The sequence below is a fragment of the Pseudomonas sp. GM24 genome (genome assembly GCF_000282235.1).
Lineage (GTDB): Bacteria > Pseudomonadota > Gammaproteobacteria > Pseudomonadales > Pseudomonadaceae > Aquipseudomonas.
Genome location: NZ_AKJR01000036.1, coordinates 1 through 44071 on the forward strand (window position 1 = coordinate 1; position 44071 = coordinate 44071).

Consider the following 44071-nt stretch of genomic DNA (forward strand, 5'->3'; position numbering starts at 1 on the left):
TCGCGAAAGCGGTGTGTCATTGAGCACTCATATGTCTGACACGGCACCTTCGCGAGCAGGCTCGCTCCCACAGATAATACGGCGCACAGTGCATCAATCCCGCTGAACCTATCGCCTTTTCCTACAGACAAAAGTACATAGGCTGATTGCCTCGCGAAGCTGAACGCGACCTGTCAGGCAAAAGCCCGAAACACTCTCTCGCTAGCCAGTAACACTTCAGCTGTGCAACATGGCGCGCGTGTCTCCACAAACGGGAATTCCCTTTATGAAACGTTTTCTTAGCATCGCCATGGCGTTGTGCATCGGCCTGACGATGAGCCTCGACGCCAACGCCAAGCGCTTTGGTGGTGGCAAAAGCGCCGGCGCTGCGCCGACGCACCAGACCAGCCAGATGGCTCCTTCTTCTCCAGGTGTCGGCGGCGCTGCTGCGACCGCAGGTGCTGCCGGTGCCGCAGGCGCTGCCGCCAAGGCCGGCGGTGCTTCGAAATGGCTCGGCCCTCTGGCAGGTATCGCCGCCGGTGGCCTGCTGGCGTCCATGTTCATGGGCGGTGGCTTCCAGGGCATGCAGATCTTCGACATCCTGATCATGGCCGTGATCGCGTTCGTGATCTTCCGCTTCATCGCCGCGCGTCGCCGCAAGCAGCAGGAGCAATTCGCTCCGGCCGGCGCGCCGATGCAGCGTGAAGTGTTCGAGCAGAAACCTGCCGCCATGGGTTCGATCTTCGGTGGTTCGGCTGCACCTGTTGCCGCTCGTCCGGTGATCAACGCACCAGCCTGGTTTAACGAGCAGAACTTCCTTGAAGCTGCACGCAGCCACTTCCAGTCGCTGCAGCAGCACTGGGACGCCAACGAAATGGACAAGATCGCCGAGTTCGTGACCCCGCAAATGCTTGAGTTCCTCAAGCGTGAGCGTGCAGATCTGGGTGACGCGTTCCAGTCGACCTACATCGACAACCTTCAGGTGCAACTGGACGGCGTGGATGACCGTGCCGACAAGACCATCGCCACCCTGACCTTCAGCGGTGTGTCGAAGTCCTCGCGCTTCGACCAGGGCGAAGTGTTCAGCGAAAGCTGGAACATGGAACGTCCGCAGGGCGAGAACCAGCCTTGGCTGGTTGCCGGTATCCGCCAGAACGGCTGATCCCTCGCACGCTTCACTTGCTGTAATAAAAACCCCAGCCTCGGCTGGGGTTTTCTATTTCGCGGTTGCATCTATAGCGAGCTACTGTATAAACCGGCCCATATAAACCGCGCCATTCAAGCAAGAGGATCCCGGACGTGGAAGAAATCATCGAACAACTGCGTGAAGCCAACGAACCCGTGCCGGTTCCTTTGGAATTGCCTGAGGAAGACCAACTGGTCGAAGTCGAAGAAGAACTGTTCATCAACATTCCGTTCGTCTTCAAAGAATTTTTGCTGACCGTCAGCGACGTGGTGTACGGCAGTCTGGAACCGGTGACCGTCACCGACCCGCAATCGCACACCTATCTGCCGGACGTCGCAGCCAATGCTTGGGACATCGGTGTACCGCGTGATCTGATCCCGATCTGCCAAGACGGCGACAACTACTACTGCGTCGAAGAAGACGGCACCGTGGTGCTGTGGTCCGGCGAAGAAGAGCTGATCACCGAAGAATCCTGGGAATCGGTGTGGCACTGGGCGCGGGACGTCTGGCTGGAAAGCTGATCGGCCAGCCGCCCCGGGTGGTCAATGCCCCGACGACTCCTTGTGGTTGTCGAGGGTTTCCAGCAGCGCCACCTGCATCCGCGTGTGCACGCGGATGAACCAGCGCCAGAGCAGCGCCGCTACCGCAGCGGCGACTACGGCGATCAGCACCAGTAACTTGTTGGTCGGCAGAATACTGGCCGACAAGGCTGCCAACAGCAGGAAAATCACCAGCAGCGAGAGAATCGGGATCACTTCGGAGATCACCCGACGCACTCGCTGCGTGTGCCGCCCGGCCATCTCCGGCTTCACGCCCATCTCAGCCAGCAGCATCGACAGCGCCTTGAGCTTGCGGTAAGCGGCAATCAGGAACGGCAACGACACCAGCAACGCCCCACCCCAAATCAACGCCTTCTGCCAGCTCGGATCACTGATCCAGTCTTGCAGCCACAGCGAGATGCGTTCGGCGAAATACGCGCCGGCAAAGAAGATCGCGATGACCAGCGCCAGATTGACCCCGACCTGGAGCAAAATCTTGCGGATAATCGACGCCAGCATCGCGCCCTCGCCTTGCGGCTGGATGCTGCGCAGCCATTCGCCGTACATGCCCAGCACACGGCCGAGAGGCTTGGGCACCGCCGCAGACAGCTTGATCGACAGCGGATCGGCTGCACGGATCAGATACGGTGTCAGCAGCGTAGTGATCACCGACACAGCCACGGCGACCGGATAAAGGAAGTTGCTGGTGACCTGCAAGGTCATACCCAGCGCGGCGATGATGAAGGAAAATTCGCCAATCTGTGACAGCCCCATCCCCACCCGCAGTGAGGTGCGTCCGTCGTTGCCGGCGATAAAGGCCCCGAGGCCGCAGGACAACATCTTGCCGAGCACAACGGCCACGGTGATCACCGCAATCGGCCACGCATATTCGAGAAGGATCATCGGGTCGAGCATCAGGCCGATGGCAACGAAGAAGATCGCGCTGAACAGATCGCGAACCGGCTCGATCAGCCGCTCGATCTTCAGCAATTGCCGCGACTCGGCCATGATCGCGCCGATCAGGAACGCACCGAGGACCATGCTGTATTCAAGCTTGACCACCAGCAGGCAAAAGCCGAAACACAGGCCCAGCACCGTAATCAGCAGCATCTCGTTGCTTTCGAATTTGGCCACGTAAGCCAGCAAACGCGGCACCAGCAGAATGCCGATGACCAAAGCGACGATCATGAACAGCGACAGCTTGCCGACTGTGGAGAACACTTCTCCGGAGCTGACGGTGCCGCTCACTGCGATGCTCGACAGTAGCGCGATGATGCCGATGCCGAGGATGTCTTCGACGATCAGCACGCCGAAGATCAACTGCGCAAAGCGCTCGTTTTTCATCTTCAGATCGTTGAGCGCTTTGACGATGATGGTGGTCGAGGAGATCGCCAGAATCGCGCCGAGGAACAGCGAGTCCATGGTGTTCCAGTCGAACCAGCGGCCGATTTCGTAGCCGATCCAGATCATCAGGACGATTTCGAGGAACGCCGCAATAAACGCCGTGGCACCGACCTTGAACAACTTGCGCAGGCTGAACTCCAGCCCCAGGCAGAACATCAGGAAGATCACCCCGAGTTCGGCGAGGGTCTTGATGGTTTCTTCATCGTGGATCAGGCCGAACGGCGGCGTGTGCGGGCCGATGATGAAGCCGGCGACGATATAGCCGAGCACCACCGGTTGCTTGAAACGGTGGAACAACACGGTCACCACGCCTGCGACCAACATGATCACTGCCAGATCCTGAATAAAGCTGATGGCATGCATGGCGTGGGCTCCTTGAATGACGAGGCTCGCCAGCAGACGTCAGAAATGTCTGGGCGAGCGAGGTAAAAATCCGCTTTTCGTGTGGGAATTGCCTTTGTAAGGGGCTTTTGCAGGTTAACACCGCGACTTGCGGCTGGAAGGCGGTGCAATATATGGAAACAGATCGATTCCGGCGTGACGGCGGCGAGTCGCCCGGCGTCCCGATAACGGTGCTTTAGAAAAGCGACCAGGCACCCGCAGAGGTGCTTCCAGCAACCAGCCTTGATCCGTGAGAACGTTATGGAACCCGGAAACGCCCAGCTGTCGATGACGGTACTGATGACCCCCGACATGGCCAACTTCTCTGGCAATGTCCACGGCGGCACCCTGCTCAAATACCTCGACGAAGTGGCCTACGCCTGCGCGAGCCGCTATGCCGGCCGCTACGTGGTGACGCTGTCGGTGGATCAGGTGATTTTCCGCGAGCCGATCCATGTCGGCGAACTGGTGACCTTCCTCGCGTCGGTCAACTACACCGGCAACACGTCGATGGAAGTCGGCATCAAAGTGGTGACCGAAAACATCCGCGAACGCTCGGTGCGCCACACCAACAGCTGCTTCTTCACCATGGTCGCCGTGGATGACCAGCGTAAACCGGCCGCCGTGCCGCCGCTGCAACCGCAGAACAGTGAAGACAAGCGTCGTTATATGCAGGCGCAGCAGCGTCGGCAGATTCGTCAGGAGCTGGAAAAGCGCTATCAGGAGATCAAGGGCGACGCCTGAGATCAAAGACAAAAGATCGCAACCTGCGGCAGCTCCTACAGGGTTTTGCATTCCCATGTAGGAGCTGCCGCAGGCTGCGATCTTTTTGAACGATTACGCGATTACAGACTGATCGCCGTCGCCTCGAACTTCACCCGTGGATGCGCAATCCGATCCTGCGCCCGCACCAGTTGCAACTCATAACTGGCGCACGCCTGAGTCTCCAGCAGCACCTCATGCACCGCCGCCGCAGTGAATTCGAACGCCGCCACCAGGCTATCGCCCAACAGCACCCGCGCCAAAAACAAGCCCGACGTCAGATCACCCACGCCCACTGGCTGACGCGGAAACGCCAACAGCGGACGGCGCAGATGCCAGCTGCCTTCGGCTGTCACCAGCAACATTTCAAAGCCATCGGCTGGTTTGCCCGGATAATCCAGATGCTTGACCAGCACCGCTTTCGGCCCGCGCGCCAACAGTGCCCGCGCCATCGCCAGGCAATCGAACAGCGACTGCGGCTTGCGCCCGGAGAAGCTGTCGAGCTCCAACTGGTTCGGACACATGATGTCCGCCACGGCCGCCGCCTCTTCCAGCAGGAAATCGCTGACCTCGGTCGGCACGCTGCAACCCTTCTCCGGATGGCCCATCACCGGATCACATAGATAGAGCGCTTTCGGATTGACCGACTTGATGCGTTCGACACCGCTGAGAATCGCCCGGCCTTGCGCCGCGCTACCGAGGTACCCGGACAGCACCGCATCGCAATTACCCAGCTCGCCAATCGCAGCGATGCCTTCGACCAGCTCGGGAATCTGTTGCGGCGCCAGCACTTCGCCGGCCCACTGACCGTACTGAGTGTGGTTGGAAAACTGCACGGTGTTGAGCGGCCAGACATTGACCCCGACCCGCTGCATCGGAAAAACCGCGGCGCTGTTGCCGGCGTGGCCGAACACCACATGGGACTGAATGGCGAGCAGATGAGGCGTACGTTTCATTCGGGTCATTCCGTAAAACGATTGAAATTCAAGCCGCGCAGTATGCGACGAAACGCAGCCTGTACGACAGACCGGCGACGCAGTTAAGCTGACGCTATCTTTTGGAGTTCGATGTTGATGCTGACCCTGGAAAACATCTTCGTGCTGATACTGTTCGCCGCTGCCGGCGCCTGGCTGTGGCACAACCACGGCTTGCGCGAACGCGCGCTGGAGCGGGTCAAACAGCATTGCCTGAACGTACGGGTCGAGTTGCTCGACGGCAACGTCGCTCTGAAGAAGATCGGTTTCATCAAGGACGCCAACGGTCGCCGACGACTGGCGCGGGTGTATAACTTTGAGTTCACCGTGACCGGCGAAAGCCGCCATAACGGCACCATCACCCAGTTTGGCGCGCACAGTGCGCAGATCGAACTAGCGCCCTACCCGGCGCCGTTTGACGACACACCGCCGGTGGTTGAAGTGCACAAGCCTCGAGCGGAAGTCATCGAGCTAAGCCAGTGGCGCCAGGAACACACCAAATGGAAGCCCTGAAGGCCAAGTAGGAGCTGCCGGAGGCTGCGATCTTTTGATCTTAATCCGCCCGGCACCCCGACAACCCTCTCTGCAGCACCTCAACATCCTGCGCATCACTGAAGATCAGCTCGATGCGCGAATCTTTCCGCCATTCACTGGCCAGCCAAACCAACTGCGCATTCTCTAGCGCGTTCGCCGAAATCCAGCCATCTGCACTGTGGATAACCAGTTTCGCTCTTTTCCAATGAAGCCCGTTTAGCCAATCGGCGATACGTGCCTTGTCGAACTTTTGTCCCGGATGCCAACGCCAACCGACACTCCAGCCACCCTCCTGGGCCTGACTCAAGCAGATCGGCAGCGTCGGATCGCTCCAGACAGCCGGCATTTGCCCTAACCCCTTGGGCACGATCAGATTGTCCAAACCATTGACCGCTTGCGCAGCCAGGCCCGGCAGTTCGCTCAGGGGCAGTTGCGCCCGTTGCGTCCATATCAGCCTGACTGACGGCAACTGGCTGGCTATTTTCTGCCGTTTATTTTCATCAAGGTTTTCCGCCTTGTTCAGCAGCAACAGCCCAGCGCTGGCCAACGCTTCCTGCTGCGCTACCGGCAATGCTTTCCCGGCCTGAAGCGATTGAGCGTCGAGAACAAGAACACACGGCTGCACCGCCAGGACACCCAACCACGGCGCCTCATTCAATTGCTTGAGCAACTGCGCCGGATGCCCCAGCCCGGAAGGTTCGATGAACAACCGGTCCGGCTTCGCCTTGCGCAACAAACGCCCGAGGCCAATCTGAAACGGCGCGCCATTGACACAGCACAAGCAGCCTCCGGCCACTTCGCCCAGTGCGATACCATCGGCATCACTCGTCAGCAGCGCGGCATCGAGGCCGATCTGGCCGAACTCATTGATCAGCACCGCCCAGCGCTCGCCGGCTGGCCGCTGCGCCATGAGCTGGCGAATCAGGCTGGTCTTGCCGGCGCCCAAAGGGCCAGCAATGACATGGGTAGGAATGTTCTGCAACATGGCCGGGAGCTTTCTTGGGAGATTCAAAAGATGCGTTGGATGGGATGGTCGTTGCTGTTGACGCTGCTGTCGAGCGAAGCGTGGGCTCAGGCCTGCGTAGTGCACAGTCAGGGCGAGCGGCTCGACGTCAAAGTCTGTCAGCAGAACCGCAATATTCCGGAAAAACTGTTCAACGACGGTTTCTGCCAGCCAGCGCTGGCCGGGCAGAAAGTCGAGGTGCAATACGTCGATCAATGCCCGAGCGGCGCGTTTGGCGTGTGCGGCAACGCGCAAGTCGCCAATATGCCTTATCGCCAGGACATCCACTATTACGGCGTCGCCACCGATGCCGCGTATTTGAAGCCGTACTGCGAAGGCCAGAGCCAGGGGTCGTGGCTCAAGCCTTGAGGCGTCAGCCGAGCCAGTCGAGGGTCAGTATCAGACGACGCTCGCCTGCGGCCGGTTGCGGCGAGCGGTGAATCAGACCGAACCCTTCATTGCCGTGCCATTTCTCGCCTTTCAGTAAGGCGACTTCGCCGCTCTTGAGTTGCTGTATTTGCGCTTGGGGTTCGGCGTTGGCCTGCCCCAGTTGCTGGCGATCCATCGCGCCTTCCTTGAGCCATTGGCTGCCGACGCCGGCGTACGTGGTGATCAGCCGCACCGGCACATGATCGACGTGGAAGCGCGGGCACATGGCTTTATCCAGCACCCGCAGGCGCAAGCCGATTCGCCGCGCACCGAGCAAGCAGGCGAAGGCGCTGACTAACCATTTCAGGTCGGCGATGAAGCCCTCATACCCTTCCAGATCGCGGAATCCTGAAGCCAGCCCGGTGAGATCAGGCTCCGCGTCCTCGCTCGGCAACTCCAGGCACAACGACTCCGCCAGCGGTTCGTTGAGCGACAGGAGTAACTGGGCGAAATCGCTGATGTGCAACGGCAGTTGGCGTTGCCAGACGGCAAGATTGGTGTCGTCTTCGAGAATTCGCGTCAACGCCTTCGGTGTCGGGCCTTGATGCTGATGGCGCGTACGGTTCTGCAGCAGTTTAAGCGCGAGCATCAGGCGGCCTCTTCGTGCCAAGGACCGAACGGATCTGGGAGCAATCGCCATCCCTCCACGCCAAGGGCCATTTCTTCATCGGTGAGCAGGCAGGCATCGAGTTCGGCAGAAAGCTGCAGGAAATCGATGTTCTGACCAATGAACACCAACTCCTGGCGACAGTCACCAACGCTTGGCGTCCAGTTTTCCATGATGGCTGCGGTGCTTTCCTGATCTTGTGGCCACTGATCCTTCGGCACGAAGCGCCACCAGCGCCCGGCAAAACCGTGGCGCATCAATCCACCGGCCTGCGACCAGCTACCGGCGTCGGTGGGTTTGCTTGCGAGCCAGAAGAAGCCTTTGGAGCGCAGCAGTTTGCCGTTCAACCACGGACGGTCAATGAAGCTGAAGAAGCGTTGCGGGTGAAACGGGCGGCGTGCGCGGTAGGCAGTTGAAGCGATGCCGTACTCGTCTGTTTCCGGCACATGCTCGCCGCGCAACTCTTGCAGCCAACCCGGCGCTTGCGCGGCTCTCTCGAAGTCAAAACGATTGGTATTGAGGATCTTTTCCAGCGGCACCTCGCCCATCACCATCGGGATAATTTCGGCCTGAGCGTTGAGGCGCTTGAGGATAGCCATCAGTTCCTCGCGCTGGCTTTGGCTGATCAGGTCGATCTTGCTGATCAACAGCACGTCGGCGAATTCGATTTGCTCAATCAACAGGTCGGTGATCGAGCGTTCGTCTTCTTCGCCGAGAATTTCGCCACGGGAGGCGAGACTCTCTGCCGCATGGTAGTCCGGCAGGAAATTCAAGCCGTCGACTACAGTGACCATGGTGTCGAGACGCGCGATGTCGGAGAGACTCTGGCCGTGTTCGTCGCGGAAGGTAAAGGTTTCGGCCACGGGCAGTGGTTCGGAGATTCCAGTGGATTCGATCAATAAATAATCGAAGCGGCCCTCACGGGCGAGTTTGCTGACTTCGTCTAGCAGGTCTTCGCGTAACGTACAGCAGATACAGCCGTTACTCATTTCGACAATTTTCTCTTCAGCGCGGTTAAGGCTGACATCGCGCTGAACTTCGCTGCCATCGATATTGATCTCGCTCATATCATTGACGATGACGGCTACACGCAACCCCTTGCGATTACGTAGTACGTAATTCAAAAGTGTACTTTTTCCGGCGCCAAGAAATCCTGAAAGTACGGTAACGGGCAATTTGGCTGACATTGGATAATCCTCTTAAAATGGCAACCGATTAGCGCTTTGCTTGCGCTTGGCGTGTCTGTGCTTCATGCGAAGGATTTCGCTAAAAGCAAACGCTTGAAATCGGCCCGCTCAGGCTTGGTTATCTTTTATGTTATAGTATAACAACATGAATAAACCAGCCCTCCTCTTGTCCTGAGCAATAAACCGCAGGAAGCTGAGCCGATACCACTCCGGGGTTCGTAATGAAAACTGCGCTGAAATGCTCGTTGTTGAGCCTTGGATTGTTGATGATCGGCAATGCACCGGCGCAGGTGCCGGCGCTTGCGACCTGCACACGCAGCGCAAATCTGTTGGCCTGCGTCGATGCCGACGGTAACGCCTATAGCGTCAACACCGTCGGCAACACGCTTTATCTGCGTGGGTTTGAAAAGGCTGGCCAGCGTTATTGGGCGCAAACCAATAGCCGTTTCGGCCAACTGACGTTCTTCACCGGCATCGCCTCTGACGGCGAAGCCTGGGTGGGCTACACCCGACGTGTCGGCTGGACGACGATCAATCGGTTCTCCAGCTCGGGCGGTAGCAGCACGAAGTTCACTTGCAGCCGGATTACCGGCTGTTAAACCTGAGCCTCTTGCTGCGCCTGCTGCCAAGCCAGGTAACTGTCGACGGGGGGATTCTTTTCAAAGTAACGCTGCAATCCTTTAAACAAACCGTCTGCCACGGCTTGCTGATGCCGAGCGGTGACCAATCGCTGGCTGTCCCGCGCATTGGAAATAAAGCCGGTTTCCACCAGAATTGAAGGCACATCTGGCGATTTCAGCACTGCGAATCCGGCTTGTTCCACGCGTTTCTGGTGCAGCGTGGTAATGTCGGCCAGACTGCCCAGCACCGTGCTGCCGAGCTGCAAACTCGCGGCAATCGTCGCGTTCATCGACATGTCGAGAATTACCCCGGCGAGCATCGGATCCTTATCTTTCAAATTGAGCAGGCTTGTCGCACCGAGCAGGTCTGCGCCGTTCTCTCGCTGCGCCATGAAGCGAGCAGTCGCCGACGTTGCGCCACCCTCAGAAAGGCAATAAACAGATGCGCCAGAGGCAGTAAGACGCGGCGCCGCATCAGCATGTACCGAGATAAAAATGTCAGCCTTGTGCTGCCTGGCAATCTCCACACGCTTGCGCAACGGAACAAAAAAGTCGTCATTGCGTACCAGTTTTACGTCAAAGCCTTTCTCTTTTTTCAGGCGTTTAGCGAGTAACTGCGCAATGGAAAGCACTACATCTTTTTCCCGTTCGCCCTTGACGCCGACCGCGCCGGGATCCTTGCCGCCGTGTCCAGGATCGACGACTACGATGATGTCGCGCTTCGGATGAGCGCCAATCTGCGGTGTTTCACGTGGAACCTTTGGGCTTGTTGGCATCGGTTTTGTGCTGACCAAATCCAATACCAAGCGATGACTTTGCCCATCCTGCGGCGCCAAAAGGAAACTGTTCAGCAGCACGGGATTGCTTAGATCGAGAACAATCCGCGTATCACCCAGACCAAAAGGCCCGGATCGAATCGACCGTATAACCGAGCCATCCAGCGCCAACCGACTGAAATCGCCGCTCAAGCTAGCCCCACTCACATCAATGATCAGCCGTTCAGGCGCATTGAGTGTGAAGGTCTTGTAGCGCACTGGCCCGCTCAAATCGAACACCAACCGCACTTTGTCCTCAGATCGCCAAAGTCGTGCCTGGCGAATTTGTGTAGCAGACACACTGAATGGATAAGCAAAAGCGGCGCTGGCCAAAATCAGATTAAGCACCTCACGTCTGTGCATATGAAAACCTGTTCATGAAAAAGACATCGTGATAAGTATTGTTATAATGTAACATCGAATTGAATCACCATGATGGTCCCGAACATGAATTCGCTTTCACTCCCGGATATCGCCGCGCAAGTTACTCGCCAAGCATTGCCACTTGAATGGGTGGGCATGCAGGGCATCGCGTTACCGATCTTGTTGGAAGGCCAACACCTGAATGCCAAGGCTGACGCTGGAGTGAGTCTTGATGATGGCGAGGCACGCGGCATTCATATGTCGCGACTGTATTTGGCTCTGGAAGCGCTCGAACAGGAGCGCCTGACACCCGCTCTTCTGCAGCAGGTGCTCAAGCGTTTTCTGGAGAGCCACGAAGGTTTATCCAGCCGTGCTTACTTGAATATTCACACCGATCTGCTGATGAAAAGGCCTGCGTTGATCAGTCCATTGGCTGGCTGGAAATCCTATCCAGCGAGTATTTCGGCAAGCCTGAAAGACAACATGTTCCACGTGGAACTCAAAATTGAATTGCCCTACTCTTCGACTTGCCCTTGCTCAGCGGCTTTGGCGCGGCAGTTGATCCAGCAACAATTTATCGACGACTTCGCCAACAAAGGCCTTCAGCACGCCGACGTTCTGGCCTGGCTAGGCTCGACCCACGGCATCGTCGCCACGCCTCACAGCCAACGCAGCACCGCGCAACTGCATCTACATCTCGACGAATTCATCGATGAGCTGCCGTTGAGCGTGATCATCAATGACGCCGAGGCGGCCCTTGGCACCGCCGTACAAACCGCCGTAAAACGCGCTGACGAACAAGCCTTCGCCCTCGCCAATGGCCAGAACCTGATGTTCTGCGAAGACGCGGCACGCCGTCTGAATCTGGCCCTGCGTCGGACTCCAGGCGTCAGTGCATTTCATTTGCGAGTGATCCACGCCGAAAGTCTGCACGCCCACGATGCCGTCGCCGAAAGCCACTGGCAGCGTGAACAAGCATGATCCGCTGCCAATCCCTGAGTTGGGGGGCACCCGGCCAACCACTGACTGCGCCCCTGAGCCTCGAGCTCGACAGCGGCAGCCTGACGGCGATCATCGGCGCCAACGGCTGTGGCAAAAGCAGCCTGCTGAAGGTGATCGCCGGGCTGCAAAAACCATTGGCAGGCAATGTCGGCCTGAGTGTTCCACGTCAAAGCGGATTGTCCTTCCTGCCCCAGCAACAGCATCTGGATCGCCAATTCCCCATCAGCCTCGAAGAACTGGTCGCCGCTGGTTTCTGGGGGCGAAGACTATCGACCCAACTACGAAACCAGCGCCTGAAAGATGCACTGGCAAACTGGCACCTCAGCGGACTCGAACAGCGTCCACTCATGGCCCTGTCCGGCGGTGAACTGCAACGCGCCCTGCTCGCTCGTCTGAGTCTGACTGACGCTGCGGTGCTGCTGCTCGATGAACCCCACGCCGCACTCGATGAACTCGGCCAACAATTGCTCTGGCAGCACATCCATACCTGGCATGGCGAAGGTCGAACACTGGTCGTCGTGTGCCACGACCTCGTCGCCGTGCGCCAACACATACCGCAAACCTTGCTGATCAAAAACCGCCAGTGCGTGTTCGGCGCGAGCGTCGAGCTGATCCAGCAAACACCTCGCACGCAGGTGGCCTGATGCTCGCCGTCGCCCACTTCTGGCAGCCGTTCAACGAGTTCGTGTTCATGCGCCGGGCCCTGCTCGGCGGCCTGGTACTCGCTTGCAGTACCGCACCGCTCGGCGTGTTCTTGATCCTGCGACGGATGAGCCTGATCGGTGATGCAGTGGCCCATGGCATCCTTCCCGGCGCTGCATTGGGTTTCTGGTTCGCCGGACTCAGCCTGCCGGCATTGACGCTCGGCGGTCTCGGGGCCGGACTGAGTATGGCCGGCCTCGCCGCCTGGATCACCCGTCGCACAGGTCTGCGTGAAGACGCCAGCCTCGCCGCGATTTATCCCATTTCCCTCGCCAGCGGCGTGCTGATTCTCGGCATCGCCGGCAAACGCCTCGACCTGCTTCACTTGCTGTTTGGCTCGGCATTGGCCGTCGACGGCCCGACCCTCACCGGCATGTTATGGGTCTCGGGATTCAGCCTGATCGCCATGGCGCTGATCTACAAACCACTGTTGCTCGACACCCTCGACCCGTTGTTCTTGAGAACCGTGAGCCGCCTCGGCCCACTCGCCCACGGCGTCTTTCTGACGCTGGTCGTACTCAATCTGGTGATCGGCTTTCAGGCCATCGGCGCCCTGATGGTCGTCGGGCTGATGATGCTCCCCGCCGCCGCCTCACGATTCTGGAGCCGTCGTCTGCCGATCCTGATTGCCATCGCAGCCGTCATTGGATGTCTCTCAGTGTGGTTCGGCTTGCTGTTGTCGTTCTACTACTCGCTACCCAGCGGCCCGGCCATCGTGCTGGTCGCCGGCCTCGGCTATCTGCTGTCCGTGGTGTTCGGGCCGGTTCACGGTCTGTTGCGCCGCCCGCCTTTGCTCACATCCCAATGAGGTGCTTCCCGATGCGCGCTCTACTCGTGTTGTTCAGCCTGATGCTGTCGATGTCATTGTCGGCGGCGGAAAAATTACCGGTGGTCACCAGCTTCAGCATCCTCGCCGACATGGTCCATCAGGTCGGCGGCGAGCATGTGCAGATCACCAACATGGTCGGCCCCGACGCTGACGCACACACCTACGAGCCGACACCGGACGATGCCAAGGCATTGCTCAGCGCCAGACTGATCATCAAGAACGGTCTCGGTTTCGAGCCTTGGCTGGACCGACTGGTGACCAGCACCGAGACCAAAGCCACAGTGGTCAGTGCCAGTCATGGCGTGATTCCGCGATCACTGGATGAGGACGGCGAAACCGTTCCCGACCCGCACGCCTGGCACAATCTGGCGAACGCCGAGTTGTATGTCGCCAATATCACCAAGGCACTGATCGCTGCGGATCCCGCGAATAAAGCGGACTACGAACGCAACAGCAAAACCTACCTGAAGCAGATCTACGCCCTGCTCGCCGAGGCCAAAGCCAAACTCGGTGCACTACCTCCGGGTAACCGCAAAATCGTCACCAGCCACGATGCTTTCGGTTATCTCGGCCAAGCGTACGGCATCGACTTCATGGCGCCGCAAGGCTTGTCCACTGAACGCGAACCCTCGGCTGCCGAAGTCGCTGCACTGATTACGCAGATTCGCCAAGCTCACGTCAAAGCAGTGTTCATGGAAAACATCAAAGACGCGCGCCTGCTCAAACAGATTGCCGACGAAAGTGGCGCGCACATTGGCGGCACTTTGTACTCCGACGCCCTCGCTGCCAGCGGCCCCGCCAGCACCTTCACCGGTCTGTTCGAATACAACCTCAACACCCTTTACAACGCGCTGAGCCAACCATGATCCGCAAGAACCCATCAGGTGATTTACCGCAAATTTCCGAGTCAGCCTACGTCGACAAGACCGCAATCATCTGCGGCAAAGTGGTGATCGGCGAGAACGTGTTCGTCGGCCCGTACGCGGTGATCCGCGCCGACGAAGTGGACGCCTCGGGCGAGATGGAACCGATCACCATCGGCGCCAATTCGAACATCCAGGACGGCGTGGTCATCCACTCCAAATCCGGTGCTGCAGTGACTATTGGCGAATTCAGCTCCATCGCCCACCGCTCGATCGTGCATGGCCCCTGCGTCGTCGGCGACCGCGTGTTCATCGGTTTCAACAGCGTGCTGTTCAACTGCGTTGTCGGCAATGGTTGTGTCGTGCGGCACAACTCGGTGGTCGATGGTCGGGATTTGCCGGCCGCATTCTACGTGCCCTCCACCACCCGCATCGGACCGAACACCGACCTCTCATTGTTCCCACCGGTGAGCGTCAGCGCTTCGGAGTTTTCCGAAGACGTGGCACGTACCAATGTCGATCTGGTGCGCGGCTACAAAGCCTTGCAGAACGAGTTCTGAATCATGAGCAGCGTGCTGATTCGCAACGCAAGACTGGTCAATGAAGGGCGCGAGTTCGACGGCGATCTGTTGGTCAGCAACGGACGCATCGTCAAGATTGCGCGAAGCATTGAAGGCGAAAACGCCACGCTAGAAATCGACGCGAACGGCCAATGGGTGCTGCCGGGGATGATCGATGACCAAGTGCATTTCCGTGAACCGGGCGCGCCGGCCAAGGGCAGCATCCACACCGAGTCACGCGCAGCGGTGGCCGGTGGCATCACCAGCTTCATGGACATGCCCAACACAAATCCGGCCACCCTCACCCTCGAAGCCCTGGCGGATAAAAAGCGCCGGGCGGCGATCAACTCGGTGGCTAACTACGGCTTTCACTTTGGCGTGAGCCGGGACAATCTAGATACGGTTGCCGCGCTCAATCCGTGTGAAGTGGCCGGCGTGAAAGTGTTCATGGGCGCCTCGACCGGCAACATGCTGGTCGATGATCCGCAAATCCTTGAGCGACTGTTCGCCGAGGTGCCGACCATTCTGTTGGCGCACTGTGAACACACGCCGAGCATCGACGCGAATGCGGCCAATCTGCGTGAGCTGTTCGGCGAACGAATCCCGCCCGCTGCTCACCCGCTCATCCGCAATGCCGAGGCGTGTTATCGCTCCTCTTCACTGGCGGTCGAGTTAGCCAAACGTCACGGCACGCGGCTCCATGTCTTGCACCTGACTACGGCGCGTGAACTGACGTTGTTCGAGGACAAAGCGCTGACGCAAAAACGCATCAGCGCTGAAGTCTGTCTGCATCATTTGCTATTTGATGATCGCGACTATGCTGCCCTCGGCAACCTGATCAAATGCAATCCGGCGATCAAGACCCAAGCGGATCGCGATGCGTTGCGCGCGGCCCTGAGCAGCAATCTGCTGGACGTGATTGGCAGTGACCATGCACCGCATACCTGGGAAGAAAAGCAGCGAGCTTATGCGCAGGCACCTTCTGGATTACCGCTGGTACAGCACGCGTTGCCGGCACTGATGGAGTTGGTTGCGGACGATGTACTGCCAATCACCACGTTGGTAGCAAAGACCAGCCACAGAGTCGCGGATCTGTTTGCGATTCCCGATCGTGGGTATTTACGTGAAGGCTACTGGGCGGATCTGATATTGGTTGAGCCGCACACCTTGGAGGTGAATCGGCAACCCATTCTGTCGCAGTGTGGATGGACGCCGTTTGCCGGACGCAGCTTTCGGCATCGGGTGAGTACGACGATTGTCTCGGGGCAGATTGCCTGGCGGGAGGGTCGGGTGAATGAGGGATGTCGCGGGTTGGCGCTACGATTTATGCGCTGATTGAAAAAACCCAGTAGGAGCTGACGAGTGAAACGAGGCTGCGATCTTTTGATCTTGTTTTTTACAATCAAGATCAAAAGATCGCAGCGTGCCGCAGCTCCTGCAGGAGATACATTTAGGCGCGGGGTTTCACAGCGCCGCAATCCTGACCCAACCAAACCGCGCGAGTTTCCAGACTGCCCTTCTGGTTGATCCCGATCGCATTGAACGTGCCGTTGGCCACGGTGGTGAACTCACGATCACTGAGGAACGTCGCCACCCCGGTGCCCTGCGCTTTCGGGCAGCTGAAGCGGAATTTCCACTGGTTGCCAGTGCGCTCGGTGATCTGTTGTTTGCAGCCCGATTGCGGGTCGGCCAACGGAATGTCGTTGGTCGCCACTTGCTCCGGCGTCAGACAGGCGCGAATACCCTTGCCGCCGATATTGATGCCGTTTTTTTCCAGTGCCGCACGCTGTTGCGGGGTCATCTGCCCTTGCAGTTGGCCGAGGATCGATTGCACATCCATCGGCTGGTCATCGACCTTGACGTTGCTCGATGTCATTTCCCACAGCCCCGGCTGCAGCATCTGCGCTTGCGCAACCACCGGCAATGCCAAACCCAGGCCCAGCGCCAAACCCAGCAGACGAACGTTCATCGAAAAACTCCTGATCAGTAGTGGCCGTTAGACGTCGGCCGATTGCTTCGGTTCATGCACCAATTAAATAGCGACATTCGCGACAGAACATGGTCTGTTAAGCATTGAATCTTCCGGAGCAAGGCTGCCCCATGGATTATTTTGGACCGCACATTTTCGGTTATCTGATCGCCCTGATACACACTCTCGGCTTGATCGCCGCCGTTCACGCGGTGCTCACCGTGCGCACGGCTCAAGGCTCGATCGCCTGGGCATTGTCGCTGATCTTCATTCCCTATCTCACGCTTATTCCGTACCTGGTGTTTGGCCGCAGTACCTTTGATGGCTACATCAACGCGCGACGTCAGGCCAACGAACAGATGCGTCAGGCCATCTCCGAACTGAACTGGCGCCCGTGGGTGGAGGAAGCGCTGACCGCGCGCGCCTCGAATGCCTACGCCTCGTTACGCGCAATGCCAAAATTGGGGCGCATGCCGTGTCTGGCGAACAACGAAGTGCAATTGTTGATCAACGGTGCAGCCACCTTTGAGGCGATCTTCCAGGCTATTGATCAGGCGAAGGAAGCGGTGCTGATCCAGTTTTTCATCATCCACGATGATCGCCTCGGTCAGCGCCTGCGTGATCTGCTGCTGAAGAAAGCCGCCGAAGGCGTGGCGATTCATCTGCTCTACGACCGTATTGGTAGCCATGCCCTGCCCCACAGTTATGTGCAGGCGTTACGTGATGGCGGCGTTGAGGTCAAAGCCTTCGCCACGCGCAGCGGCTGGCTCAATCGCTTTCAGGTCAACTTTCGTAACCATCGCAAGATCGTCGTGGTCGACGGCGTGGTGGGATTTGTTGGCGGGCATAACGTCGGCGATGAATACATGGGCGAAAAACCACCGCTGGCGCCGTGGCGCGATACCCATGTGAAAGTACGCGGCCCGGTGGTCGCGTGCATGCAGGAATCCTTTGCCGAGGACTGGTTCTGGGCCGCGCGAACATTGCCTCCGCTGATACTGCCGGACGAATATCCGGACGACGGCGTGCTCTGCCAACTGCTCGCCAGCGGCCCGGCCGATGCTTACGAAACCTGCTCGCTGTTCTTTGTCGAAGCCATCCATGCGGCCACCGAACGCGTGTGGATCACCAGCCCTTACTTCATTCCCGACGAGGCTGTATTTGCCGCATTAAGGTTGGCGGTCTTACGCGGTGTCGATGTGCGACTACTGCTGCCATCGCGTCCCGATCATCGCATCGTTTACGCCGCTTCCAGTCTCTACGCGTTTGAAGCTGTGCGTGCCGGCGTGCGAGTGTTCCGCTATGAGCCCGGTTTCCTGCATCAGAAAGTGGTGTTGATCGACAGTGAGATCAGCGCCATCGGCAGCGCCAATCTGGACAACCGTTCGTTCCGATTGAATTTCGAAGTGATGCTGCTGACCGTCGACAGCGACTTCGCCGCCAGCGTGGAAAACATGCTTATCGCCGATTTCGAGCAAGCCTACGAAATTGCCAAAGAAGAAAGCCGGGAAATCCACCGCCTGCAACAAGTCGGCATGCGGATCGCCCGGCTGATTTCACCGATTCTCTAAAAACCCTCACCCTGACCCTCTCCCAAAGGGAGAGGGGAATATTCAGTGTTAAGGGTTATAGATATCGTCGCGCGTCCATGGCAGTTCATGACTGCCATCCGGATGCGCTTTCACCGCAAGGATCTGGTGCAGATTGATCCAGCCGCGCGCAAACGCATAAGCGCAGCCGGCCAGGTACAGACGCCAGATGCGCAACGCCTGATCCGGCACCAGTTTGCCTGCGGTTTCAAGGTTATCCTCCAGTCGCTCGCTCCAGTGATCCAGCGTGCGCGCGTAATGCAGGCGCAGGCTTTCGACGTCGACAATCTCCAACCCCGCTTCGCTGATCTCGGCCGAGATCATCGCCAGGTGCGGCAACTCACCGTTGGGGAATACGTATTTCTCGATGAATTCCCCGGCACCGCGTCCCACCGGACGACCATCGGTGTGTTTGGCGGTGATGCCATGGTTCATTACCAGACCGCCCTCCTTCACCGCGCCGAACAGGGTTTTGCAGTACTCGGCGAGATTGGCGTGGCCAACGTGCTCGAACATCCCGACGCTGACTACCTTGTCGAAACGCCCGTCCTGAGGCAGATCGCGATAGTCGAGCAACTGCAGTTCGATCTGGTCTTCCAGGCCTTCGGCCTTGACCCGTTCGCGTGCCAGTTCCAGCTGTTCCTTGCTCAGGGTAATACCGAAGACTTTCGCGCCGAATTCGCGCGCGGCAAAGCGTGCCAGACCACCCCAACCGCAGCCGACATCCAGCAAGTATTCCCCCGGCTGCAAACGCAGCTTGAGGCATAGATGACGGAATTTGGCTTGTTGCGCCTGCTCAAGGGTTTCGCTGCCCGTTTCGAAATACGCGCAGGAATACGCCATGTCGCTATCCAGCCAGAGCTGGTAGAACGCATTGGACAGGTCGTAGTGATAGGAAATGGCTTTGGCGTCAGTTTCCTTGTCGTGCACCGAACGCACCGGCTGACTGTCGTCATCTTCGCCGAGCAAAGCGTTGCTTAATTCGTCGCAGACCCGGATAACCTCGCTGATCGAGCCCTCCAGCTCAAGTTTGCCTTCAACGAATGCCGCTCCGAGCGCATCCAGGCTTGGATGGGTGAACTGGGTGACCATCTGCGGGTCCTTGACCACGATGGTGACGCTGGGCGCCGGCCCCAGATTGAACTCATGGCCATCCCAGAGTCGCAGGCGAAGCGGAAGCTGCAGATTCTGTAAGGCCGGTGGAAGTTGCGCGAGCATGGAAAATCCCCCTTGTTTCAGACGTCAGATCTGAGGGTAGACCATCCCGGAAAAATAGCAGGCTATCGATTTGATTAGCCTGATCTATCGCTGCAGACGCACCAGCAAACCTTCCTGAATCCACTGTTTCAACCAGGTCACGGCTTGAAGTGGCGCGCCCTCACCATAAGTGACTGCTAACTCGGCGCACAGTTCGGCGAAACTCCATCCTTGGTTGAGCAAACCATCGAGGGCCGTCGCCTGCGCCGAATCGAGGCTGCGGTAACTGCAGATCAGCTGGTTGCGCCAAATCAGACAGGCCTGTGGAATATCCAACGCCATGCTTTCAGGGAAGTCTGCTTTTTCCTTCACCGAGCGCCACAGTGCAAGGCTGTTGAAGCGGCACCCCAGCCACTGCAAGGATGGCACCGCTTTGACGCGCAATTCGGGCCACTCCTCCGGGGCCAGGGCCGCGACGGCGTCAATCGTCAGCGGCTCATCGGCGGGTGCATCAAAGGCCAGTGTGAAAGCCCATTCGAGCGCGATCAGCTCGGCCAGCGGCGCACTCTGCTCCGGCACCAGATGCTCGCGGACGAAACCTTCAAAGCCTTTGCCCAACCAGCGCAGGCTGTAATGCGCTGATGGATACCGACGGATGTACGCCATGGCGAGGTCATCGAACTCTTCATCACCCAGCCAGTGCAGGATCGTCGGAAAGTCATTGCGCAAGACTTCCAGCAACCGCGCTTTGTAAGCGTTGTGATAGATCGCCAGTCCCGTGCCGACATCCAGTGTCGGGCCACCGATCAGGCTCTTGCCCAAGGACAGATTTGCACTGCGGTCTTCATCGAGAAGAAACGTCTCGAACGCCAGTTGCCACTCCTTCAGGCGCATTGCTGCCTCCCGGCCAGAACCTTGTTCCCCAGCTCACGGGCCTTTTGCAGTTCATCGAGCAATTCATCGAAAGGCGGAAAATGATCGTCACGCTCCAGCAACGTGGCCACAGGGCCGAAGTGTTCCAGTGAGCGTTGATAGAGCGCCCAGACCGGATCGCTCACCGGATGGTCGTGAGTGTCGATCACGTAATCGCCGTAGTCACTGTGCCCCGCCAGATGCAGTTGGCGGACTTTGTCGATGGGCAGGCTGCTGATGAAGGCCCACGGATCGAAGCCATGATTACGTGAACTGACGTAAACATTGTTCACGTCCAGCAGCAATTCGCAGCCGCTTTCGCGGCTCAGCGCTGCGAGAAACTCCCACTCGGTGAAATCATCCGAGGCAACACGGACATAACTGGAAACGTTCTCCAGCACCAACGGACGCTGCAGAATGTCCTGAACCTGCATCAAGCGAGCGGCGATGTAATCCAAGCTTTCTTCGGTGTAAGGCAGCGGCAGCAGATCATGTAACTGATGGGCATTGCCACGGCTCCAGCACAAATGATCGGAGATCCATGCCGGTCTGACCCGTTCGGCCAATTGCTTGAGTTGGTTGAGATAGTCCGGATCGAGGGCATGCGGCCCGCCGATGGACAGAGAAACACCGTGCATCACCAGCGGATAGCGCTCGGCGATAGCGTCGAGGTAATACAGGGCCTTACCGCCCTGCACCATGAAATTTTCCGAAACCACTTCAAACCATTCGACATCCGGCGACTGCTCAAGGATCTGCTGGTAGTAAGTGCTACGTAAACCCAAGCCGTAGCCCAGGAAGGGAAGGGAAACAGACATGGGGCGAACTCCTGATAAAAAGTGGCCGCAGTGGCGCCAACCACTGCGGCAACACTTGCCGGTCAGTTATTCGCCGACCTTGCCACCGGCTTTTTCACACGCCGCCTGAGTCATTGCCTTGAAGCCCTGGCCTTTACAGGCACCCATGCCTTTGCAGGCGTGGTCTTTGGTTTTGCAGTCGTTCTGGCCTTTGCAGCCGTTCACGCCGTAGCAGTGAACGTTGGCATCGGCGGCCATCGCGTTGGAGGCAACACCGGCGAACATTGTGGCGGCGGCCAAAGCGAGAGCGGCACCAGCAGCAGCGGTCTTGATGGTCATTTTTCTTATCCTCGGTAATCGTCAGGGGTGTCGGCTGGAAGGTTGTTCAGTCCCGACATAGCACTAGAGAGAGCGCCCCCGACGGCGTTACAGAGGATCGAAAAATAATTTCAAAGGTCTTTCTGGAGCTTGAGCAACGGCTCCTGAAAGCGCAGCAAATGCCCGGCATTACCGAGGACCAGCAGCGTGCTGAGGTTGTGCAGCAGCGCGGCAATCATCGCCCCGGCGGCACCCAGCCAGCCGAATGCAGCGAACACGACGATGGCCAGCGTCCAACCCAGACCGATGATCACGTTGACCTGCAACGTCCGGCGGCACTGGCGGCTGAGGCGCACGCAGGTGCCGAGTCGGCGCAGGTCGCTGCCGATCAAGACAATATCCGCCGAGGCCAGCGCGATGTCGGCGCCACCCGCGCCCATTGCCACACCGACCACGCCTGCCTTGAGCGCGAGGGAGTCATTAATGCCGTCACCGACCACCATCGGCCGGAAACCATTGTCGATTTCCTTGAGCACGCGATTGAGTTTGTCCTCGGGCAAGGCCTGGGCTTGGACCTCATGCAAACCGACCTCCTTGGCGAGCGACTGGGCCACGCTTTGACGATCGCCGGTCAGCAGCAATTGCCGTCCGAGCCCCAATTCACGCAATTCGTCGAGGGCGAAACGGGCCTCCGGTTTAACCGTGTCGGCGAGCAACAGCCAAGCGAGGAATTCCCCGTTCAATGCCAGCCCGGCGATGGGGCCATCGTGATCGGGGACCGTTGTCGTGGTGATGCCCAGTTGCGCGAACAATTCTGGCCGACCGAGCGCCGCTTCGCCCTGCCCGGTCATGGCGACCACACCAAGGCCCTGACGCTCGTGAATATCACTCAACGTTAGACATTGATCCTGACTGACCAACCCTGCAAGCGCACGACTGACCGGGTGACTGCTCGCCGCGCCGAGGCTGGCGGCAAGCGCCAGGACCACAGACGACTCTGCTTGCGGACTGTTGATCGACTGCAAGCGTAATGTGCCGTAAGTCAGTGTCCCGGTTTTATCGACGACCAGCGATGTCAGGTCAGCCAGTTCTTCGAGGAACGCCGAACTGCGAATCAAAATCCCGTGACGCGCTGCCACCGCGACACCGGCAATCGCCGTCGCCGGAGCGGACAACACCAACGCGCACGGACACGCTGCCACCAACACCGCAAGCATCGCTTGCGCATCGTTGGTGACGAACCAGGTCACCGCTGCCAGCAACAACACCAGCACCATGTAGCTGCCGGCGTAACGTTCGAGCAAACGGGTGATCGGTGGCTTCGAGCGCTCGGCGTTCTGCATCAGCGCGATGACCTTGCCGAGGGTCGACTCGTCGCCAGTGCGGGTCACTTCAATGCGCAGCAGGCCATCGAGATTGATCGCGCCGCCGAACACCGTCATGCCGACAGCCGCCTCGACGGGCACTGATTCGCCGGTAATCGAAGCCGTATCCAGACTGGCCTGGCCGGACAAAACCCGACCGTCCGCCGGCACCCGATCACCGGCGCGCACCTCAACGGTGTCGCCGGATTTCAGCGTGCCGTTGTCCACTTCGATGATCGAACCATCCGCCAGAAGCTTGCGTGCGTGACTGCGCGTCAGTTGGCCAAGCGCATGAATCGCTTCCTGCGAACCGATCACGCTGCGCTCCTCCAGCACATGGCCGAAGATCATGATGATCGGCAGCAGCGCCGCTGTCAGCAGATCGCCGGTGGCCCATGCACCGAGCATGGCCAGGGCAATCAGTTGATCGGTGATGCCGTGCAAGCTTGGATAGCGCAGGCTGTACCACGCCGAACGCATCACCGGGACGGCGACTAATAAAGAAGCAAAACCAAGCAACAACTGACTGACGCCGGTTTGCTCCGGCACCAGCCAACGCCAGATCAAACCCAGCCCCAGAAGACCCAACGCCAGCATCGCCAATGTCAGTTGGCGTGCGGCGCGGCGTTGTTCGGCCGAGGACAACAGGCTCGGTGCAGCGGTCGTCGCAGTCATTTACTGGCTCCCTGAATGATCAGACGGGAATCGTCTTTCGGGTCGACCGTGGTGACCGATCCGGCCTGACCGAGAATCTTCGGCATGCGCTCGCGGTACAGGCGCAGAAGCATTTGCGGGTCGGTGCTGCTGGCCAGACTCGACACCGTGGCAGTGTCAGCCGTGGCTTTGGCCAAGCGTTCACCGGCCTGCGCGTGAGCCACTTGTAGCGCCCGATCGGCTTGTTCGTTGGAGGTCTGGGTGAGCTTTTCGGCATCGGTACGTGCGTTGGCCACAGCTTTGTCGGCTTGCTGACTGGCCGTCAGCACCGCGTTGAATGCACTGACAGCCGGATCCGGCAGACTCGACTGCACATCGACCCGCGCCACTTCGATCCCGATACCCTGCCCGCTCGCCTTCAACTCAGCCAGACGCTTGTTGATGCCTTGGACCAAATCACCGCGCAATCGCTCACGTCGTTCGGCAGCCTGATTGTCAGCGCCGATCAATTCCGGACGCGCGACCAGAATGGTGTCCAGATCCCTGGCGGCAGTCAGTGCCACGGCACTGCGAGTGACCAATCGATCCAGCGCCGGCAACACATGATCGGCCTGCAAGACAAAGTCGTAAGGGTCGGTGACTTTGTAGAACACCCGCACATCCAGCTGCACCACGCCGGCGTCACCGGTCAATAAATAACCAGAGCCGGCCAGAGCATCGCTGAGTGGTGTAGCGAAGGAAGCGACTCGATCAGCCTTGAGTGCCTCATCGCTGCGCAACAGGTTTTCCACCCGACGCTCGATCACCCGATCCGCGGCCGGCAACAAAACCACCTGTTCGAACGGCTGCGGCCAAGCCAACAACAGCCCCGCGTTCTGCACGCGATCCAGTGCACCAAAGTGCAAAACCACCGCACGATTCTGCGGATCGATCTGTCGCACATTGGAAAACGCCCAAGCCAATGCGGCCAACACCGTCACCGCATACAGGGCGAGAAATGCCAAACGACCAGCCTGAATCCACGGGCTGTTCAGCGAATGTGTTCCACGTGGAACTTCTTCGCTCATGGCTGCGATCCGGATTTACTGTCGAGTGTTGGCGGGCCATCGATCAGCACGCGAAATGGCGCCGCGTCAGTGCGCAAGATCAGTTTGGTGTCTGGCGTAACGATGGTGCCAAGGGTGTCCAGCGAGCGCAGCAAGTTGTACAGCTGCGGCGAACTGGCGTACGCACGGCCGTAAATCTGCGCGGCTTCAACGCGAGATTGTGCTTCGATTTCTGCAGCTTTCACGGTGGCGTCGGCCTGCACAATTCGCGCATCGCGTTCGGCAGCAGAGCGGATTTGCGCAGCCTCACGCTTGCCGATCGCGGTACGTTCGGTAGCGATTGTTTCACGCTCGGCGCGCATGCGATCGACAGTTGCGGTAAGGGTCACAGAAGGCAAAGTCAAACGCTCGATGCCGACTTGCACAACGCGCACGCCATAGGTGGCGAGCAATTGCTGATCGATCTGCTGACGCAATTGCGCTTCGAATTCAGCGATATGCACCTGACTGGCATCAGTGTTCACCAGGTTCGCCAGATCGAAACTGCTGGCTGTGGTTTCCAGCGCCGAGCCCACGAAGGTGCGAATCTGCCGCGCCGCCTCATCCGGCTGATTCTGTACCGCGCGCATGAAGCGCTGCACATTGTCCGGATCACCCTGCACCTGCCACGCCACGTAGGCCTGCACGATGATGCGCAAACCGTCGCGGGTACCAACATCCTGCAAGCCGCTGGAGGTGGTGCGCAGACGCAGATCCACCGGGATCGCCGCTTCGAACGGCGCCGGCCAACGCCAGCTCAAACCCGGATCAAGCAGCACCCGCGATGGATTGCCGAAGCGGGTAATCACCGTGGCTTCACCCGAGCGCACTTGCACCAGGCTCGCTGCTGCGATGGCGAACGCAACCAGCAACACCGCCCAGCTCATGCGTCGCCACGGGAAAGGCCCCGCCTCTTCCGGCGCACCGTGATGATGGTGATGATGCCCGTGATTATGGTGATGTCCGCCGTGGCCATGATCGTGGCCGCTGTGATCATGCGGTTCGTGAGTGTGCGACTGGCTCAATGGGCGACTCCTGGTTGAGCGGTGTTGCGCGCGGGCGACGGGTCAGCCGGCAGCGTGAAAGTACGCAGATCGATGGTCGGCGGATTGCTGCTGCCACCCAGACGATGGTCGATTACCAGCAATTTGGCTTTACTCAGGCCTTGGCTGAGCTGACCGAGATATTGCTCAAGCACGAAAGCCTGACCAGAACTGGCATAGGCTTTTTGTTCGGCGCTGAATTTCAGATCCGCCGCCTGCGCCGTAGCACGGGTTTCGCGCGCGTTGGCGCTGGCCTGATCGCGAGCGAGGCTGGCCTGCAATTGCGCCTGATTGCTCGCTTCGGCCGCAGCGCCACGCTCGCGGGAGATCAACGCCTGCGCGCCGATCTGCGCCGCTTGCACGCTGTGGTAGGCATTGGCGGCACCGGCCGGCGGGTGAATGGCTTCGACGACTGTGGCGAGAATCTCCACGCCGCTGTTGAGTTGCTGCAGATCACTTTGCACCGCGCGACCGATCTCCTCGCCCAGTCCGACCCGATCTTCACCGAGCAAACCGTCGAGTGTGCGCGAGGCAAAGTCATGCACCAGAATCCGGCTGGCCGTGCTGCGAATCAGCGTCGGCACATCGGCACTGTTGTAGGTCGCGGCCAGCGCCGCCTGATCAGTCAGGCCTATGCGATAAACGAAGCGCACGTCCATGTTGACGATCTGAAAGCTCTGTTGAGCGCCACGGCTGCTGGCGATGACTTGCGACTTGTCATTGACGTGGCTGGCGTCCCACAAGCGGTTGGCTGTCATCGGCGCAGGGCCTTCGGCAGGATCGGCTTGCAGCGGCGCCGGATTCTCGCCAACGCTGGTGGCCAATTCGTGCACCACACCGTTCTCGACGATCAGCACGCGCCCCAGCGGCCACGGCAAACCCGTGTGCAATCCTGGGCCGAACACCTGCACCGGTTTGCCGAAGCGCTCATAGATGCCACGGCCCTGCAGCGGGATTTCATGAATGCCGGTGAGCAGCCAACCCACCGCTGCGACGAGCGCCAGCACTGGCAGAAACGCTCGGCGCATGAAACTGAACGCCCAGATCTGGCGCAGATCGATGCCAAAACGGTTGTGCAATTCGTGCTGCAACGCGAGAAAAGGCTGGGGTGGCCAACGCAGCATGTCGGTAACAAAACTGCGCGCCAGTAACCTTGGCTCAAGCTGTTCGCGACGTGGGCTAAAAACTGAAAGAACGGCGCGCAATAGCCACTCGATCGCGACCAATCCTGGCAAGATACCTATCAGTACAGACACGCGAACTGGCCACACGGCATTCTCGCCAGCGAACAACAAACACAGCGCGCCGAGCACCAGAGTGATGATCGCCACGCGCGTCAGTTGCGCCAATGAACCTGCTTCCGGCCATTGCGCAGGATTCTCCTGAGCCAGTTGTCGCTCAAGCACCAACAAGCCGAACGTCAGCAGTAATGACAGCGCTGCGCCCACAGTGGCGGACAATCCAACGGCTGCGGCGGGCAGCGCCAGGTTCCACACCTGTTCGATACTCAGCGCCACCAGCAACGCCCAGCCAGCCAACCACAGCGTCGCAGCACCGATCAGGCCAAGTGCATGCAAACCCCGCTGGCTGAGGCGATCCAGCAGGCGCTCGTACCACCCTTGCGGCGCAGAGCGTTCATCTTCGGCAATCGGCGTCAGCACAACAGGATTGATCACCCGCGCGCGCCATTGCGTCACCCACCACGCAGATTGCAGCCCGGCGACCAACACCAGCAGCGCCGCGCTCTGATTGACCAGCAGCGGCAGCCACAATGACTGCGGTGCAAACAGCCCGACGAAAAACGCCAACACCCAGCCCGCCCCGGCCAATCCACCGAGGGCAAACGCCCAACGCCGCAGTCGCCTGCCCTGCGTGGCCGCCTGCTGAAAACGCGGCAGTCCGGTCACTTGCGTGCCATCCACCTCCAGATCAACTTGCATATCACCCCAATATCATTGGCTCACGGTTCATATCGTTACGATATAACGAAAAGCGTGAAATATTCGTACACAATTACGCGTATTCAAAGACGCCCAACCTGTCGCTTGCCTGAAGCCTTGACCGAAAAGCCTCGAAACGCACATATTACGTTCGTAATTTTTATTCAGAACTACTTTTAGCGATCCGCATCCATCCAACAGGAGCAAGCGCATGAGCAACTATGACGTAGTGATTCTGGGCGGCGGCCCCGGGGGTTATAACGCAGCGATCCGCGCCGGCCAGTTGGGCCTCAAGGCCGCTTGCGTGGAAGGTCGTGCGACGCTGGGCGGCACTTGCCTGAACGTCGGTTGCATGCCGTCCAAAGCCCTGTTGCATGCCTCGGAGCTGTACGAAGCGGCGATAGGTGCGGAATTCGCCAACCTCGGCATCGAGGTCAAACCGACGTTGAATCTCGCGCAGATGATGAAACAGAAAGACGAGAGCGTGGCGGGCCTGACCAAAGGCATCGAGTTTCTCTTTCGCAAAAACAAAGTCGAGTGGATCAAGGGCTGGGGCCACATCGACGGCCCGGGCAAAGTCACGGTGACCGACGCTCAAGGCAATAAAGTCGAGCTGACCGCCAAGGACATCATCATCGCCACCGGCTCCGAGCCCACTCCCCTGCCCGGCGTCGAGATCGATAACAAACGCATCCTCGACTCAACCGGCGCGCTGTCTCTGAGTGAAGTGCCCAAGCATTTGGTGGTGATTGGTGCCGGGGTGATCGGCCTGGAACTGGGTTCAGTCTGGCGACGCCTGGGCGCGCAGGTCACCGTGGTCGAATACCTCGACCGCATCTGCCCCGGCGTCGATGGCGAGGCCGGCAAAACCCTGCAACGCTCACTGGGCAAACAGGGCATCGCGTTCAAGCTGAGTTCGAAAGTCACCAGCGCCATCTCTTCCGCCAACGGCGTGCAACTCAGCGTCGAGCCGGCCGCTGGCGGTACGGCCGAGTTGCTTGAAGCCGATTACGTGCTGGTCGCTATCGGTCGTCGTCCGTATACCCAAGGCCTCGGACTGGAGAACGTCGGCCTGAGCACTGACAAGCGCGGCATGCTCGCCAACAAACAGCACCGCACCGAAGCCGCCGGGGTCTGGGTGATCGGCGACGTGACCTCCGGGCCGATGCTCGCGCACAAGGCTGAAGATGAAGCGATGGCGTGTGTCGAGCAGATCCATGGCAAGGCTGGCGAGGTCAATTACGACCTGATCCCCAACGTGATCTATACCAGACCGGAACTGGCCAGCGTCGGCAAGACTGAAGAACAACTCAAGGCCGAGGGCCGTGCCTATAAGGTCGGCAAGTTTCCCTTCACCGCCAACAGCCGGGCGAAGATCAACCATGAGACCGAGGGTTTCGCCAAAGTCCTCGCGGATGAACGCACCGATGAAGTCCTCGGCGTGCACCTGGTCGGCCCGAGCGTCAGTGAAATGATTGGCGAGTTTTGTGTGGCGATGGAGTTCAGTGCCTCGGCGGAAGACATTGCGTTGACGTGCCATCCGCATCCAACGCGGTCAGAGGCGTTGCGTCAGGCGGCGATGAATGTCGAGGGGCTGGCGACGCAGATGTAGGGTTCTGAAATCCAGGTGGCTGAAACACCGCTTTCGCGAGCAGGCTCGCTCCCACAATTGACCGTGTACCTTCCGAAGGACTGCGGTCGAATGTGGGAGCGAGCTGCTCGCGAATGGGGGCCCACCCGTTCTTAAGCGGGAAGATGCCCCAGCGGCAACGCCCCCGGCGTCTTCACCGTGTGAATGGCAAAGTTGCTGCGAATGTCGCTCACCCCCGGCAGCTTCAACAGGCAGCCACTGAGAAAGCGGTCATACGCGCGTAAATCCGGCACCACCACTTGCAGCAAAAAGTCCGATTCCCCCGACACCAGAAACGCGGAAATCACTTCCGGCAACGCTGTCACCGCGCGGTAGAACGCCTCGGCCTGCTCATCGTTGTGGCGCTCGACCTTGACCCCGACAAACACCGTCAGCCCCAGCCCGACTTCATCGCGATCAAGATTGGCCTGATAACCGCGAATCACCCCGGCCTCCTCGAGCATCCGCACCCGGCGCAGACACGGTGAGGCCGACAGGCCTATTTCATCCGCCAGCTCGACATTGCTCAGGCGTCCGTTGCGTTGCAGCGCCGCGAGAATCTTGCGATCGAAGGCGTCGAGTTTCATGTTTGGCAGATCCCGATAGTCATGCAATGGAAAACCAGCAGATTATGCCAATCAAGAAGGTTTTTGAAGCTGACTTCGCAAGCACCTGCCCCACCCTTCAGCTCTAGACTTGGCGCACCGAATCGACAACGAAAGGGCGGCAACATGGCGAGTCTCTGGCTGTTTTTCCTGGCATTGGCGGTGATCTATCTGTTACCCGGCCCGGACATGATCCTGCTTCTGCAAACCGGTGCGCGACAGGGACGCGGCGCGGCACTGGCCACCGCTATCGGCCTGGGCGTTGCTCGCGGTTGCCACGTGGCGCTGGCGGCGTTGGGGCTGGCCGCGCTGTTCAAGGCTGCACCGTGGACATTCGAGGTCGTGCGTTTGGCGGGGGCGGCGTATCTGTTGTGGATCGGCATTCAATGCCTGCGCAGCACTCTGCTGCCGAACCTGAATGCGGGTGAGGCTGGTGACGTACACGGGCAATGGCGCGAAGCCGTTCGACGCGGTTTGCTGACCAACCTGCTCAACCCAAAAGCGCTGCTGTTCTGCTCGGTGCTGCTGCCGCAGTTCATCGTCAATGACGGCGCACCGGTATTGAGCCAGTTCGCCGTGCTCGGCATGTTGCTGGTTGGCGTCGGTCTGCTGTTCGACAGCGCCTACGCCCTCACCGGCGCCGCATTGGGTCGTTGGCTGCAACACAGTCCAACCGCCCAACGCGTACAACAATGGCTGTTCGGCAGCCTGCTGATCGGTTTCGCCATACGCCTGACCTTCGTCCAGCAGGCTTAGCTTTTGCGGACCTTGCGCTGGCGACGGGTGATCAGCAGCAATGCCGCAGCGCTGACCAGCACAACCACGCCGATCTGCACCGGCCACTTGTACGGCCGCAGCGATGAACGCACGGCATCCGTGACCTGAGTGACGTAACGCTTGTCAGCGTTTTCGAAATCCGGGTACGGGCACTGATTGCCGAAGTCGACCGCCCACGGGACGAACGGACCTTCCTTGATGTAACGCTGATACAGCGCGCTCTGATCTTCCAGGCTGCTGTTCCAGCCGGCCGCGTTGCACAGCACGGCGGCGAATGCCTGACTGGTGTGCGGCAGGTTGTCAGCGGCGCGCCCGGCCAGTTCGGTGGCGACGAAACGGTAGTGATAGCGCTGATCCGGTTTCGCTTCGCTGGCGGCCTGACGTTGCACTTCGGCCTCGCTCACCAGCGGGCCGACTTTCAGCTCCGTGCTTTCCAGACTGTAGTTGCCACCGAACGTGGCGTAGTCCGGCGCCATCTCATAACCGAGAATATCCATGCCCCATTCACGCGCTGTCCACGCGGCGTTATACAGCGCACTGGCGCGCTTGGTCGGCCACCACAACGCATCGGCCTTCAGCCGTTGTTCGCCGTAGAGGCGAGCCTTGTTTTGCAGGTCGGGATTGTCGAAATAAGCGACCGCGTCGGCGTAATGCCCTTCGCGCAGCAAACGCCGGCCGAGCAGGTTGCGCAGGCTGGCGGCGACCGGCAGCGGCACGTAGTTATCACGCTGCTGTTGAGTCAGCGCGGGCGGAGCCGGGACGTTATCGTCGACGTACTTTTTCAGCTCATCGACGGTCAGTACGCGCTCGGCCACGGTCGCGGCATCGAACCAATAGACACTGTTGCTGCGATACAACTGCACGAATGCCTGCAGGTACTCGCCACGTTGCAACGCGAGAATCGCGCTTTCGCCCTCGACCCGGCATTTCGGCTGAACCGCTTCAAACGCCCAGTCCGGCGTACGGCGATAACCCCAGTCTTCGCTCTGCGGGAAGGCTTGCGCGGCTTTCGAATAGGCTGCGGCTGCGGCGTTTTTGTCACCGTCACGCACCGCCAGTTTGGCCCGCAGCCACCACGCCAGGCCGCCGTCGCCGGCGTTCTCGAGAAAGGCCTTGGCACCGGCGTAATCACCCTGTTGATAACTCATCGCCGCCAGACGATCCGCGTTTTCGAGGCTGCCGCGGGTGCTGTTTTGCAGCAGTTTCACCAGTTTTTTCTCGTTCGGCGGCTCATCGCCAAACGACCAGCCTTGACGGCTCACCAGCGATGCCGTGACCAGTTGCTGCACGGATTTGTGCTGCAGCAAATCGGCGAGTTCGGCCTCGGGCAACTCCGCCAGTTCATTCATCAATTGCTTGAGCGAGGTGTAACCCACAGCCGAGCCGTGCAGATTCTGTGCTTCATACAATTCGATGGCGCCGCTCCAGTCGCCCGCCGTGCGCAATGCCCGCGCCTCTTCACCGAGGCTGGCAACGCCCAACTCCAGCGGATCGCTGAAACCGTCGATGCTCAGTTGCCGGGCTTGGCGGAACGCATCACGCGATTGCTCCAGCGCCTCGACCGCATCCCCGCCTTCGCTGCTCATGGCAAACCATGTGCGGCCCAGCGAGTACGCGGCCCAGGTACTGCGCAGCGGACGCTGGTCCGCCGGCAACGCCAGCAGCTTGTCGAAATAGGCGCCGGCGAGTTGATGATCGCCAGTGGCAAACGCCACTGCACCAGCCACGTACAAGCGGATTTCCGCCGGCAGGCCGGCGCCCTGCGCCTCGACCTGACGCGCATCGGTCAGGCCGCGCAGTTGTTTGACCAACGCTTGCTGCTCGGGGCTCAGTCCGGCCTGCTCGGCTTTCTCCCGTGCCTCGGCGGCCGCGTTTTCCTCACCGTACATATCGTTCGGATTGTGCGTTGCAGCGGTGACGTTCTTCAGCCCGGCGATGGCTTTGCCGAGCCGACTGAGTTCGAAGTTGAAGTTGCCCTCAGGCAGATCCGCCAGGGTTTGCCCGCGATTATCGAGCAGGCGCATCGGGAAATCCGGTCCGCAGGCCAGCACCGAACTCAATGGCAAACAGAGGCTCAGACAGAGCAGATGGCGGGGCCAGTTACGGGTCAACATGCGAACCTCCTTGATCAATATTGGCGCAACGCGCCCAACCGATGACGCGCTGCCCACCCGCCGGCAAGCGGCCGTCGCGCAGGCGGGTGAAGGTAAGCAGATCCGGGCTTTGTTGCAACGAGTAACCGGCGAGCGCATCGGCGCCTTCACAGTTTTTCGCCTTGAGAATGATCCGCGCAGGCCAGGCACTGTCGAGGTTGCCGGGATTGTCGAGTTTGATGTCGTAGAGGCCGTCGAACTCGCTCAGCGTCACGCCGAGCTGACTGTTCAGTTGATCACCCCGTGCGACCGCCGCAAGGGTGGTCAGACTCCAGGCGCGGCGGTCAGTGGCCAGCGGCAGGCGGAACCAGATCAGACCGGCCAGATGCGCCGGTGGGTCTTCGCGCAAGGCCTTGCCAAGTTGGCGCAATTGCTGCGGATCTGCGAGCAATTCCTGGCGCTCACCGCCCCGCTCAAGTTGTACTTCGCTTTCCACCACCGGCGCCCCGCCATCATCCGGCAACAGCGCCACACCGTAAGCCGGCAGCGCGAGAAAAAAAGGTTTGTCGGTAATCCGCGCCCAGGCCTTGGCCCACTTCAACGCCTGATCAGGATCGAACAGACCCCGACGCGGATCGCTGACGGCGTGGACTTGCAGCACGCTGCTGTCGACGGTTTGCAGGAGTGTTGGCAATTGCGCACTGTCGAGCCAGGCCGGAAGTGCCGTGATGCTCAAAGGCAGAGACGTCGGCAATGCCGAGCGCAAATGTTCGAGGAATTCAGCGTAGGCCGGCAAACGTGCGTTACCGGCATCGTGATCAATCTCGACGCCGCTCAATACAAGACCTTGCGCCTGCCAATCGGCAAGCACCTGCAGAATCTGCGTGGTGAGCTGATCTTGATCCAGCGCCTTCAACTGCCCATCGAGACGAATCACTGCGATCAAAGGACGGCCGTCGGCTATCAATAACGGCGCATCGATCCGGGCCCGACTCCATCCGGCATTTGGAAAGGCTTGCAGCGCCAGCACGCGCAGCGTCGAGAAATCCTGGCGACTGTCACGCAGCGCTACCGCGTGGGCCGGCGTCCATTGGCGTTGCCAGATGTAGAGTTGTTGGTCGAGAGGGCGCGCGTCGTGTTGCTCGCAACCCGCGATAACGATGCCCAAAAACAGACCCACAATAAACCGCATACCTTCCAGCCCCCTGACACCACAAGGCTGCAAGGTTACACAAAACCCCTGTAGGAGCTGTCGAGTAAAACGAGGCTGCGATCTTTTGATCTTGTTTTTCAGGATCAAAATCAAAAGATCGCAGCGTGCCGCAGCTCCTACACGGGTGCGGCGGGTTTGCGGGCAATGATGACTTGGCTTTTCGCAACCACCGCGTCCAGCGCCTGTTTGATCTGCGCACCACGCGGCGAGTCCAGCACCGCTTGCCAGGTCTCGGCCCAGTGATTGAGCAGCGGATGATCCGGGTTGCTGAAATCGACCTTGGCTTCCCAGAACAACAGCATCCACATCGACCAGTAAAAGCCGTACTGACTATGGCTGACGATCTCCAGCCCGGCCTCGCTGACCAGCGCCTTGAACTGCTCTTCGCTGATGATGCGAATGTGATTGGGCTTCTGGAAGTACTGGGGCGCGGCAATATCTTTTTGCAGGTCTTCAGAACTCGGGTGCGGCACGCTCAACAGGTACAAGGCGCCCGGTTTGCCGACACGCACCAGTTCGGCGAGGAACTGTGCCGGATCGTCGACATGCTCGATGACTTCGGTGGAGACCACGCGCGTTGCAGTGCCGTCGGCGATCGGCAACGGATTGCAATCGGTGACGTGACATTCGATGTCCCGTGCCGGCGTATCGCTCAGGCGCTGACGAGTCGCTTCGACCTTGGCCCCGTCGATGTCGGCGATGATGATCTTCGCCCCGCGCATGCCGCAAAAATGCACGTTGCCGCCATCACCGCAGCCGACATCAAGCAGCGTGTCCTCGGCAGACACCACGAAACCTTTGAACAGCTCGTTGGTTTCCTGGTTGAACCAGCCACTGAGCTTGGCATCGTACAAGCCGAGCATGTACGGATCGACCTTGCTGGCGACCGGCTCCACTGCCTGCGCGGGGACCGGTGCTGGCGTCGCCGCCGTGAGTTTCTTCAGTAGGCTCAGCATGAGGTGGCTCCAGAGGACGGGACGGTGGATCGGGACGTACCGAGGCGGCGCACGAGCGCGGCACCACGGTTGCGCATGGGCATTTCGACCCAGCGGTAATTGAGTTCGCTGAGCAACACGATCAGGCCGAAAGCGATCAGCAGCGTCAGCACCGGGTGGCCGGCAGGGCTGGGCAGACCGGCGCTCTGCAAGCGAAAGATCAGTTCACGCACCAATTGATAAGCGGGTATGTGAATCAGGTAGATGCCATAGGACCGGCTACCGATCCACCCCAGCAGCCGCTGCATCGCGCCAGCGGGCATCAGGTAATTGCGGTTGTACGATGCGATCCACACCAGTATTGCGCTCAGTACGGCAATTGAACCGATACGGTACCAGGCGAACGTGAAGCGATCGGTGGCCATGAAACTCAACAGCGCGCCGATCAGCATCAATGCCGAAATTCCGACCCATGGCCGAGCGAGAAAATTCGGCCGCCAACGTTGATAACTCGGCTGCGCACTCCACATTGCCAGCAATACACCGAGGGCCAGCGCATCAGTACGCACCACCATCAACAACGGCGTGCGCAGGGTGAAAATCTGCACCGCGACCAGCGCCAGCAATGCCCAGACCAGATGTTTGCGACAGAGCATAATCAGCAGCGGGAACAGCAGGTAGAACTGCTCCTCCAGCGACAGGCTCCAGTAGACGAAACTGCTGCCGTACTCGTAGCGAAAGAAGCTGTCAGCAAACCGGAAGTTGGCGTACTGCAACACCCCGGCCAACGTTGCTTGCAGGTTGGCCGACAACGTACCGAACGCCCCCGAACGATTGAGAAACACGCACGCCAGCAACATCAGCGCCAGCCATAACCAGGCCGACGGCAGTAACCGAAAAACCCGGCGAAGCCAGAAATTGCGCGTCTGCTGCCAATACTCCTGGCGGGTTGTACAGCCTTGCAGCGCCGGGATCAGGCTTCGGGCAATAACAAAACCGGAGATGGCGAAAAACAGATCAACGCCCCACCACGGCTGCGCCCAGGCATGGATCTTTTCCAGCGACGGCACGACATCGGTAAACAGACTGCCCTGCAAGTGATGGAACAACACGCCCAATACGGCAATTGCGCGCAGCACTTCAATGTCCATGATCCGCTTGCTGCTCATGGTGACTCCCCCACACCCGATGGCTTGCGGGCGATGATCACCTGGCTCTTGGGCATGAAGCGGTCAAGCGTCTGCTTGATCGCCAGCCCGCCCGGCTGAGCGAGCAGGTCCTGCCAGGTCTTGGCCCAGTTCTCCATCAACGGCATGAAGGGCTCCTGAATCCGGTCACGCACCGCACCGCCCGGATCACGCCCTGCAGCCCGTTCGCCGGCCCAGAAAAAAATCATGCCCATCACCCAGAAAAATCCGCTGGCCTGGCGATGTTCGATCACCAGGCCAGCCTCTTCTACCAGCGCAGCGAAGCGCTCCGGGGTGAAAATCTGCACATGATTGGGAGACTGATAGTAACTGTCCGGGGCGATGCCTTTTTGCAAGTGTTCGCCCACCGGTGCCGGCACGCTGAACAGATACTGTGCACCTGGGCGCCCCATGCGCACCAGTTCGGCCATGAACGGTTGGGGCTGATCGATGTGCTCCAGCACCTCCATGCACACCACTTTACTGGCGCAGCCGTCAGCCAGTGGCAACGGCAGGCTATTGCTGACCAGCCCAAGATGGGCTTTGTCGCTTTGTGCTTCGACCTGCCGTGAGAGCTCACGCACCTTGGCGTGTTCGCTGTCGGTAAAAATCACCGAAGCGCCCTGACGCACGGCAAACAGTGTCGCCACGCCTTCGCCACAACCGACATCCAGCAACGTATCGTCAGCGCTGATCGCAAAGCCCTTGAGCAACTCGCCGCTGTCATTCAAGAACCAACCGTCGAGCACGGCGTCATGTAAACCGACGTCGCGAGGCGACACCTTGGCCAACGGTGCCGACAGCGGTTGCGCGGCACGCGCCGGACGCCATCGTGCGAGCAGACGCCGGATCATGCGACCGTAACTGGCGCAGGCAACGTTCCGCGGGCTTGCAGTGGCTGCGCAAAAAAATCGCGCAATCTCTGCTCGGTGCTGGCCTGGCTACAGAATCGCTGCAGACTGCGAATCGCCTCGGCGGACATCCCGGCGTAACGCTGCTCATCGGTTTTTGCCACGTCATAACTGGCGCGATACGCCAGACACAGCGAATCCCAGTCGGTGATGTAACGCATCGTGCGATAGGCCGCACGCGGGTCATGCGGCCAGGCGGTGAGCTCTTCGGTGAAGTCGACGATAAATGCATTATCGCTGCTCACATAATCGGCCATCGCGGTGTTCAACGGCGCAATCGCCGGTTTGCCGCAGGACATGAACTCCATCAACGGCAGGCACTGTCCTTCACCGTAAGAACTGTTGACCACGTAGCTGGTGGCCTGCACCAGTGCTTCGTAATCGGCATCCGCCAGATAGCCATGGATCAGCACGATCCGGCACTGATACGACTGGTTCTTGTACAAGTGATGCAGCATGTCGGTCAGCGCATCGGCGATGTCATGGTGGGTCAGTTTGAGCACCAGGGTCACATCGCTGATGTCGCGAAACGTCGTGCAGAACGCGCTGACCATATCCTGCCAATTCTTGCGGCCGTCGTAAGGGTTGAACACCGAGGTGTAGACCACGCCTTCGAGCTGCAATTGGCAATCCTCTGGCGGTCCTGCGAAGGACATCGGCGTGCCTTCGCGCAATCGCGGTGGGCCATACGGCCGCAAGTCCGTGCGACGACTGTCGATCAGCAATCCACGCAGGTTCAGCGTCACAAGGTCAACCACCGGACGCTTGGCCAATTGCTCGCCGCGAGCGGCAAAGCGATCCCACACAGGAGCCGGGATCGCGCAGATCGGATAGTCCGCCCCCATCACGTCGCGCACCGCGTTCACCGTGAATGTCGAATGCGTAATCGCCCGGCCACACGCCTGCAACACCACACGCCAATCGTGACGGGATTCGCCCTGCCAGCTTTCAGTCGGGATGGTGCTGAATTCCCAGGCGAACACCGGGATGGTCGGGCATGCGTAATGGATGGGCGTGCGATGCGGCGGCGAGAACGACAGGAAGACGCAATCCTCGCCCCGGCTCAAGCAGTCGAAATACAAACGATCCACTAACTCGTCAGGGTTGCTGACTTCAATCACCTGACCGATTCGTTCGAGAACGGGGCGAAACTCCTTGAGCACGAAGTAATAGCTGTACTCCGGCCGGCCGAGGTTCTGCTGGATATTGCTCTTGTTGGTTTCCGAATGAATGATGATCAGCATGAGGCCGCTCCGGTCTCGACCGCCAACGAAGTCATTTCGCTATTGGCCCTCAGACCGAAAAACGCCTCCGCGCGCTGCTGCACGGGCGTAAAACCGCAGTATTCACGCATCCGCTCAGCAGCGGCAGCGGCCATCGCCTGGTAAGCCTCTGGATGGTTCTTGGCCATGGCGTAGCTGTCCTCGTAGGCGGTTTTCAACGATCCCCAGTCGGGACGATGGCGCAGCGTGCGATAGAGAATGCGCGGATCCTCCGGCCAGATGGTCGGTTCGCGGCTGGACTTGACGATGAAAGCAACGCGTTCGTCGATGTAGTCACCCATCGCGGTGTGGTTCGGCGCAATCACCGGGCGGGCACACGACATGAACTCCATCAACGGCAGGCACAACCCTTCGCAGCGCGACGCATTGACGTAGAAACTCGCAGCGCCATACAGCCGGGCAAATTCTTCCTCTTCCAGATAGCCATGCATGACCACCACGCGACAGGCGAATGGCGACAGCTGCGAGAGCAACGTAATGAGATGAACGTAATAGCTCGACAGATCGTTTTGGGTGATTTTCAGCACCAGCGTCGCGTCGTCGACATCACGCATAGCCCAGCAGAACGCAGTGATCAGGTGATGCCAGTTCTTGCGCCCGTCCTCGGGGTTGAACACGCTGACGTAAACCACGCCGCTGACGTCGATCTGTACGTGCTGACTGGTGTCGGGGAGCGAAGCTTGCGGGTGCTCAGCCAACACCGGCATTTCACTCACAGCTGGAGCCGGCGTTATTGCCTCGACAATGGGATCAGGCAACTCGCGGTGTTCCTCGCGGACCGAGCCCGGCAGCAAATCACTGACGGCTTCGCGATACCACTGCAACAGGTTGTGCTTGAGCAGAAACAGCGGTCGATGTTCGGAGGCCACCGTGACAGCTCTGTAGCCCGCGATCAGGTAATGCTTGGTGATGAAAGCACGCCGGCGCAGGGTCAGTGCCGGAGGAGGTTCCGCGATCGGCTCCGGCACGGGCTCGATCACTTGCGGTGTTTGCAGTTCCGGCTCGCGGAGTATCGGTGCGATCAAGCCATCGGCCGACAGCCCCAGAGCACGGCTGTCGATGATGCAGCCCTTAATCTGCAGCGTGGTGCCGGGGTTTACCGGGACACTTGGACAATCTCGCCGCACCTGAGCGAAACGCTCCCACAGTGGCGTGGGCAATACCAGCACGGGGAAATCTTCACCCAGACTGCGACGGATGGCCTGCGCGGTGTGGGTGGACAACGTAATCACCCGGCCATGGCGGGCCAGTGTCTGGCGCCAGTCCTGGCGCACATCGTCGCCAGCGTATTCGGTGGGGATCGAGTCATATTCCCAGGCAATCACGCAGACCATCGGGCACTGCAGGCCGATCGGGGTTTTATGTGGCGGTGCAAACGAAAGAAACAGGCATTCCTGATCGGCCTGGCGCAATTGCAGATACAGCGGATCGACGTCGTCAGTCGACGTGACCACATGCACGCGACCAAGGCTTTCCAGCACCGGGCGATAAGCCTTGAGCACGAAGTAGTAGCTGTATTCGGGACGCCCGAGACTTTGGCTGATGGAGCGGTCGTTGACGTCCGAGTAAAGAATGAAATTCATGGCATCCCACGATGAAGCAGCCGTCCCGGCAACCTCATGCTATGACGACCCGGCGTTGGATCAAGCCGCAATAACGCAGCTAGTCCATCATCTTCAGGCACGTCTTCGTTCTTGTTTTAGTGGTCAGTTTCACCCTGGTCGCGCCACGCCCACGGTGGACCTGGGGGAATGGCGACGAGGGCCATTCTAAACACATCCATCAAGGATCCGGGAACCGCCCGACGAGAATAAATCGGACTACGCTGACGAGAACTGACCGGTCACGGTTTGGCCTGTTGAAATTGCTGCGCAATTGGCACAGATTGATAACAAACAACTACAACAACTGACTTCGCCCGTCTCTCACCCGGTTTTTCCTCCGGTCTGACAGACCTCTCCTTAAAGCCTGTGAGAAAGTGGCGCAAGTTCAAGACCAAGGGGTCGCTGTTTGAAAAAGCGTCTGTTCGTCACGGGTCTCAGTGGATTCGTGGGACAACATATTCAATCGCGTCTGGCATTGCCTGATTCGCCGTGGGAGCTGCTGCCTGCCGCCTCGCCCTACGACCTCACGAATGCTGACAGCCTCCGTGATCTGTGGCCGCAGATGCCCGACGCGGTAATTCATCTGGCCGGGCAGACCTTCGTCCCGGAAGCGTTCCGTGATCCGGCGCGTACCTTCGACATCAATCTTTTCGGCACCCTCAATCTGCTGCAGGCGCTCAAGGCGCGGGGCTTTGCCGGCACCTTCCTCTACGTCAGCTCCGGCGATGTCTACGGTCAAGTCGGCGAGAGCGATCTGCCGATCAGCGAGCAACAGTCGCCCTGCCCGCGCAATCCTTACGCGGTGAGCAAACTCTCGGCGGAGTTTCTCAGCCTGCAATGGGGCCTGAGTGAAGGCTGGCCGGTGTTGGTAGCGCGTCCGTTCAACCACATCGGCAGCGGCCAGAAAGAAAGCTTTGTCATCGCCAGTGCCGCCCGCCAGATAAGTCGCATCAAACAGGGCCTTCAAGCGCCGCAACTGGAGGTTGGCGACATCGATGTGACGCGAGATTTCCTCGATGTCGGCGATGTGATATCGGCCTACTTCGCGCTGCTGGAAAAAGGCACGTCAGGACAGGTCTACAACATCTGCTCGGGCCGCGAGCAAAGCATTCGCAGCCTGATCGAGCAGCTCGGCGATCTCGCCGAAGTCGACATGCAACTGGTTCAAGACCCTGCGCGCATGCGGCGTGCCGATCAGCGTCGCGTTTGTGGCAGCCATAACCGGCTGACCCAGACCACAGGATGGACGCCTGAAATCACAACACAACAATCCCTGCGGGCGATCCTGTCCGACTGGGAGACGCGAGTACGACAAGAATGACAAAAAGTGCATTGATCACAGGCATCACCGGCCAGGACGGCGCGTATCTGGCCAAGCTGTTGCTCGACAAGGGCTACAAGGTTCACGGCTTCGTCGCACGGCGCAGCAGCGATTCGCGCTGGCGTCTGCGCGAGATGGGGGTCGAAGCCGACATCGTCTATCTGGACGGGGACATGGCCGATGCCTGTTCGGTACAGCGTGCAGTCATTCAATCGGCGCCGGACGAGGTCTATAACCTCGCCGCGCAGAGCTTTGTCGCCGCGTCGTGGAATCAACCGGTGACGACTGGCATCGTCGATGGTCTGGGCGTTACCCACCTGCTCGAAGCGATCCGCCAGTTCAGCCCGCATACCCGGTTTTATCAGGCATCGACCAGCGAAATGTTCGGTCTGATCCAGGCTGAACAGCAGGATGAAAACACGCCGTTCTACCCCCGCAGCCCGTACGGCGTGGCCAAACTGTATGGCCACTGGATCACCGTCAACTACCGCGAAAGTTTCAACCTGCACGCCAGCAGCGGCATCCTCTTCAATCACGAATCACCGCTGCGCGGCATCGAATTCGTGACGCGCAAAGTCACCGATGCCGCGGCGCGCATCAAACAGGGCAAACAGCACGAACTGGCCCTGGGCAACATCGACGCCAAGCGCGATTGGGGCTTTGCCGGTGACTACGTCGAAGCCATGTGGCTGATGCTGCAACAGGACAAACCCGACGATTTTGTTGTCGCCACTGGCGTCACCACCACGGTGCGTGAAATGTGCCGCATCGCCTTCGATCACGTCGGCCTCAACTACCGCGACTACGTGAAGATCGACCCGGCGTTTTTCCGCCCGGCCGAAGTTGAAGTGCTGCTCGGCAATCCAGCCAAGGCTCAGCGTGTGCTGGGCTGGAAGCCGAAAACCGACCTGGATACCTTGATCCGCATGATGATGGATGCGGACATGAAACGCGTCGCCAAGGAGTAGGCCATGCTGATTCCCGTGATTCTGTCCGGCGGTGCCGGCACTCGTTTGTGGCCGGTGTCCCGCGAGGGCCATCCCAAGCCGTTCATGACCCTGCCCGACGGCCAGTCGCTGCTGGGCAAGACCTACCAGCGTGCCGCCGCGTTGCTGGACGGTTGGGGCGACATTGTCACGGTGACTAACCGCGAGTACTACTTCCAGAGCAAGGATCACTATTGCGCCGCCCATGTCTCGCGTCATCGCGGGCATTTCCTGCTGGAGCCGACCGGCCGCAACACTGCCCCGGCCATCGCTGCTGCCGCGTTGTCGCTGCAAGCGCTGCACGGTGACGACGCGATCATGGTGGTGATGCCGGCCGACCATTTGATCGTCAATCAGGACGCGCTGAAAAGTGCCGTCGAACACGCGGTCAATCTGGCGAAGGACGGTTATCTGGTGACCTTCGGTGTGACGCCGACCGCCCCGGAAACCGGCTTCGGCTACATCGAGACTGGCGCGCCACTCGACGCCAGAGGCGCTGCGAAAGTGCAGCGTTTCGTCGAGAAACCCGACCTGCAAACCGCCACGCATTATCTGGAAAGCGGCAACTTCCTGTGGAACTCAGGGATGTTCTGCTTCACCACCGCAAGTGTGCTGGCCGAGTTGCAACTGCATGCGCCGCAGTTGCTGGAACAGACCCGTGCCTGCATGGCGGCTAGCGCCCCGCTGGAAACTGTCGGCTGCCTGCAACAGGAACTGTCGCCAGCGCTGTTCGCCGAGATCACCGACATCTCCATCGACTACGCGTTGATGGAGCGCTCGGAAAAAGTCGTCGTGGTACCCGCCGGGTTCGACTGGAGCGATATCGGTTCCTGGGGCGCCGTCGCGGCTCTGGTACCGGCCGATGCCGATAACAATCGTGCCAGCGGCGAAGCGATTTTCATCGACAGCCACAATAACTTCGTTCAAAGCGAAGGTCGGCTGGTGGCTGCCGTCGGCGTGGACAACCTGATCGTCATCGACACCGCCGACGCCGTACTGGTCGCTCACGCTGATCGTGCGCAGGACGTGCGACGAGTGGCCAAGCAGCTCAAGGACAAATCCCACGAAGCCTACCGTCTGCACCGCACGGTGAGTCGGCCATGGGGCACCTACACCGTGCTCGAGGAGGGCCCGCGCTTCAAGATCAAGCGCATTGTGGTCAAGCCCGGCGGCAAGCTGTCTCTGCAAATGCACCATCACCGTAACGAACACTGGGTGGTCGTCGAAGGCATGGCCAAGGTTACCAACAATGGTACCGGTACCCACTTGGTGGCGAAAAACGAATCGACGTTCATCGCTGCCGGCCACCGCCATCGCCTGGAAAACCCCGGGGTGATCGATCTGGTGATCATCGAAGTACAAAGCGGCGAATACCTGGGAGAGGACGACATCGTCCGCTTCGAAGACCAATACGGCAGGACGGTTTGAATGCTGCTTTCCCTTTACCGCTCAATGCGCAGTTATCGCGGATTCATCCTCGGTAGCGTCAAGCGGGAGTTTCAATCACGTTATCGCAACTCGTTGTTCGGCGCGCTGTGGACTGTACTCAACCCGTTGTCGATGATTGTTGTGTACACGGTGATCTTTTCCCAGATCATGCGCGCCCGTCTGCCGGGCGTGGACGATGGCTTGGCCTACAGCGTCTATCTCTGCGCCGGCCTGCTGACGTGGGGTCTGTTCGCGGAAATCACCACGCGCAGCCAGAGCATGTTTCTGGAAAACGCCAACCTGCTGAAGAAAATCAGCTTCCCGCGCATTTGCCTGCCGGTGATTACCCTGCTCAACGCCGGTATCAATTTTGCGATCATTCTCGGGCTGTTCTTCGGCTTTCTGCTGATCAGCGGCCGCCTGCCCGGCATGGCCCTGCTGGCGCTGATACCGCTGTTGATCGTGCAAGTGATCTTTGCCGCGGGGCTGGG

The 44071-nt window shown here is 59.6% G+C and carries 42 protein-coding genes; 19 read left to right on the forward strand and 23 right to left on the reverse strand.

The genetic code is table 11. The features are described 5' to 3' along the window. The first annotated feature begins 265 nt into the window (after nt 1–265). Both PMI23_RS05850 and PMI23_RS05855 read left to right on the forward strand, forming a co-directional pair. Nucleotides 266–1141, forward strand: a complete 876-nt coding sequence (locus PMI23_RS05850; RefSeq protein ID WP_007912068.1) for a Tim44 domain-containing protein — start codon at nt 266–268, stop codon at nt 1139–1141. A gap of 137 nt (nt 1142–1278) precedes the next feature. Beyond that, nucleotides 1279–1686 carry an SMI1/KNR4 family protein gene (locus PMI23_RS05855; protein ID WP_007912066.1) on the forward strand — a complete coding sequence of 136 codons (408 nt, stop codon included), beginning with the start codon at nt 1279–1281 and terminating at the stop codon, nt 1684–1686. Between the two features lie 21 nt (nt 1687–1707). Here the strand turns inward: PMI23_RS05855 and PMI23_RS05860 are convergent, their stop codons facing one another. Next, nucleotides 1708–3471, reverse strand: a complete 1764-nt coding sequence (locus tag PMI23_RS05860) for a cation:proton antiporter (protein WP_007912064.1) — start codon at nt 3469–3471, stop codon at nt 1708–1710. 279 nt (nt 3472–3750) lie between these two features. Between PMI23_RS05860 and PMI23_RS05865 the strand changes: the two genes are divergently transcribed. After that, nucleotides 3751–4233, forward strand: coding sequence for an acyl-CoA thioesterase (locus tag PMI23_RS05865; RefSeq protein WP_003229693.1), 483 nt, complete (start codon nt 3751–3753; stop codon nt 4231–4233). Between the two features lie 101 nt (nt 4234–4334). Here the strand turns inward: PMI23_RS05865 and pdxY are convergent, their stop codons facing one another. After that, nucleotides 4335–5207, reverse strand: coding sequence for a pyridoxal kinase PdxY (pdxY, locus tag PMI23_RS05870; RefSeq protein ID WP_007912061.1), 873 nt, complete (start codon nt 5205–5207; stop codon nt 4335–4337). Between the two features lie 117 nt (nt 5208–5324). On the opposite strand from pdxY, the gene PMI23_RS05875 reads away from it, so the two are divergent. After that, nucleotides 5325–5738 carry a DUF3301 domain-containing protein gene (locus PMI23_RS05875; RefSeq protein WP_007912059.1) on the forward strand — a complete coding sequence of 138 codons (414 nt, stop codon included), beginning with the start codon at nt 5325–5327 and terminating at the stop codon, nt 5736–5738. Nucleotides 5739–5778: 40 nt separating this feature from the next. On the opposite strand, the gene PMI23_RS05880 is transcribed toward PMI23_RS05875, so the two are convergent. Beyond that, nucleotides 5779–6744: a CobW family GTP-binding protein gene (locus PMI23_RS05880; protein ID WP_007912058.1), complete on the reverse strand. Its 966-nt coding sequence runs from the start codon at nt 6742–6744 to the stop codon at nt 5779–5781. A gap of 30 nt (nt 6745–6774) precedes the next feature. Here PMI23_RS05880 and PMI23_RS05885 point away from each other — a divergent pair, with 30 nt between their 5' ends. After that, a complete protein-coding gene (locus PMI23_RS05885) occupies nt 6775–7131 on the forward strand; it encodes a hypothetical protein (RefSeq protein WP_007912055.1) in 357 nt (118 codons plus the stop codon). 4 nt (nt 7132–7135) lie between these two features. Here the strand turns inward: PMI23_RS05885 and PMI23_RS05890 are convergent, their stop codons facing one another. Together PMI23_RS05890 and zigA are read right to left on the reverse strand one after the other, a co-directional pair. Beyond that, a complete protein-coding gene (locus PMI23_RS05890) occupies nt 7136–7780 on the reverse strand; it encodes a DUF1826 domain-containing protein (protein ID WP_007912053.1) in 645 nt (214 codons plus the stop codon). After that, nucleotides 7780–8985 carry a zinc metallochaperone GTPase ZigA gene (zigA, locus tag PMI23_RS05895; protein WP_007912050.1) on the reverse strand — a complete coding sequence of 402 codons (1206 nt, stop codon included), beginning with the start codon at nt 8983–8985 and terminating at the stop codon, nt 7780–7782. Before zigA ends, PMI23_RS05890 begins: the two co-directional genes overlap by 1 nt. 221 nt (nt 8986–9206) lie before the next feature. On the opposite strand from zigA, the gene PMI23_RS05900 reads away from it, so the two are divergent. Continuing rightward, the gene (locus tag PMI23_RS05900) at nt 9207–9584 is read left to right on the forward strand and encodes a hypothetical protein (protein WP_042704910.1); all 378 of its coding nucleotides are present in this window, start codon (nt 9207–9209) and stop codon (nt 9582–9584) included. On the opposite strand, the gene PMI23_RS05905 is transcribed toward PMI23_RS05900, so the two are convergent. Further along, nucleotides 9581–10783 carry an N-acetylmuramoyl-L-alanine amidase gene (locus PMI23_RS05905; RefSeq protein ID WP_007912046.1) on the reverse strand — a complete coding sequence of 401 codons (1203 nt, stop codon included), beginning with the start codon at nt 10781–10783 and terminating at the stop codon, nt 9581–9583. The two genes, PMI23_RS05900 and PMI23_RS05905, sit on opposite strands and share 4 nt — an antisense overlap. Before the next feature lie 84 nt (nt 10784–10867). On the opposite strand from PMI23_RS05905, the gene folE2 reads away from it, so the two are divergent. Genes folE2 through PMI23_RS05935 form a run of 6 tightly spaced genes read left to right on the forward strand, consistent with a single transcriptional unit; the run spans nt 10868 to nt 16074 of the window. Further along, nucleotides 10868–11764: a GTP cyclohydrolase FolE2 gene (gene folE2, locus PMI23_RS05910; RefSeq protein ID WP_042704911.1), complete on the forward strand. Its 897-nt coding sequence runs from the start codon at nt 10868–10870 to the stop codon at nt 11762–11764. Next, nucleotides 11761–12429, forward strand: coding sequence for a metal ABC transporter ATP-binding protein (locus PMI23_RS05915; RefSeq protein ID WP_007912043.1), 669 nt, complete (start codon nt 11761–11763; stop codon nt 12427–12429). The genes folE2 and PMI23_RS05915 overlap by 4 nt, the downstream gene beginning before the upstream one ends. Continuing rightward, nucleotides 12429–13295 carry a metal ABC transporter permease gene (locus PMI23_RS05920; RefSeq protein ID WP_007949691.1) on the forward strand — a complete coding sequence of 289 codons (867 nt, stop codon included), beginning with the start codon at nt 12429–12431 and terminating at the stop codon, nt 13293–13295. Before PMI23_RS05915 ends, PMI23_RS05920 begins: the two co-directional genes overlap by 1 nt. Before the next feature lie 11 nt (nt 13296–13306). Further along, entirely contained in the window at nt 13307–14182 is an 876-nt protein-coding gene (locus PMI23_RS05925; protein WP_007912037.1) for a metal ABC transporter substrate-binding protein, read from the forward strand. After that, the gene (locus tag PMI23_RS05930) at nt 14179–14739 is read left to right on the forward strand and encodes a gamma carbonic anhydrase family protein (protein WP_007912035.1); all 561 of its coding nucleotides are present in this window, start codon (nt 14179–14181) and stop codon (nt 14737–14739) included. The genes PMI23_RS05925 and PMI23_RS05930 overlap by 4 nt, the downstream gene beginning before the upstream one ends. Nucleotides 14740–14742: 3 nt before the next feature. Continuing rightward, a complete protein-coding gene (locus PMI23_RS05935; protein ID WP_007912034.1) occupies nt 14743–16074 on the forward strand; it encodes a dihydroorotase in 1332 nt (443 codons plus the stop codon). Between the two features lie 115 nt (nt 16075–16189). On the opposite strand, the gene PMI23_RS05940 is transcribed toward PMI23_RS05935, so the two are convergent. Further along, nucleotides 16190–16708 (reverse strand): DUF3617 domain-containing protein, encoded by a 519-nt coding sequence (locus PMI23_RS05940; protein WP_007912033.1) that lies wholly within the window; start codon nt 16706–16708, stop codon nt 16190–16192. 131 nt (nt 16709–16839) lie between these two features. Between PMI23_RS05940 and cls the strand changes: the two genes are divergently transcribed. Next, entirely contained in the window at nt 16840–18279 is a 1440-nt protein-coding gene (gene cls / locus PMI23_RS05945; RefSeq protein ID WP_007912032.1) for a cardiolipin synthase, read from the forward strand. Nucleotides 18280–18327: 48 nt separating this feature from the next. Here the strand turns inward: cls and cfaB are convergent, their stop codons facing one another. The 8 genes from cfaB to hflK (PMI23_RS05985) form a co-directional block, all read right to left on the reverse strand. Further along, nucleotides 18328–19515, reverse strand: coding sequence for a C17 cyclopropane fatty acid synthase CfaB (gene cfaB / locus PMI23_RS05950; RefSeq protein WP_007912031.1), 1188 nt, complete (start codon nt 19513–19515; stop codon nt 18328–18330). Nucleotides 19516–19599: 84 nt separating this feature from the next. Further along, nucleotides 19600–20388: an HvfC/BufC N-terminal domain-containing protein gene (locus PMI23_RS05955; protein WP_007912030.1), complete on the reverse strand. Its 789-nt coding sequence runs from the start codon at nt 20386–20388 to the stop codon at nt 19600–19602. Then, a complete protein-coding gene (gene bufB, locus PMI23_RS05960) occupies nt 20379–21224 on the reverse strand; it encodes an MNIO family bufferin maturase (protein ID WP_007912028.1) in 846 nt (281 codons plus the stop codon). The genes PMI23_RS05955 and bufB overlap by 10 nt, the downstream gene beginning before the upstream one ends. A 66-nt stretch (nt 21225–21290) precedes the next feature. Then, on the reverse strand, nt 21291–21542 hold the full coding sequence (bufA2, locus tag PMI23_RS05965) for a BufA2 family periplasmic bufferin-type metallophore (protein WP_007912027.1): 252 nt from the start codon (nt 21540–21542) through the stop codon (nt 21291–21293). 110 nt (nt 21543–21652) lie between these two features. Then, nucleotides 21653–23560, reverse strand: a complete 1908-nt coding sequence (locus tag PMI23_RS05970) for a heavy metal translocating P-type ATPase (protein ID WP_007912026.1) — start codon at nt 23558–23560, stop codon at nt 21653–21655. After that, nucleotides 23557–24606: a protease modulator HflK gene (gene hflK, locus PMI23_RS05975; RefSeq protein WP_007912025.1), complete on the reverse strand. Its 1050-nt coding sequence runs from the start codon at nt 24604–24606 to the stop codon at nt 23557–23559. The genes PMI23_RS05970 and hflK (PMI23_RS05975) overlap by 4 nt, the downstream gene beginning before the upstream one ends. Beyond that, the gene (hflC, locus tag PMI23_RS05980; protein WP_007912024.1) at nt 24603–25649 is read right to left on the reverse strand and encodes a protease modulator HflC; all 1047 of its coding nucleotides are present in this window, start codon (nt 25647–25649) and stop codon (nt 24603–24605) included. Before hflC ends, hflK (PMI23_RS05975) begins: the two co-directional genes overlap by 4 nt. Further along, entirely contained in the window at nt 25646–27607 is a 1962-nt protein-coding gene (gene hflK / locus PMI23_RS05985) for a protease modulator HflK (RefSeq protein ID WP_007949692.1), read from the reverse strand. The genes hflC and hflK (PMI23_RS05985) overlap by 4 nt, the downstream gene beginning before the upstream one ends. Before the next feature lie 211 nt (nt 27608–27818). Here hflK (PMI23_RS05985) and lpdA point away from each other — a divergent pair, with 211 nt between their 5' ends. Further along, entirely contained in the window at nt 27819–29219 is a 1401-nt protein-coding gene (lpdA, locus tag PMI23_RS05990) for a dihydrolipoyl dehydrogenase (protein WP_007912015.1), read from the forward strand. A 131-nt stretch (nt 29220–29350) separates the two neighbouring features. Here lpdA and PMI23_RS05995 read toward each other — a convergent pair whose 3' ends face one another. Next, complete coding sequence (locus PMI23_RS05995) at nt 29351–29824, reverse strand: Lrp/AsnC family transcriptional regulator (RefSeq protein ID WP_007912013.1); 474 nt, start codon at nt 29822–29824, stop codon at nt 29351–29353. Nucleotides 29825–29968: 144 nt separating this feature from the next. Here PMI23_RS05995 and PMI23_RS06000 point away from each other — a divergent pair, with 144 nt between their 5' ends. Next, nucleotides 29969–30598 (forward strand): LysE family translocator, encoded by a 630-nt coding sequence (locus PMI23_RS06000; RefSeq protein ID WP_007912011.1) that lies wholly within the window; start codon nt 29969–29971, stop codon nt 30596–30598. Here the strand turns inward: PMI23_RS06000 and PMI23_RS06005 are convergent. The 7 genes from PMI23_RS06005 to PMI23_RS06035 form a co-directional block, all read right to left on the reverse strand. After that, a complete protein-coding gene (locus PMI23_RS06005; protein WP_007912009.1) occupies nt 30595–32733 on the reverse strand; it encodes a hypothetical protein in 2139 nt (712 codons plus the stop codon). The genes PMI23_RS06000 and PMI23_RS06005 overlap by 4 nt on opposite strands. After that, a complete protein-coding gene (locus PMI23_RS06010) occupies nt 32720–33904 on the reverse strand; it encodes a DUF3142 domain-containing protein (protein ID WP_007912008.1) in 1185 nt (394 codons plus the stop codon). Before PMI23_RS06010 ends, PMI23_RS06005 begins: the two co-directional genes overlap by 14 nt. A 137-nt stretch (nt 33905–34041) precedes the next feature. Beyond that, nucleotides 34042–34881, reverse strand: coding sequence for a class I SAM-dependent methyltransferase (locus PMI23_RS06015; protein WP_007912007.1), 840 nt, complete (start codon nt 34879–34881; stop codon nt 34042–34044). Beyond that, the gene (locus tag PMI23_RS06020) at nt 34875–36029 is read right to left on the reverse strand and encodes an acyltransferase family protein (RefSeq protein WP_007912006.1); all 1155 of its coding nucleotides are present in this window, start codon (nt 36027–36029) and stop codon (nt 34875–34877) included. The genes PMI23_RS06015 and PMI23_RS06020 overlap by 7 nt, the downstream gene beginning before the upstream one ends. Continuing rightward, nucleotides 36026–36901 (reverse strand): class I SAM-dependent methyltransferase, encoded by an 876-nt coding sequence (locus PMI23_RS06025; protein WP_007912005.1) that lies wholly within the window; start codon nt 36899–36901, stop codon nt 36026–36028. Before PMI23_RS06025 ends, PMI23_RS06020 begins: the two co-directional genes overlap by 4 nt. After that, entirely contained in the window at nt 36898–38202 is a 1305-nt protein-coding gene (locus tag PMI23_RS06030; RefSeq protein WP_007912004.1) for a glycosyltransferase, read from the reverse strand. The genes PMI23_RS06025 and PMI23_RS06030 overlap by 4 nt, the downstream gene beginning before the upstream one ends. Further along, nucleotides 38196–39824 (reverse strand): glycosyltransferase, encoded by a 1629-nt coding sequence (locus PMI23_RS06035; protein ID WP_007911997.1) that lies wholly within the window; start codon nt 39822–39824, stop codon nt 38196–38198. The genes PMI23_RS06030 and PMI23_RS06035 overlap by 7 nt, the downstream gene beginning before the upstream one ends. Nucleotides 39825–40251: 427 nt before the next feature. On the opposite strand from PMI23_RS06035, the gene PMI23_RS06040 reads away from it, so the two are divergent. From PMI23_RS06040 to PMI23_RS06055, 4 genes are all read left to right on the forward strand, one after another. After that, nucleotides 40252–41166 carry a GDP-mannose 4,6-dehydratase gene (locus tag PMI23_RS06040; protein ID WP_007911984.1) on the forward strand — a complete coding sequence of 305 codons (915 nt, stop codon included), beginning with the start codon at nt 40252–40254 and terminating at the stop codon, nt 41164–41166. After that, on the forward strand, nt 41163–42134 hold the full coding sequence (gene gmd / locus PMI23_RS06045) for a GDP-mannose 4,6-dehydratase (RefSeq protein WP_007911982.1): 972 nt from the start codon (nt 41163–41165) through the stop codon (nt 42132–42134). Before PMI23_RS06040 ends, gmd begins: the two co-directional genes overlap by 4 nt. 3 nt (nt 42135–42137) lie before the next feature. Then, nucleotides 42138–43580: a mannose-1-phosphate guanylyltransferase/mannose-6-phosphate isomerase gene (locus PMI23_RS06050; protein WP_007911980.1), complete on the forward strand. Its 1443-nt coding sequence runs from the start codon at nt 42138–42140 to the stop codon at nt 43578–43580. After that, nucleotides 43581–44071 (forward strand): ABC transporter permease (locus PMI23_RS06055; protein ID WP_007949693.1); only part of this gene is annotated, 491 nt, incomplete at its 3' end.

What these genes read in the sequence shown, in the direction of transcription:
- PMI23_RS05850 (WP_007912068.1), top strand. Translation starts at nt 266, where the DNA reads ATGAAACGTTTTCTTAGCATCGCCATGGCGTTGTGCATCGGCCTGACG.
- PMI23_RS05860 (WP_007912064.1), bottom strand. Translation starts at nt 3,471, where the DNA reads ATGCATGCCATCAGCTTTATTCAGGATCTGGCAGTGATCATGTTGGTC.
- PMI23_RS05865 (WP_003229693.1), top strand. Translation starts at nt 3,751, where the DNA reads ATGGAACCCGGAAACGCCCAGCTGTCGATGACGGTACTGATGACCCCC.
- pdxY (WP_007912061.1), bottom strand. Translation starts at nt 5,207, where the DNA reads ATGAAACGTACGCCTCATCTGCTCGCCATTCAGTCCCATGTGGTGTTC.
- PMI23_RS05875 (WP_007912059.1), top strand. Translation starts at nt 5,325, where the DNA reads ATGCTGACCCTGGAAAACATCTTCGTGCTGATACTGTTCGCCGCTGCC.
- PMI23_RS05880 (WP_007912058.1), bottom strand. Translation starts at nt 6,744, where the DNA reads ATGTTGCAGAACATTCCTACCCATGTCATTGCTGGCCCTTTGGGCGCC.
- PMI23_RS05885 (WP_007912055.1), top strand. Translation starts at nt 6,775, where the DNA reads ATGCGTTGGATGGGATGGTCGTTGCTGTTGACGCTGCTGTCGAGCGAA.
- PMI23_RS05890 (WP_007912053.1), bottom strand. Translation starts at nt 7,780, where the DNA reads ATGCTCGCGCTTAAACTGCTGCAGAACCGTACGCGCCATCAGCATCAA.
- zigA (WP_007912050.1), bottom strand. Translation starts at nt 8,985, where the DNA reads ATGTCAGCCAAATTGCCCGTTACCGTACTTTCAGGATTTCTTGGCGCC.
- PMI23_RS05900 (WP_042704910.1), top strand. Translation starts at nt 9,207, where the DNA reads ATGAAAACTGCGCTGAAATGCTCGTTGTTGAGCCTTGGATTGTTGATG.
- PMI23_RS05905 (WP_007912046.1), bottom strand. Translation starts at nt 10,783, where the DNA reads ATGCACAGACGTGAGGTGCTTAATCTGATTTTGGCCAGCGCCGCTTTT.
- folE2 (WP_042704911.1), top strand. Translation starts at nt 10,868, where the DNA reads ATGAATTCGCTTTCACTCCCGGATATCGCCGCGCAAGTTACTCGCCAA.
- PMI23_RS05915 (WP_007912043.1), top strand. Translation starts at nt 11,761, where the DNA reads ATGATCCGCTGCCAATCCCTGAGTTGGGGGGCACCCGGCCAACCACTG.
- PMI23_RS05920 (WP_007949691.1), top strand. Translation starts at nt 12,429, where the DNA reads ATGCTCGCCGTCGCCCACTTCTGGCAGCCGTTCAACGAGTTCGTGTTC.
- PMI23_RS05925 (WP_007912037.1), top strand. Translation starts at nt 13,307, where the DNA reads ATGCGCGCTCTACTCGTGTTGTTCAGCCTGATGCTGTCGATGTCATTG.
- PMI23_RS05930 (WP_007912035.1), top strand. Translation starts at nt 14,179, where the DNA reads ATGATCCGCAAGAACCCATCAGGTGATTTACCGCAAATTTCCGAGTCA.
- PMI23_RS05935 (WP_007912034.1), top strand. Translation starts at nt 14,743, where the DNA reads ATGAGCAGCGTGCTGATTCGCAACGCAAGACTGGTCAATGAAGGGCGC.
- PMI23_RS05940 (WP_007912033.1), bottom strand. Translation starts at nt 16,708, where the DNA reads ATGAACGTTCGTCTGCTGGGTTTGGCGCTGGGCCTGGGTTTGGCATTG.
- cls (WP_007912032.1), top strand. Translation starts at nt 16,840, where the DNA reads ATGGATTATTTTGGACCGCACATTTTCGGTTATCTGATCGCCCTGATA.
- cfaB (WP_007912031.1), bottom strand. Translation starts at nt 19,515, where the DNA reads ATGCTCGCGCAACTTCCACCGGCCTTACAGAATCTGCAGCTTCCGCTT.
- PMI23_RS05955 (WP_007912030.1), bottom strand. Translation starts at nt 20,388, where the DNA reads ATGCGCCTGAAGGAGTGGCAACTGGCGTTCGAGACGTTTCTTCTCGAT.
- bufB (WP_007912028.1), bottom strand. Translation starts at nt 21,224, where the DNA reads ATGTCTGTTTCCCTTCCCTTCCTGGGCTACGGCTTGGGTTTACGTAGC.
- bufA2 (WP_007912027.1), bottom strand. Translation starts at nt 21,542, where the DNA reads ATGACCATCAAGACCGCTGCTGCTGGTGCCGCTCTCGCTTTGGCCGCC.
- PMI23_RS05970 (WP_007912026.1), bottom strand. Translation starts at nt 23,560, where the DNA reads ATGACTGCGACGACCGCTGCACCGAGCCTGTTGTCCTCGGCCGAACAA.
- hflK (WP_007912025.1), bottom strand. Translation starts at nt 24,606, where the DNA reads ATGAGCGAAGAAGTTCCACGTGGAACACATTCGCTGAACAGCCCGTGG.
- hflK (WP_007949692.1), bottom strand. Translation starts at nt 27,607, where the DNA reads ATGCAAGTTGATCTGGAGGTGGATGGCACGCAAGTGACCGGACTGCCG.
- lpdA (WP_007912015.1), top strand. Translation starts at nt 27,819, where the DNA reads ATGAGCAACTATGACGTAGTGATTCTGGGCGGCGGCCCCGGGGGTTAT.
- PMI23_RS05995 (WP_007912013.1), bottom strand. Translation starts at nt 29,824, where the DNA reads ATGAAACTCGACGCCTTCGATCGCAAGATTCTCGCGGCGCTGCAACGC.
- PMI23_RS06000 (WP_007912011.1), top strand. Translation starts at nt 29,969, where the DNA reads ATGGCGAGTCTCTGGCTGTTTTTCCTGGCATTGGCGGTGATCTATCTG.
- PMI23_RS06005 (WP_007912009.1), bottom strand. Translation starts at nt 32,733, where the DNA reads ATGTTGACCCGTAACTGGCCCCGCCATCTGCTCTGTCTGAGCCTCTGT.
- PMI23_RS06010 (WP_007912008.1), bottom strand. Translation starts at nt 33,904, where the DNA reads ATGCGGTTTATTGTGGGTCTGTTTTTGGGCATCGTTATCGCGGGTTGC.
- PMI23_RS06015 (WP_007912007.1), bottom strand. Translation starts at nt 34,881, where the DNA reads ATGCTGAGCCTACTGAAGAAACTCACGGCGGCGACGCCAGCACCGGTC.
- PMI23_RS06020 (WP_007912006.1), bottom strand. Translation starts at nt 36,029, where the DNA reads ATGAGCAGCAAGCGGATCATGGACATTGAAGTGCTGCGCGCAATTGCC.
- PMI23_RS06025 (WP_007912005.1), bottom strand. Translation starts at nt 36,901, where the DNA reads ATGATCCGGCGTCTGCTCGCACGATGGCGTCCGGCGCGTGCCGCGCAA.
- PMI23_RS06030 (WP_007912004.1), bottom strand. Translation starts at nt 38,202, where the DNA reads ATGCTGATCATCATTCATTCGGAAACCAACAAGAGCAATATCCAGCAG.
- PMI23_RS06035 (WP_007911997.1), bottom strand. Translation starts at nt 39,824, where the DNA reads ATGAATTTCATTCTTTACTCGGACGTCAACGACCGCTCCATCAGCCAA.
- gmd (WP_007911982.1), top strand. Translation starts at nt 41,163, where the DNA reads ATGACAAAAAGTGCATTGATCACAGGCATCACCGGCCAGGACGGCGCG.
- PMI23_RS06050 (WP_007911980.1), top strand. Translation starts at nt 42,138, where the DNA reads ATGCTGATTCCCGTGATTCTGTCCGGCGGTGCCGGCACTCGTTTGTGG.